Source organism: Streptomyces griseoruber (genome assembly GCF_001514205.1).
Taxonomy (GTDB): Bacteria; Actinomycetota; Actinomycetes; order Streptomycetales; family Streptomycetaceae; genus Streptomyces; species Streptomyces griseoruber.
On sequence record NZ_KQ948771.1, the window covers coordinates 1 to 57384 of the forward strand.

Genomic DNA, 57384 nt, shown 5'->3' on the forward strand with positions numbered 1-57384 from the left:
TGGACCGGGCCGCCGACGAGGCCGCCCTGCGCGCAGTGCCGCTGCGGGTGGTGTACGCCTCCCTCTGGGAGCGCTACGAGGGCACGGCACTCGCGGGCGAGCACAAGCCCGCCGAGGAGGTCCGCGCCGACGACATCGTGGCGGTGGCCGCCCGCCGGGCCCGCGAGCGCCGGCCGGAGCTGAAGGTCTCGGCCGAGGTGGTCGCCGAGGAGCCCGAGTACGTCCTGGTACGGGAGGGACGCAACGCCTGCGCGCTGGTGCTCGGCACCCGGGGCCGCGGCAGCGTCCTCGAGATGCTCCTCGGCTCCGTCAGCCTCACCGTGGCCGCGCACGCGCACTGCCCGGTGATCGTGGTGCGCGGCGACGGCTCCGGCGCGGGGAGACACGGCCCTGTCGTGGTGGGCGTCGGAGCGCAGGGCAAGGACTCGGCGGCGGTGCGCTTCGCCGTCCGGGAGGCGAGGCTGCACGGGGCACCCCTGGTCGCCGTCCGGGCCTGGCGCCGCCCGGCGGAGCAGGGCGTGGACCACCTCCTGCCGACCGGTGAGCCCGCGCACCGGTACGAGGAGCGGGCCGCCGAGGCCCTGGAGGCGGCCCTGGCGGACGTCCCGGCCGATGTCGAGCTGCGCCGTCGTACCGCCGAGGGGCCGGCCCGTGACGTCCTCCTGGACGCCTCCCGGGACGCCGGCCTGCTCGTGGTCGGTGCCCGGCGCACCCACGGGCACCTCGGGCTCCAGCTCGGACGGGTCGCCCACGGGGTCCTGCACCGGGCGGACTGCCCGGTCGCGGTGGTGCCCGAGCCGGAGTGAAGGGCGCTCAGAGACCCGCCGTGTGATCGGGGACGTATGTCCGCAGATCGCGCGGCGAGCGCTGGTAGCCGGTCGACGGCGGCCGCTGCGGCAGCTCCAGCACCGGCGGCGGCACCTCGCGGTACGGCACGGTCGACAGCAGATGGGCGATCATGTTCAGCCTGGCCGTGCGCTTGTCGTCGCTCTCGACGACGTACCAGGGCGCCTCGGAGATGTCGGTGTGCACCATCATCTCGTCCTTCGCCCGGGAGTACGCCTCCCAGCGGGTGATCGACTCCAGGTCCATCGGCGACAGCTTCCAGCGCCGCAGCGGGTCCTCCAGCCGGCGCCGGAACCGCTCCTGCTGCTCGGTGTCGCTCACCGAGAACCAGTACTTGCGCAGCAGGATGCCGTCCTCGATCAGCATCCGCTCGAAGATCGGGCACTGGCGAAGGAACAGCTGGTGCTCCTCCTTCGAGCAGAAGCCCATCACCTGCTCGACGCCCGCCCGGTTGTACCAGGACCGGTCGAACAGCACGATCTCCCCGGCGGCCGGCAGATGCTCGACGTACCGTTGGAAGTACCACTGGGTGCGTTCGCGCTCGGTCGGCTTCGGCAGTGCGGCGATCCGGGCCACCCGCGGATTGAGGTGCTCGGACACCCGCTTGATCGTGCCGCCCTTGCCGGCCGCGTCCCGCCCCTCGAAGACCACCACCAGCCGGATGCCGTTCGCCCGCACCCATTCCTGGAGTCTCACCAACTCCGTCTGGAGACGCAGCAGTTCCTTCTCGTACACCTTGCGCGGCAGCCCTGCCGCCTTCTTGCCGGCCATGGGACGTCACCGTACCCGCCCCGGGGCGTGCCCGCGGGACCATCGGCGCCGGGTGGGGCCGACCGGCCCCTGCCGGTGCCCGCCGTGCCGCGCGACGATCGAAGGGTCCCGCGAAGTGTCCGGACGCGGGAGCCGGATCATGGAGGAGGCGAACCGTCATGACCGAGAAGGTGCTGGTCACGTACGGGACGACCAACGGTTCGACGGCGGAGATCGCCGAAGCCGTGGCCACCGTGCTGCGCAAGGACGGGCTGTCCGTCGAGGCGCGCCCGGCACGTGACGTGGCGAGCGTGGCCCCGTACGACGCCGTGGTGGTCGGCGGCGGGCTGTACGCCGGCCGCTGGCACAAGGACGCCCGCCGGTTCGTCCGGCGCCATCGCCGCACGCTGGCCGGACGCCCCGTGTGGTTCTTCAGCAGCGGCCCGCTGGACCCCTCGGCGTCCCAGCGGGACATCCCGCCCGTCCGGGGCGTGCGGCGGGCGATGACAAGGCTGGACGCCCGGGAGCACATCACGTTCGGCGGCTGCCTCGAAGAGGGCGCCCGCGGCCGGGTGGCCGGGATGATCCTGCGCTCGGGCAAGGGAGGCGACTTCCGGGACTTCGCCGCGATCGAGACCTGGGCGGCCGGGATCGCCCATGAACTGAACCGCTCGTAGGACGCTTCCACGCTTCCGAGCCCGCGCGAAAGGACGTGACGGCCATGGCCGAACAGACACCGACGCAGGTGACGCAGGGGCCGCCCGCCGGGGATCTGGGCCGCCGGCTCGCCGCGCGGCGGGCCGAGCTCGGACTGTCGCTGGGGGAGACGGCCGACCGGGCCGGCATGGCCCCCAGCTACCTGGCCCACCTGGAGCGGCACCCGGGGGCCGCCCCGAACCGGGGCGCCCTGCTCAGCCTGGCGGGCGTGCTGGGGACCACGGTGTCGGCGCTCACCGGAGGCGACGTCGATCTCCCGCCCGGTACCGGCCGGGCCGGGCACACGCCCGAGTTCACCGAGCTGACCCGGACCGAGTGCGGCGATCTGCTCGCCACGCACGGCGTCGGGAGGCTGGCGGTGCCCACCGCCCAGGCGCCGGTGATCGTGCCCGTCAACTACAGCGTCGTCGACGGCATGATCGTCTTCAGGACCGCGCGGGGCGCGACGCCGTCCCTCGCGGTCGGCTGCCCCGTCGCCTTCGAGGTCGACCGCATCGACGACGTGTTCAGCGAGGGCTGGAGCGTGCTGGTGCGCGGTCACGCCCGCATGGTGACCGACCTCGGGGAGGCGCAGCGCCTCGCGCGGCAGGTCCACAGCACCCCGTGGGCCGGCGGCCGGCGTGACGTATGGGTGCGGATCCAGCCGTACGCCGTCACCGGACGCCGTATCGGCCGGCGCGCGGAGCCGGACGCGCCCGCCGGGTGACACGGCGGCGGAGCGACACCGCGGGGGATCGGTGCCGCTCCTGTTCCCAGGGTCGTACAGAAAGCTCCTGCTGCACAGGTGCCGAAAGTCCCGCTCCGGGCGCCGGACGGTCCCGAGGGCGGGCCGGACGACCGGAACCCGCCGGTTCCGCCCCGGTGCGCCGGGCACTACCGTGGCACATGATCGGACCGGTGGGTGTCCGGCATGGTCAGGGGACCTGGAGGAGCGCTGGTGGGAAGCCCCGAGGAGGCCCGGGTACGACTGCCTCAACTGAGGCTCGACGAGTTGCTGGAGGAGTTGCAGGCGCGGCTGGACGCCGCCCGGGGCACCCGGGACCGGGTGCACAGCCTGCTGGAGGCGGTGCTCTCGGTCGGCCGGGAACTGGACCTGGAGCAGGCGCTGCGCAGCATCGTGGAGGCGGCGGCGGTGCTGGTGGACGCCGAGTACGCGGCGCTCGGGGTGATCGGCCCCGACGGCAGACGGCTGTCTGCGTTTCACACCGTCGGGGTCACCGAGGAGGAGATCGCCCGCATCGGCCCGTACCCGGAGGGGCACGGCATCCTGGGGGAGCTGATCCGCAACCCCGAGCCGCTGCGGCTGCCGAAGCTCTCCGAGCATCCCTCGTCGTACGGCTTCCCGCCCCACCACCCGCCGATGAACACCTTCCTCGGCGTCCCGATCCGGGTCCGCGACCAGGTGTTCGGCAACCTCTACCTGACCGAGAAGCGGGGCGGCGGCCAGTTCGACGAGGAGGACGTCTCCGTCACGCTCACGCTGGCCGTGGCCGCCGGTGTGGCCATCGACAACGCCCGGCTGTACGAGGAGTCCCGGCTGCGGGAACGCTGGCTGGGGGCGAACGCCGAGATCACCCACAGCCTGATGTCGGGGGCCGAGCGGGCCGAGGTGCTCGGTCTGATCGCCGAGCGGGCCCGGGAGATCACGGGGGCGGCGCTGGCCGTGGTCGCCATGCCCATGGAGGAGACGGGCTCCCTCACCGTGGAACTCGCCCTCGGCGCGGAGGCGGAGGCGCTGCGGGGCCTGGTCCTGCCGGCCGGGGGCAACCTGATCGGCGAGGCGTTCTCCACGGTGGCCGCCGTGATCAGCGCCGATGTCTCCGAGGACGAGCGGATGTCGGCGGGACCCCTGCGCCTCACGGGGCTCGGCCCGGCGGTGGCCGTCCCGGTCGGCACCGGGGACAGCGGCGTACGCGGTGTCGTGCTGCTGGTCAGGGCGTCCGGGGACACCCCGTTCACCGGCAAGGAGACCGAGCCGCTCCAGGTGTTCGCGGGGCAGGCGGCGATCGCGATGGAGCTGGCGGAGCGCCGGCAGGACGCCGAGCGGATCGCCGTCCTCACCGACCGCGACCGCATCGCCCGCGATCTGCACGACCTGGCGATCCAGCGGCTGTTCGCCACCGGGATGACCCTCCAGAGCGCGGGCCGGTTCATCGAGCATCCCGAGGCCTCCGAACGGGTCGCGCGGGCGGTCGACGACCTCGACGAGACCATCAAGATCATCCGTTCGACGATCTTCGGCCTGCGCACCCGCGACGGGGCCGGCGGCACCGGACTGCGGGCCCGCGCGGTCCGGGTGGTCGGCGAGGCGGCTCCCGTCCTGGGCTTCGCCCCCAGCGTGCGGATGGAGGGACTCCTCGACACCGACGTCCCGAAGGAGGTCGCCGACCATGTCGTGGCCGTCCTCTCCGAGTCCCTCACCAACATCGCCCGCCATGCCCGCGCCGACCGCGCCGAGGCCGTGCTGGTGACCGACGGCCGCGAGGTACGCCTGTCGGTCACGGACAACGGCGTGGGCGTGCCGCCCGGCGGCCGGCGCAGCGGGCTCCGCAACATGGCCGAACGCGCCGAACAGCTCGGCGGCACCTTCGAGCTGACGGAGCCCGCCGACGGCGGCACGTCACTGGTGTGGCGGGCGCCGCTGAAGCAGCCGTAGCCGCCGGCCACGGCCTACCGGGGCACCTGCGGGAACGTGATGCCGCAGCGGTCGCGGACGGCGTCCATCGCCCGGAGGGTGACGACGGAGTCCGCCAGGGGCCGCAGCGGCGTCTCCCGCAGACCGGCCTCGATGCAGCGGGCCGTCTCGGCCGCCTCGAAGTGCAGGGCGTCGTGCGCGGTCCGGGGTTCCGTGTACGTCAGCGGGGCGCCGCCGCCCGACGGGGTGAGGACGAGATCGCCGGGCTGGTGGAAGGGGCCCGGCAGGCTGAGCGTGGCCCGGGTGCCGGCGAGGGTCGCGGTGGTGGGCGTGTCGCTGAACAGGGTGGTGTGCACGACGGCCTGGTTGCCGTGCGGGTCGTGGAGGATCGCCGAGACCTGGCCGTTCACACCAGCCGGGTGCGGCTGGCCGAAGGCCTGCACCTCGGCCGGCGCGCCGAGGACCCAGGTGGCCAGGGACACCGGATAGGTGCCGAGGTCCAGCAGCGGCCCGCCGGCCGACTCGGGGCGCAGGATGCGATGCCCCGCGTCGAAGTGCTCGCCCATGTCGGCCAGCACGGTGCGGATCTCGCCGAGCACCCCGGAGTCGAGGACCTGCCGGACCACGTCCCACTTGGGCAGGAAGAACGTCCACAGCGCCTCCGCGCAGTACAGGCCCTTGCGCGCGGCGAGCCCGGCGATCTCGGCGGCCTGCGCCGCGTCCAGGCCGATCGGCTTCTCCACGAGGACGTGCTTGCCGCCCTCCAGCGCCAGCCGGGCGCAGGCGAGATGGGAGGTGTGCTCGGTCGCGACGTACACCACGTCCACGTCGGGCGCGGCGACCAGGTCCTCGTAGGAGCCGTGGCAGCGGGCGACGCCGTGGCGGTCCGCGAACTCCTTCGCGCGGCCCGCGTCACGGGAGGCGACGGCGGTGAAACGCTGCCGGGTGTGCCGCCGTACCGAGGCCACGAAGCGTTCCGCGATCCAGCCGGTGCCCAGGACGCCCCAGCGCAGCGCGGGGGCGGCCATCGGGTCCGGGGTGCGGGGTGCGGGCAGGGCGGCGGGGAAGGCGGGCATCGCTCAGACCTCCGGGATCCGGACCGCGACGGTCGCACCGCCGCCGCGCATGGACGTGATGACGGCCTCGGCCACCGCCGAGGCCACCAGGCCGTCGTGGGCGTCCGCCAGCGGCGGGACCCGCCCCGCGCGCACGGCGTCGACCCACGCCTGGAGTTCGAGCCGGTAGGCGTCGGCGAACCGGGGCCGCCAGTCGGCGGGGTATCCGGTGGAGCGGACCCGCGCCGAGTCCGCCACGATCCGCGCCGGGTCGGTGAGCGCGACCGTGCCGTGCTCGGCGACCACCTCGCAGCGGATGTCGTAGCCGTACCCGGCGTTGAGGAACACCTCGACGGTGCTCAGGGCGCCGTCGGCCGTGCGCAGCAGGATCAACTGCGGGTCACGCAGGCCGGTCACCGCCCCGGTGGAGCGCGGCGCGTGCCAACTCACCTCCGTGACGGGGGAGTCCAGCAGCCACGGCACGGTGTCGAACTCGTGGATCGCCGAACCGGTGATGCTCAGCTCGTCCGTGCACCCGGGGGCCGAGGACACACCCCGGCTCGCACAGCGCACGAGCAGCGGGGCGCCGTGACTCCCTCCGGCCAGCGCGGACCTGAGGTCGGCATACCCGGGATCGAAGCGCCGCATGAAGCCGAGCGAGATCAGTCCGCCGCCGGCCCGCCGTTCCTCCCGGACGACCCGGACGCACTCCTGAAGGGTCGGCGCGAGCGGCTTCTCGCACAGCACCGGCTTCCCGGCGCGTACGGCGGCCACGGCCAGGTCGGCGTGGGTCGCGTCGTGCGAGGCGATGACCACGGCGTCGACGCCCGGGTCCTCGATCACGGCGAACGCGTCGTCCCCGGCCCGGGCACCGGGTACCGCCCCGGCGGCGCGGGCGGCCCGGTCCTTGTCCAGGTCGGCGACGTGCACGACCTCGGCGCCGGAGACCTGACGGTGGAGCGTCAGGACGTGGTCGGCACCCATGTTCCCCGCGCCGATCACCCCGATGCGCAGCTCGCTCATGCCAGGTCCACCCACGTTCCCGTCTCGGCGGAGCGGGTCATCGCCTCCAGCGCGGCGGCGCTGCGCACCGCGTCCGTGAGCGTCGTGCCGTACGGCGTGCCCTCGTCGATCGAGCGCAGGAAACGGTACGCCTCCACGACCTTCAGATCGTCGTAGCCCATGCCGTTGGCGGCGCCGGGCTGGAACGCGCCGTACTCGCCCGCGCCGGGGCCCACGTACACCGTGCTCACCGGCTGGTCCTGGTACGTCGTACCGCGGCTGACGCCCAGCTCGTTCATCCGGCGGAAGTCCCAGAACACCGCGCCCCGGGTGCCGTGCACCTCGAAGCCGTAGTTGTTCTGCTCGCCGACCGAGACCCGGCAGGCCTCCAGGACGCCCCGGGCGCCGGAGGCGAAGCGCAGCAGGCAGTTGACGTAGTCCTCGTTCTCCACCGGGCCCAGCTCGCCGCCGGTGGCGCGGCTGTGGCCGGCCGTCGCGCCGGTCGGACGGGCCCGCTCGGGGACGAAGACGGCGGTGTCGGCGGTGAGGGAGGCGATGTCGCCGAGGAGGAAGCGGGCCAGGTCGACACCGTGCGAGGCGAGGTCGCCCAGGACCCCGCTGCCGCCGCGCGCCCGCTCGTAGCGCCAGGTCAGGGCGCCCTCGGGATGGGCCGCGTAGTCGCTGAAGAGCCGGACGCGGACATGGGTGACCGTGCCGATCTCCCCGGAGGCGATCAGCTCGCGGGCGGCCTCCACGGCGGGCGCGTTGCGGTAGTTGAAGCCGACCGTGCCCTGCACCCCCGCCTCGGCGACCGCGTCGGCGACCGCCCCGGCGTCCTCGGCGGTCAGACCCACCGGCTTCTCGATCCAGATGTGCTTGCCGGCCCGGGCCATCGCGACACCGATCTCCCGGTGCAGGAAGTTCGGCGCGGTGATGCTCACCGCCCGCACGCGCGGGTCGGCGGCCACCTCGCGCCAGTCCCGGGTGGTCGAGGCGAAGCCGAACTGAGCCGCCGCCTCCTCGGCCCGGCCCGGTACCTCCTCGGCGACACGGATCAGCTCCGGGCGCAGGCCCAGCCGCGGATAGTGGTGCGCGATCCGGGCGTACGCCTGGGTGTGCACCCGTCCCATCCAGCCGAACCCCACGACGGCGACACCGAGCGTGCTTGCCATGACACCCCTTCTCCGGGCCTTCGGACCCACGCCTTGGACCGCGTTTGGACCGTTCCACAAAGCGACGTGCCTCACCCTGGGCCTCGAACCCACAGGTGTCAACCCCGCAACCGCCCTTTGACAAGCCGGTCGCCCTGTGGAACGGTCCATACCATGAGACCTCCGACGATCCGCGACGTGGCCGAACGCGCCGGTGTGTCGAAATCCCTGGTCTCCCTCGTCCTGCGCGGCTCCGACCAGGTGCGCCCCGAGAAGCGGCAGGCCGTGCTGGCCGCCGTCGAGGACCTCGGCTACCGGCCCAACGCCGCCGCGCGCAGTCTGAGCGAACGCCGCACCCGCTCGGTCGGCGTCCTCCTGAACGACATGCGCAACCCCTGGTTCGTGGAACTGCTCGACGGTCTGAACTCCCGGCTCCACGACAACGGGCTGCGCATGCTGCTCGCCGACGGCCACCTCAACCGCCGCCTCGGCGAGGACCTCACCCGCACCTTCACGGAACTGCGGGTCGACGGACTGATCGCCGTCGGCACCCTGCCCCCCTCCGAGGCGCTGCGCGCCGCCGCCACCCACATCCCCACCGTGGTGGCGGGCGCCCGCGAGCCGGATCTGCCCCGCGTCGACGTCGTCGCCAACGACGACGAGCACGGCGCACGGCTGGCCACCGAGCACCTCATCGCCCTCGGCCACCGCCGCATCGCCCATATCGCGGGGCAGGGTGTCGTCGGCGAACTGCGCCGGCGCAGCTTCGAGACCGTCATGGGCGGGCACGGGCTCGCGGCGGACGCGACGGTGGAGCAGGGCGACCTGACCGAGGAGGGCGGCTACCGGGCCATGGTCCGACTGCTCAACGCCCCCGAGCGGCCGACCGCCGTCTTCGCCTTCAACGACATCGCCTGCGTGGGCGCCCTGTCGGCGGCCGAGGAATCGGGCCTCCAGGTCCCCCGGGACCTCTCCCTCGTCGGCTACGACAACACCTATCTCTCCCGGCTGCGCCACCTGTGGCTCACCACGGTGGACAACGCCAGCCACGACGTCGGCCGCGGCGCCGCCCAGCACCTCCTCGACCGCATCGAGAACCCGGCCCGCCCGAAGCGGACCGTCCTGTCGCCGCCGACGCTGGAGGTACGGGGGACGACCGCGCCTCCCGCCGCCGGAACCCGCTGAGGACGGCTCGCTCCCTCGCGGAGCACGCAGTGACGCGGACCACAGGGACGCCCCGGAACCCGGCCCGCGGCCGCTCCGACTACTGCATCGGTGCGGCGCGACTCGGTGACGCCGTGCGAGCCGACCTGGAGCGACGGTTGATGGACGAGTCCCGGAAATCCCCCCTGCCCGTTCTCTGCGGCTTCGCGCTGCTGCTCGCGCTGGTGTTCACGGCGTCGTACGCCACCGGTTCCGCCCTGGGGCCCGGCGCGCCCGCGACGCCCGCCCCCGGGGCGAGCACGGGGACCGTGTCGACCGAGACCTCGGAGACGGGGGACATGGACGGCATGGACGGCATGGACGGTATGGACGGCACGGGGCACCTTCAGGAGAGCGGTCGCTGATGATCCACGGCTCTCAACTCCCGTTCTCTGCGACCGTCGAGTTGGTGCACGCCGACACCCACAGCGACTACTCGCAGAGGGCGGACGGTCTTCTCGCCCAGGGGTACAAGGACGCGGCGGCCGTCATCACGGGAACGTCTCTCGAAGTCCATGTGCGGCTGTTCATCGACGGGGTACAAGCCTTCCTGCTGAAGTATCCGGCGTAGGCGTACCCCGCGGGGCGGGGGTGGGCCGCGGGTCGCGCCGGGGCGGCGGGCCCGAGCCGCCCCGGCACGTCGGACCCGGCCGGGCCGGTCCCCCGGGTACCGTCGGCGGGTGGACGGTAATCGCCGAGGGTGGGGTCCGTGTCTGCTCAGCGGGGCGGTGTTCGCCGTCTGCATGGCCGGCACCACGCTGCCGACCCCCCTCTACCCGCTCTACCAGGAGAAGTTCGGGTTCTCCGAGCTGACCGTCACCGTCGTCTACGCCGTGTACGCCTTCGGGGTCATCGGCGTGCTGCTGCTGACCGGCAACGTCTCGGACACCGTCGGCAGACGCCCGGTCCTGCTGGCGGGGCTGGGCTGCGCGGCGGCGAGCGCGGTGTGCTTCCTGCTCGCCGGCGGGCTGGGCGCCCTGTACGCGGGGCGGCTGCTGTCGGGCTTCTCCGCCGGACTCTTCACCGGAGCGGCCACGGCGTACGTGATGGACCTGGCACCGCGCGGCGGCTCCTCGCGCGCCACCTTCGTGGCGACGGCCGCCAACATGGGCGGGCTCGGCTGCGGTCCCCTGCTCGCCGGAGTGCTCGCCGAGTACGCGTCCTGGCCCCTCTACCTGCCGTTCGCCGTGCACCTCGTCCTGGTCGCCGCCTCGGCCGTCGCCCTGATGTGGCTGCCGGAGACCGTGCGCGAGCCACGGCCGCCGCGCACGGTGCGGCCGCAGCGGCCCGGACTGCCCCGGCGGGTGCGGCCGGTGTTCGTGCCCGCGGCGATCGCCTCCTTCGCCGGGTTCGCGCTGTTCGGGGTCTTCACCTCGGTCAGCCCGGCGTTCCTCGCCGAGTCCCTGGACGTGCACGATCACGCCGTGAGCGGGGCGGTCGTCGCCCTGGCCTTCTTCGCCTCGACCGCCGGACAACTGGCCGTCGGCCGGGTCGGGGTGGGCCGGTCGCTGCCGTTCGGCTGCGCCGTGCTGTTCGCCGGGCTCGCCCTGCTCGCGGGCGCCCTGCGCTGGGACCTGCTGGCGCTGGTCGTGCTGAGCGCGGTCGTCGGCGGGTTCGGACAGGGGCTGGCGTTCCGCGGGGCGCTGTCCGCGGTGGCCGGGGCGTCGCCCGCGGAGCAGCGCGCGGCGGTCATCTCCACCCTGTTCGTGGTGGCCTACGCCGGTATCTCGGTGCCGGTGATCGGGGTGGGCCTGCTGACGGTCCCCCTCGGCCTGGAGGGCGCGGGGCTGGTGTTCATCGCGTGCATGGCGGTGCTCGTCACGGTCGCGGCCGGCTATCTGCTGCGACGGCCGGTGCCCGCGAGGGCGTGAGCGCGGCGGGGCGCGGCGTGCACCGGTCCCGGCCGATGATCCGCGGCCCGAGACGGGGACGCGCGCGAGGCGGCGCCGCGACCGGCACACGACCACGCCGTCCGCGGGCCGGTGGCCCTGCCCGATCGTCCGATCCCCGCCCCGCGCCTCGGTCGACGCGCCCGCGCGCCCGGCGCCGAACGGGCCGACGCCCCCGCCTCGCCCACCGAGGCCGGCCGCGGAACCGCCGCCGCCGTCGTCGACCTGTCGGCCTCCGCCCGCGCGGACCCGGCGCGCTTACCTGAGGCGCCTACCTGAGGCGGTCCGGCGGGCGGCCGCCGGAGGCCGAGCCGGGCGTGGGGCGGCCGGCCGCGCCCCGACGGGTCGGCCCCCCGGTGTCCGGACCCGCCCCGGTGGGGTCCAGCCGGAGCGCGAGCACGGCCCGGTCGTCGTTGTCGGTGCTCGCCGACCAGCGTTCCGAGTCGGACCGTACGAACGCCACCACCGCCTCCGGGTCCGGGGCGCACTCCCCGCGGAAGTGCTCGGCCAGCCGTCGCAGGACGGGATAGAAGACACCGTCCGCGTCGCGCGCCTCGCTCACCCCGTCCGTGTGCACCAGCAGCACCTCGCCGGGCGCGAGCGGATGCACGGTCGTACCGGCCCCGCCCGCCGCCAGGGAGCCCAGGCCCAGCGGCAGCCCGGGCTCGGTGACCAACCGACGGGCCTCCCGCGCGCCGACCACCAGCGGCGACGGATGGCCGCGGTCGACGATCCGCACCTCGCCGCCGCCCGGCGGGAACTCCAGCACCAGCGCGGTCACGAACAGCTCCGGGTCGCCCTCCTCGCCGGCCGGGCTGTTGCGGGCGATGCTGAGCTCCAGCCGCTCGGCCAGTCCGCTCAGGCTCCGCCACTCGTGGGCCGACACCCGGAAGCTGCCCAGCACCGCCGCGACCGTCTGCACCGCGCCCAGCCCCTTGCCCCGGACGTCGCCGATGATCGCCCGCACCCCGAACGGCGTCTCGCACAGGTCGTACAGGTCCCCGCCGACCAGCGTCCCGCCCTCCCCGGCCTCGTAGAACCCGGCGGCGTGCACGGGACCGAGCCGGCGCGGCACCGGCCGCAGCAGGGTCCGCTGCATGGCCTCCGCGACCGAGTGGGCCCGGATCAGATGCTGCCGGGTCCGCTCCCGCTGCCGGGCCAGCGCGACACTGGCGACGCCGATGAGGAACGTCCCGACGTACACGGCGACATGGTGCTGCTCGGCGAAGTGGCCGGGACGGCGGGCCGCCATCCACATCTGCAGGCCCAGACAGACCACCGTCGACAGCGCGATGCCGCGCGGGCCGCGCGTCGCGGCGGCGAGCGGCGGTACGGCGATCAGGATGAAGCTCACCGGCTCCTGTCCCCGGACGATCACCTCCAGCAGGACGTCGACGGCCACCGCGATCAGCGGCAGCCACCACACCCACCCCCGCCGCGGGGACGGGGGCCGCAACGCGGCGTCGAGGCTCTCGCGGGACACGGCGCGCGCCCTAGCGTCCGCGCCCGTGCGGGCCGGTGGCGCCCGGCAGGCCCGCCTCGGCACGGGAGAGCTGGGCGGTCAGGCTCGTCAGCCAGACCTCCAGGTCGACCAGGGTCACCAGGGGCGGGGTCGGCGCGGGCGCGCCCTCGGTCCGCGCCACCTCCGGTGGCGGCCGCTCCCCGTCGCACAGGGCCGCGAGCCGGTCGACCGTCCCGGCCGCCGCCCGGGCATCGGCCCACGCCCGCCGCGCGGCGTCCGGGGGCAGCGCGGTCGCGGGCAGGTCGAAGCGGGGCAGCCAGTGGGCGCCGAGCAGGATCTGATGGGCCGCGATGAGGACGCCGTGCCAGTCGGCGCCGGCGGCGGCCCGGGCGGCCGGTTCACTGCGGAACTGCGCGTACGCGGACTCGGCCAGCCGCATCCGGTGCAGGGCGTGGGACGTCGACGGGGGCGGCGCGGAGCCCGGCGGCACCGCCGCCAGCGCCGCGGCGGTGGCCCTGATCAGCGACGCGCACGCGTGCAGCAGCGTGGCCATGGTCCGCCGCACCTCACGCCGGGCACCCGACGGCCAGGCCAGCAGCGCGCACAGCAGACCGATGAGACTGCCCGTCACCACGTCCACGATCCGGGCCTCCGCGAGCCGCCAGGTGGCCGGGGTGATCTGGGCGAACGCGGTGGCCACGACCAGGGTGAACAGCGCCTGCGCCCAGGCGATGCCGAGCAGCGGCCCGACCGAGAACGCGATCAGCATGCCCGGCGCCAGGATCGCGGCGTAGGCGTCGGTGTGCTCCCCGAGGCCGATGAGCAGGGCGCCCGCCGCGACGGCGCCCACCAGATTCCCGGCCACCGCCTGCCGGACGGCCGCCCAGGTCTGTCCGACGGTGGTCCTGCTCAGCGTCAGCACCGCCAGCAGCACCCAGAACCCGTGGGTCAGATCGAGCGACCCGGCCACCAGCCGGGCCGCGCCGAGGGCGAGGGCGATCCGCAGCGCGTTGTGGAGCTGCACCGAGCGGAGCGTCATGTTGCCGGCGAACCGGCGCACCCACAGCCGGGCCGTCGGCGCGTTCGTGTACCAGAACAGCTCCCGTGGCTCGATCGGCGCGGTGCGCCGCCCGTCGAGGCCGACCCGTACGGAGATCTCCAGCGCGCGCACCGACTCCGCCACGCCCAGCAGCGCGGCCTGCCGGCGCAGCACCGCCACCACCCCCGGCCCCTCGGCGCCGGTCCGCGCCCCCTGCCGCATCCGCATCCGCTGGAAGGCGCCGATCGCCTCGTCCAGCCGCTGCGGCACCGGGGCAACCCGTCCCGTGCGCAGCGCCGCGGCGCTCTCCGCGCACCGCGCCGCCACCTGCGGCACCAGCCACCGCGACGCCCGGTCGCTGTGCCGGTGGCCGCCGCCGAGCAGATGGTGCAGGTGCCCCGTCTCCGTCAGATGGGCGAGCTGTTCGAGCAGCCGACGGGCCGCCGAACCGGCCTGGGCGAGGCCCCGCACCGCCCGGCCCGGCCCCGCGGGGCGCTCGGCGGGCGGGAACACCGACAGCCGCAGCCGCTCGCCCTCGGCACGCAAGGCCTCGGGCGGCAGCCGGACCCGGCCGGCGAGGGTGTCGCCCGCGATCGCCACGGCCCGCGCCACGCCCGAACGGTACGTCCTGCCCCCGGGCTGCGGCAGCAGGACCACCTCGCACAGCGCCAGCAGCACGACACCCGTGCTGAGCCCCGCCAGCCGCAGCCCCAGGGTCTGCGGTGCGTACGGCGGGAAGCAGGCCAGGATGTAGAAGAGCTGGAGCCCCGGCGCCGCCCCGGCCGGACGCGGCCCCGCGACGGCCGCGAACGCCAGGAGGAAGCCGACGACCAGCATCCCGAGCACCGCCGCCCAGGTCCGTACCGCCAGCGCCGTCCCCAGCGCCACCAGCGCCAGGCCCACCGGCAGCGCCTTCAGCATCACCTCGGCGCGCTGCCGCCCGGAGCCCGGCACGGCGGACAGCAGCCCGAGGGCGATGGGTGCGAACAGCGCGTACAGGGCGAGGACCGGCTCGTCGAGGCCGTACAGGAAGACGTAGAAGCCCGTGGCCGACGCCAGCGTCACCCGCACCGACCGGTGCAGGATCGCCGTCCACCCCGCATCGGCCAGGAGGGTGCCGATCCGGGCGACCGGCGAAGCCTCAGCGCGCATGAGCACGTTCCTCTCGGGCCGACGCCCCCGAGGCATCGCGGGCGGGCCGGACACGCGCCCCGCCACCTCATTGTCGGCCGCCCCCGTGCGGGCCGCAGCCCAGCCGTGCGGGACCACGGGCCCGCGAGCAGCCACCCGTTGACGGGCCGCCCCGGCGGCCTACGCTCACTCCGACAGCCGCGCGCGGCCGGACGGCTGTCCGGATGTCACGGGAAGACGACACGTCCTGGGGAAGACGATCGAGGGGGGCCCATGATCTGGTCACGGCTGCGGCGCGGGCGGGCGGCACCCGGGCTTCCGCTGCCCGGCACCTGCGGGCATCGCCGGCACACCCTGCGCACCGAGCGCCTCCTGCTCTACACCCCGGAGACCCATCTGGACCTCGCGGTCTGCCGGGCCGCCGGCGCCGACCCCGAGGCCCAGCGCTGGCTCGGCTGGGACGACCTGGGCGTGATGGCCGACGCGGGCGTCCGCGAGGCCCTGGTCCGGCTGCGCCCCGCCGACGCCGGGGTCCGCCCCCCGCTCCCGGGGATCCCGCTGCTGCTGGCCCGGCCCTTCGAACCCGGCCCGGAACAGGCGGACGTGCTGATCGCCGTCCGCCTCGACGACGGCCGCTACGCCGGGTACACGGAGCTGGCCCCCGGCACCGGCGAGATCGGCGGCTGGCTGGCCCCGCACGCCCGCGGCCTCGGACTCGGTGCCGAGCTGTTCCGGGCCGCCGCCCTGCTCGGCCACGACCACCTGGGCCTCGACGCGGTGCGGGCCGGGTACGAGCCCGCGAACACCGCGAGCGCCCGAGCCCTGAGCAGGGCCGGGTTCGTCCCGGCCGACGGGCCGCCCCGCCACCGGCTGGGCAACGGCCGTGTGATCGACGCCCGCTGGCTGGAGCACACCTCGCCGACCCCGCCCGGCCGCTGCTTCGGCGCCCCGCCCGTGGCTAAAGCGCCCTAGCCACGAGCAGCGCCACGTCGTCGTGGTCGTCGGGATGGCGCAGGCCGTACAGGAGCAGGTCGCAGATCTCCTCCAGCGGCCGGTCGGGTTCGTCCAGGAAGGTCAGCAGCACCTTGAGGCGGTCGTCGATGGGGTGGTGCCGGGTCTCGACCAGACCGTCCGTGTAGAGGACGAGCACATCGCCGGGCGCCAGCTCGGCCGTGGTGGTCTCGAAGGGGATCCCGCCGACCCCGAGCGGGGCGCCGGGCGGCAGGTCGAGCAGCACGGGGGCGTGGCCCGGGCCGGCCAGTGCGGGCGGCATGTGACCGGCGTTGGCGATCCGGCACCGCCGGGTGCGGGGGTCGTACACCGCGTACAGGCAGGTCACGATGTAGTGCTCCAGATCGCAGGTGATCTTGTCCAGGTGCTGGAGCACCTCCCCGGGATCGAGATCGAGGTCCGCGTAGGCGCAGGTGGCGGTGCGCAGCCGGCCCATCGTGGCGGCCGCGTCGATGCCGTTGCCCATGACGTCCCCGACGACCAGCGCGGTCTTGTCGTCGGTCAGCGGGATGACGTCGTACCAGTCGCCGCCGACCTCGCTGGTGGCCTGGGCGGGCTGGTAGCGGGAGGCCAGGTCGAGACCCGCGTGGTGCGGCGGGTGGTCGGGGAGCAGGCTGCGCTGGAGGGTCAGCGCGGTGTTGCGCACGCTCTCGAACCAGCGGGCGTTGTCGATGGCCACGGCGGCCCGGCCGGCCAGCTCACCGGCCAGGACGACGTCGTCCTGGTCGAAGGGGAGCGGATTGCGGGTGCGCTTGAGGTCGAGGGCGCCCAGCACCTCGCCGTGGGCGATCAGCGGCACCGCGAGATACGAGTGGACACCGGCCCGCGCCAGCAGGGTGCCGGCCTCGGCGTCCCGGGCGATGCGGGGGATGTCGGCGGCGCCGACATGGCGTACCAGGACCGGACGGCCGGTGTGGACGCACAGGGTGACCAGGCGGTCCCCGTCGTACGCCGCCACGTTCCCGGGGGCGTCGGCGGCGCGCAGCGCCACGGTCGGGTGGGCCGCCTTGAGGGCGAGGGCGCGGAAGAGTTCCGGGCCGTCGTCCGGTCTGCGGGAGCGGCGGCAGGCCAGGGCGGAGTCGAGGACGTCCACGGCGACCACGTCGGCGAGCTGGGGGACGGCGATCTCGGCCAGCTCGCGGGCGGTCTGTTCCACCTCCAGTGTGGTGCCGACCCGGGTGGAGGCCTCGGCGATCAGGGCGAGCCGCCGCCGGGCCCGGTCGGCCTCGGCCGCCGCCCGGTGCCGTTCGGTGACGTCGACGACCGAGGCCGCCGCGCCCAGCACCCGCCCGCCGGGGTCCTCCAGGCGGTAGAAGGAGAGCGACCAGGCGTGCTCGCGCTCGGGATCGGCGGGCGGACGGCCCACGTGGTACTGGTCGAGCAGCGGTGTCCCGGTCGTGAGCACCTGCCGCAGCGCGGACTCGATGGTCTCGACGTCGGGCAGCGGCAGTGTCTCCCGCAGCCGTCGGCCGATGTGCTCCTCGGCGGGGATGCCGTCGATGCGCTCCAGCGCCGGATTGACCAGCAGGTACCGCAGATCGGGGTCGAGGAGCGCCAGTCCGATCGGGGACTGGTTGATCAGCCGTTCGCAGAGCGCCAGGTCGGTCTCCACCCGCTGGAGCAGGGTGTGGTCGGCGGCGATGCCGAGGGCGTACACGCCCCCGAGGTCGTCCTGGAGCCGCATGTTGCGGAACTCCATGAGCCGGCTGCTGCCGTCCTTGTGCCGGATGGGGAAGGTGCCGGCCCAGCTCCGGCCGGTCTCCAGCACCTCCGTGAACAGCCTGACCACGGCCTTCAGATGCTGGGAGTGGATGAACAGCCGCGCCGCGTACTTGCCGAGGGCCTCCTCGGCGGTGTAGCCGAACAATTCCTCCGCCTGCGGGGTCCAGAACACGATCCGTCCGTCGGCGTCCAGCACCATCGCGGACACGCTCAGCACGTCCAGCAGACCGGTGGGCGGGGGTGCATTCGCCGCATCGGCGCCGTACACGTCCTCCTCGGACGGGAAGGGTCCGGCCGTCATCGCCAACCTCCTCCCCTCCATGCTGCCCCCGCCGACGGCGTCCGGAAAGCGCCGTCCGCTCCGGCGGCACGCGACCGTGCGCATCCGTCGGACAAGCAGCACCATGGGTCGTGTAAAGGATGGCTCGATGGACTCTGCGCGAGAAGCCAGGGACGCTGCGGGAGAGGCGCCCGGCGCCGCTCCGGCACCGGCCCGGCCGGGTGATGTCCTGGACGCGTCGACCGACGCGGCGGCGGTCGTGCGGGCGGACGGCGTCGTGGTCGGCTGGACGCGGGGCGCCGCGGCCCTGCTCGGCCGTCCGGCGGCGGAGGTGGTGGGCCGCTCCGCCGCGCAGCTCGTGGCGGCCCCGGGGGACCCGGCCCGGGTGGCCGGTGTCGCCGCGCACTGCCGCGCGGGCATGGGGTGGAGCGGGCGGCTCTCCGTACGGCACCACGACGGCCGCGCCCTCGACGTGGACCTGCGGGTCTCCGCGTCCTTCCGGATCGGCGAGGACGAGTGCTTCCTGATCTCGGCCCGTCGCCGCAGCCCGCACTGGACGGTCGGCCAGTCCGTCCTCGACGGATTCCTCACCCGCTCCCCGGTCGGGATGGCGGTGATGGATCGCCAGCTGCGCTATGTGTGGCTCAACGACACGCTGGAACGCTTCGGCGGGGTGCCCCGGGAGCAGCGGCTCGGACACCGGCTCAGCGAGCTGCTGCCCGGCCTGCAGGGCACCACCCTCGAAGGGCTGATGCGCCAGGTCCTGGAGTCCGGGGTCCCGGTGACCGACCACGAGTACCTGGGGTGGAGCTGGGCGGATCCGCACCGCCAGCACGCCTACTCCACGTCCTTCTTCCCCCTGGTCGACTCCGAGGGTTCCGTCACCGGCGTCTGCTACATGGTCCAGGACGTCACCGAGCGGTGGACGGCCCGCCGGCTGCTGTCGCTGGTCAACGAGGCCGGCACCCGGGTGGGCACCACCCTCGACGTGCTGCGGACGGCCCAGGAACTCGCCGACTTCGCCGTGCCGCGCTTCGCGGACTTCGTCGTGGTCGACCTCCTCGAGCCGGTGCTCAGCACCGAGGGCCACGGTGCGTGGCTGACGGACGCGGGCCCGGCGCCCGCGAGGCCGGCGATGCGCCGCGCCGGGATGAGCTCGGTCCGCGAAGGCTGCCCGGAGGCCGTGGCACAGGTCGGCGACCGGGTGGACTTCCTGCCCCCGCCGCACGACGCGCACCTCCTCATCGGGGGCGAGCCGATCCTCATCCCGGTCCTCGACCCCTCCGACGAGCTGTGGACCACCCGGCAGCCCGCACGGGCGGCGACCATCCGCGAGTTCGGACTGCACTCGCTCATCTCCGTGCCGATGCGGGCCCGGCACACCGCGCTCGGCCTCACCACGTTCATCCGCTCGGTCAACCCCGTGTCGTTCGGGCCCGACGACGTCCTGCTCGCCCGGGAACTGGTCGCACGGGCGGCGCTGTGCGTCGACAACGCCCGCCGCTACACCCGGGAACACACCGCGGCCGTCACGCTCCAGCGCAGTCTGCTGCCCGACGCCCTCTCGGGCGGCACCGCGCTGGAGGTGGCCTCCTCCTACCTGCCGGCCGACCCCAGCGACGGGGTGGGCGGCGACTGGTTCGACGTGATCCCCCTGTCCGGTGCCCGGGTGGGCCTCGTCGTCGGCGACGTGGTGGGGCACGGCATCGCCGCCGCCGCGACCATGGGGCGGCTGCGCACGGCGGTGCAGACCCTCGCCGACATGGACATGCCTCCCGAGGAGCTGCTGGCCCATCTGGACGACCTGGTGCTCCGGCTGAGCGCGGACCGGACCGACGACGCGTCGCCCGCCCAGGGCACGACCGCGTTCCTCGGCGCCACCTGCCTCTACGCCGTCTACGACCCGGTCACCCGACGCTGCCGGATGGCCCGCGCCGGGCATCCGCCGCCCGTCGTCGTCACCCCCGACGGGCGGGTGTCCTTCCCGGAGCCGCCGGCCGGGCCCCCGCTCGGTCTCGGCGGCATGGCGTTCGAGGCGACCGAGATCGAGCTCGCCGAGAACAGCCTGATCGGCCTGTACACCGACGGCCTCGTGGAGGGCTCCGACCAGGACATGGAGCGGGGCATGGACCGGCTCGGCGCACTGCTCGCCGGGTCCGACGCCGACCTCGCCACCCTGTGCACCTCGGCGGTACGGCGGCTGGTGCCCGTGCCGCAGCCCGACGACATCGCCCTGCTGCTCGCCCGCACCCACGCCCTGGGCCCCGACCAGGTCGTCTCCTTCGACGTGCCCGCGGACCCGGCCGCCGTCGCCGACGTCCGGGCCCGGGCGACCCGCCAGGTCGAGGACTGGGGGCTGGCGGACCTGGCGATGACCTCGGAACTCATCGTCAGCGAGCTGGTCACCAACGCCGTGCGCCACGCGACCGGGCCCATCCGGCTGCGGCTGCTCCGCGACACCCGGCTGACCTGCGAGGTGTCCGACGCCAGCAGCACGGCTCCCCGGCTCAGGCACGCCCGTAGCCTCGACGAGGGGGGCCGCGGTCTGTTCCTGGTGGCCCAGCTCGCGCACCGGTGGGGAGCCCGCTACACGGGCGAAGGGAAGATCATCTGGGCGGAGCAGGAGATCAGCTGAGCAGTGCGTCCATCTGGCCGACCGCCGCCCGCAGACCCTCCTCCATCCCCATCTCCACCAGTTGGTCCAGCTGCTCGCGGGTCTCGAACGAGGACCGGATCTCCATGCGCGTGCCGTCCCCGTGCGAGGTCAGCCGTACCCGCACGCTCGTGGTCGGCAGGTCCGCGTCCGGCTTGCCCTCCTCGTCGGCGAAGCCGTCGGTGAACTCCAGGGACGTGGGCGGGGCGACCGAGGTGACACGCCACCAGCCGCGGTGCTTGTCGCCCTCCGGGCCCGTCATGAAGTAGGTGACCTCGCCGCCGGGGGTCAGCTCGTGCGTCTCGACGGTCGCCGGGTAGGTCGGCGGTCCCCACCAGCGCTCCAGCCGGCGGGGGTCGGCCCACAGCTGCCAGACCGCCTCGACGGGGGCGGCGAAGTCGGCGACCACGGTGAGGGTGAGGCTGTCGAAGTCCTTGTCCACGCTGGTCACAGTCATCGGTTCGGTCCTTCCTGCTGGTCGTGCGCTTCCGTTCGGGGTTCCGGCGTCAGCAGGCCGGACATCCGCTCCACCCTGCCGCGCCACAGTGCCTCCAGGTCGTCGAGGGCCCGCCGGGCCCGGGCCAGCGCCTCGGGCTCGGTGCGGACGAGCCGCTCGCGCCCGCGCCGCCGCTTGGCGACCAGTCCGGCCCGCTCCAGCACCGCCACGTGCTTCTGCACCGCGGCGAAGCTCATCGGGTAGCCGGCGGCCAGCCGTGACACCGACAGGCCGTCGTCGGCGCAGCGCCGGAGGATGTCCCGGCGGGTCGGGTCCGCCAGGGCGTGGAAGAGCCGGTCCAGGCTTCCGGAGGCACTCTCATCTACAACCATTTGGTTGCACGTTAGTCCGCCCCACGGACCTCCGCAAGCGGAGCGGCACCGCTGCGACCTGCTGTGACATCCCCCACCTGCTCTTGCCCGAGCGAGGAACGCTTCCCTACGTTCGAAGACATGTCCCACCACGGCCCCACCCCTTCCGGCGAACCGTTCGACTGGTCCGTCGACCTGGGCGCGCACGAAATGCTCCGGCGGGCCCATGTCATGGACGCCCTCGGCGCCGACTGGGACCCGGTCGAGGCGCTGCGCGGCGAGGAGGCGGCTTACGCACTGCTCTACTCCGGCCTCAGCCCCGAGCAGCAGCGCATCCACGACGCACTCGTCGCGGCGGGGGTGCTCCCGCCCGGGGGAGACGGGCATGCTGCCGCTTGACCCGCAGGCCGACCCCGGCCGTCGCGCCTGGGTGGCCTGCCCCCGCTGCAACGACCACCAGGGCTGCGCCACCTGCGCGGAGCGCCGCACCTGCGCCACGCACTGGCGCTATCTGCTCTCCAACGTCGGCAGCCTGCTCCACCTCCAGTGCCCGACGTGCACCCACGTCTGGGACCACGAGACCCACTTCGGCGCCACCCGCACCCCCTGGGAGCGCATCACCAGCGGCCTGCGCCGCCCCTGACGCCCGCGCCCGCCCGGTGAGCCCGGACGGCCGAGCCGCGCCCGCTTTCGGATGACCCGGCCGTCTGTCGCCGGGGACGGCGGACGGACCTGACGGAGGATCGCCCTCGGCGGTCATCCCCGCCTGCCGCCCGTCCGCCCGGAGGCAGTCGTGCACATCCTGCTCGTAGCCAGCGCGTTCAACAGCCTCACCCAGCGCGTCCACGCCGAGCTGCGCGACCGCGGCCACTCGGTGGCGGTCGAACTCGCCCTGCCCGACGGCGCGTTGCCGGACGCCGTACGACGTCACGCACCGCACCTCGTCCTCGCGCCGATGCTGCGGACGGCGATCCCCGAGGAGGTGTGGACGGCGTACCCCTGTCTCGTCGTCCATCCCGGCCCCGTGGGTGACCGCGGACCGTCCTCCCTGGACTGGGCGATCCACGAGGGCTTCGACGCGTGGGGCGTCACCGTGCTCCAGGCCGACGCGGAGATGGACGCCGGTGACGTGTGGGCCTGCGTGCCCTGCCCCGTCCCCGAGGTGGCCAAGAGCGACCTGTACCGGGGCGAGATCGCCGACGCCGCGCTGCGCGCCGTCCTGCTCGCCGTGGACCGTTTCGCCGAGGGAACGTACGTACCGCTCCCGCAGGACCCGGCGGGCGCGGCCGACCCCCGGCTGCGGACACGCCCGTACCTCGACCAGGGCCTGCGGCGGATCGACTGGGCCGAGGACTCCACCCGGACCGTGCTGCGCAAGCTGCGGGCGGCGGACTCCCAGCCCGGCGTGCTGGACGTGCTGTTCGGCGAGGAGTGGTATCTGCACGGCGGTCACCCCGAGGACCGGCTGCGCGGCCGCCCCGGCGAACTGCTGGCCACCCGGGCCGGGGCGATCTGCCGGGCCACCGCCGACGGCGCCGTGTGGATCCCCGAGCTGAGGCTGCGCCGGCTGCGCGGGGCGCCGCCCACCTTCAGACTGCCCGCCGTCCGCGCCCTGGGCGACCGGCTGCCGCCGCTGCCCGACCGCACCCCGCCCCGGCTGCCCGACGCCCGGGAGCACGGCTGGACGGACATCCGCTACCGGGAGGAGGGGACCGTGGGCTTCCTGTCCTTCTCCTTCCCCGGCGGCGCCATGAGCACCGAGCAGTGCCGGCGTCTGCTCGACGCCTACCGGGAGGCCTGTGACCGGCCCACCTCGGTGCTGGTGCTGGGCGGCGCGCGCGACTTCTTCTCCAACGGCATCCACCTCAACGTCATCGAGGCCGCCGCCGACCCCGCCGCCGAGTCCTGGGCCAACATCAACGCCATCGACGACCTGGTCGAAGCGGTCCTGACGACCACGGACCGCCTGACCGTCGCGGCCGTCGCGGGCAACGCCGCGGCGGGCGGCGTGATGCTCGCCCTCGCCGCCGACGAGGTCTGGTGCCGCTCCGGAGCCGTGCTGAACCCCCACTACCGCCTGATGGGCCTGTACGGCTCGGAGTACTGGACCCACACCCTCCCGCGCAGGGTCGGCCGCGCCGTCGCCGCGCGCCTCATGAGCGAGGCCCTCCCCGTGAGCGCGGCGGGCGCCCGGCGGCTCGGGCTCGTCGACCGCGTCGTCGACCGCGCCCCGGACGCCTTCGCCCACGAGGTCGGCCGGCTCGCCGCACGCCTGGCCGCCCTGCCCGCGACGGCGGCCCGGATCACCGCGAAGAAAGCGGAACTGGACCGGCTCCAGAGCCTGACCCCGCTGTCCGGCTTCCGGGAACGGGAGCTCGCCCGGATGCGGGAGACCTTCGACGACCCGGACGCCCCGTACCACGCCCTGCGCCGGGCCTTCGTGCACAAGAAGCGCCCCGCCCGTACCCCGCCGCACCTCGCCCCGGTTGCGCAAACCGGGCCGGCCCCCTCTGCCGCGGATGTCACCGCAATGGCCCCCGATGGTGTCTCACCCGGGCCGAACCACTGATACGAAGAATCCTGATGGCCACAAATGCTGGCCTTTGTCCCTCACCTCCCCAGGAGGCGGTCCCCATGAGCCAGGCGACGCCGAACACGGTCGGCGCTGCGGACGCCACAGGCGCGCCCGCCGAAGAGACGCCCACGATCCACGTCCTGTGGATCAATGCCGGGCTGAGCTGCGACGGCGACTCGGTCGCGCTGACCGCGGCCATGCAGCCGAGCATCGAGGAGATCGTCCTCGGTGTGCTCCCCGGCCTGCCGAAGATCCAGGTGCACTGGCCGCTCATCGACTTCGAGTGCGGCCCGGTCGGCGGCGCGGACACGTTCATCGAGTGGTTCTTCAAGGGGGAGCGGGGCGAACTCGACCCGTTCGTGCTGGTCGTCGAGGGCTCCATCCCCAACGAGGCGATCAAGCCCGAGGGCTACTGGTGCGGCTTCGGCGACAACCCGGAGACCGGCCAGCCCATCACCACCAGCGAGTGGATCGACCGCCTCGCGCCCAAGGCCCTCGCCGTCGTCGCCATCGGCACCTGTGCCACGTACGGCGGCATCCACGCGATGGCCGGCAACCCGACCGGCGCGATGGGCGTCCCGGACTACCTGGGCTGGGACTGGAAGTCCCACGCCGGCATCCCGATCGTGTGCGTCCCGGGCTGCCCGATCCAGCCCGACAACTTCGCCGAGACCCTCACCTACCTGCTCTACCAGGCGGCCGGGTCCGCACCGATGATCCCGCTGGACGACAAGCTGCGTCCGACCTGGCTGTTCGGGGCCACCGTGCACGAGGGCTGCGACCGGGCCGGCTACTACGAGCAGGGCGAGTTCGCGACGACGTACGACTCGCCGAAGTGCCTGGTCAAGATCGGCTGCTGGGGCCCGGTCGTCAAGTGCAACGTGCCCAAGCGCGGCTGGATGAACGGCGTCGGCGGCTGTCCGAACGTCGGTGGCATCTGCATCGCCTGCACCATGCCCGGCTTCCCCGACAAGTTCATGCCATTCATGGACGAACCCCCCGGGGCCAAGGTCTCCAGCACGGCCAGCGGCGCGTACGGCGCCGTGATCCGCAGACTGCGCGACATCACCGCGAGGACGGTGGACAAGGAACCCAAGTGGCGCCGGAGCGGCGAGAAGATCACCACCGGCTACCGGCCGCCCTGGTGACGCCCTCCCGTACCTGACCCCCGCGTGACCCGCTTCTGCTTCGTGCACCCCCCCACACCCGAACCCCCCGCGCAACGAAGGGCACGGCAACGACCATGGCAAGGACGAAGGCGGCCGGAGACGGCACCGGTCTGGTGGAGATGTCCTGGGACCCGATCACCCGGATCGTGGGCAGCCTGGGCATCCACACGAAGATCGACTTCAAGCAGAAGCGGGTCGCGGAGTGCTACAGCACCTCGTCGGTGTTCCGCGGCTACAGCGTGTTCATGCGCGGCAAGGACCCCCGCGACGCCCACTTCATCACCAGCCGCATCTGCGGCATCTGCGGCGACAACCACGCCACCTGCTCGGTGTACGCGCAGAACATGGCGTACGGCGTGAAGCCCCCGCACCTCGGTGAGTGGATCATCAACCTCGGCGAGTCCGCCGAGTACATGTTCGACCACAACATCTTCCAGGAGAACCTGGTCGGGGTCGACTACTGCGAGAAGATGGTCAAGGAGACCAACCCCGGAGTCCTCGAACTCGCCGAGCGCACCGAGGCCCCGCACGCCGCCGAGCACGGCTACCGCACCATCGCCGACATCATGCGCTCGCTCAACCCGCTGGAGGGCGAGTTCTACCGCGAGGCCCTCCAGGTCAGCCGGTACACGCGCGAGATGTTCTGCCTGATGGAGGGCCGCCATGTGCACCCCTCCACGCTCTACCCGGGCGGCGTCGGCACCATCGCCTCCGTGCAGCTCTTCACCGACTACCTGAGCCGCCTCATGCGGTACGTCGAGTTCATGAAGCGGGTCGTCCCGCTCCACGACGACCTGTTCGACTTCTTCTACGAGGCCCTGCCCGGCTACGAGGAGGTCGGCCGCCGGCGCGTCCTGCTCGGCTGCTGGGGCGCCCTCAACGACCCCGAGCACTGCGACTTCACGTACGCCAACATGACGGACTGGGGCCGGCGCATGTTCGTCACGCCCGGCATCGTCGTCGACGGCAAGCTCGTCACCAACGACCTCACCGCGATCAACCTCGGCATCCGCATCCTGCTGGGCAGCTCGTACTACGAGGACTGGCAGGGCCAGGAGCAGTTCGTCACCCACGACCCGCTCGGCAACCCCGTCGACCCGCGCCACCCGTGGAACCAGCACACCATCCCCGCCCCGCAGAAGCGGAACTTCGACGACAAGTACAGCTGGGTGATGTCCCCGCGCTGGTTCGACGGCAAGGACCACCTCGCCCTGGACACCGGCGGCGGCCCCATCGCCCGCCTGTGGTCCACCGCGCTGTCCGGGCTCGTCGACATCGGGTACGTCAAGGCCACCGGGCAGAGCGTGGTCATCAACCTGCCGCGCACCCTGACCAAGCCGGAGACCACCTTCGAGTGGAAGATCCCGAAGTGGTCCAACGCCCTGGAACGCAACCGCGCCCGCACCTACTTCCAGGCCTACGCCGCCGCCGTCGCCCTGCACTGCGCGGAGAAGGGCCTCGAGGAGGTCCGCGCCGGACGCACCCAGACCTGGGAGAAGTTCGAGGTCCCGGACGAGAGCATCGGCTGCGGCTTCACCGAGGCCGTCCGCGGTGTCCTCTCCCACCACATGGTGATCCGCGACGGCAAGATCGCCAACTACCACCCCTACCCGCCCACCCCCTGGAACGCCAGCGTCCGCGACTCCTACGGCACCCCCGGCCCGTACGAGGACGCCGTGCAGAACACCCCGATCTTCGAGGAGAACCCCCCGGAGAACTTCAAGGGCATCGACATCATGCGCACCGTCCGCAGCTTCGACCCCTGTCTGCCCTGCGGCGTCCACATGTACGTCGGCGGCGGCAAGACCGTGAAGTCGATGCACGTGCCCACCGGCCTGAGCGGACTGGGCGGATGAGCGCGCCGGCCACCGCACCCCCCGTCACGGCGGAGCGCACCGGGCGCCGGATCGAGGAGGTCCTCGACCGGCTGGCCGCGAGCGGCGACGGCGCCGCCGCGGCCGCGGCCGAGGAACTCGTCCGCTCCCTCATGGACCTCTACGGCACCGGACTCGCCCGCGTCGTCGACGTGCTGGACTCCGCTCCCGGCGAGCCCCTGGCCGCCCTGCTCGACGACGACCTCGTGGCGAGCCTGCTCGTCCTGCACGACCTGCACCCCGAGGACCGCGACACCCGGATCGCCCGCGCCCTCGACGGGGTCCGCGACCACCGGCTGGAGGTGGTGGGCTTCGAGGAGCACACCGGCACCCTGCGGCTGCGCGCCCGGGCGGGCGGCGGCTGTGGCTGCGGCTCCGGCGCCGACGCCGCGCGGGCCGCCGAGACGGCGCTCGCCGGCCTCGCCCCCGAGGTCAGGGCCGTGGACGTGGAGAGTGCGCCCGCCGGCCCCACGCTCCTGCAGATCGGCACGGCACCGACGGGGGCGCGATGAGCACGACCACCCCCGGACTGCGGAGGTTCCTCACCGAACGTCCGCCGCGGCCGGAGCGGTGCGAACTGTGCGCGGCCGTGGTGCCCGAGGACCACCGCCACCTCGTCGACACCGAGCAGCGGTCCCTCGCCTGCGCGTGCACGGCCTGCGCGGTGCTGATGGAACAGCCCGGCGCCGCCGCGGGCCGCTTCCGCGCGGTCCCGGCCCGCTACCTCGGCGACCCCGGCCACCGGCTCGACGAGCGGGCCTGGGAGGCGCTCGGGATCCCGGTCGGCGTCGCCTTCTTCTTCCGCAACGCCGCCCTCGACCGGCTGGTCGCCCTCTACCCGAGCCCGGCCGGAGCCACCGAGAGCGAACTCGATCCGGACACCTGGACCGCGGTCCTCGGCGGCAGCCGGCTCGCCGACCTCCTCGAACCCGACGTCGAGGCACTGCTGCTGCGCCGCACCGACGACCGGGTCGACTGCCACCTCGTCCCGATCGACATCTGCTACCGACTCGTGGGCCGGATGCGCCTGTTGTGGCAGGGCTTCGACGGCGGCCGGGAGGCGCGCGCCGCGCTGGAGGAGTTCTTCACGGACGTGGCACGCCGCGCCCGGCCCCTGGAGGAGGCGGCCCGCTCATGACGGAGTTCTCCTTCACCTGCACCGGAGTCCGCGCCGACCGGTACGCCGCCGGGCCCACGCTCGTCTTCCGGCTGCGCGTCACCGCGTCCGGCGACCTCCCCGTGCACGCCCTCGCGCTGCGCTGCCAGATCCGCATCGAACCCGCCCGGCGCGGCTACGACGACGCGGAGGCCGACGGACTCAACGACCTGTTCGGCGAGCGCTCCCGCTGGGGCACCACCCTCAACCCGGTGCAGTTCGCCCAGGTCCCGCTGATGGTGACCGCGTTCACCGGGGAGACCGAGGCCGACCTCGTCGTCCCCTGCACCTACGACCTGGACATCGCCGCCACCCGCTATCTCGCCGCCCTCACCGACGGCGAGGTCCCGCTGCTGATGCTGTTCTCCGGCACCGCCTTCACCGGCTCCGGCGGCTTCCGCGTCGAGCCCGTCCCCTGGGACCGCGAGGCGCCCTTCAGGATGCCGGTCGCCACCTGGCGGGAGATGGTCGAGCAGCACTTCCCCGGCTGCGGCTGGATCCGGCTGCCCCGCGACACCATGGACGCCCTCCTCGCCTACCGCTCCCGGCACGCCCTGCCGTCCTGGGAGGCGACCGTCGAGGCACTGCTCGACGGGGGCGCTCCGGACCGGCCCCGGAGCCGCGACCCGCTGCGCGCGCTCACCGCCCTGACCGTGAGGACCGACCCGTGACCGTGACCGCGTTCGCCCCGGAGACCGAGGAGCGCCTCGCCCTCGCCCGGCAGGTGGCCGACGCCGTCCTCTTCGAGGGCTATGTGCTCTACCCGTACCGCGCCTCGGCCGCCAAGAACCGGCTGCGCTGGCAGTTCGGGGTGCTCGTGCCGCCCGCCTGGGGCGCCGGGTGCGAGGAGCACGACTTCCAGCACACCGAGTGCCTGATGGAACCGAGGAGGGGCGCCACCCTCTCCGTCGAGGTGCGCTTCCTGCACGCCCGCCGGCGCACCGTGCAGCGGGCCCGCCCGGACGGCGGTCACGACACCGTTCCCGAACTCCGCCTCGACGACCGGGTGCTGGTGCCCTGGGACGAGGGCGCCGAAGAACGCGTCGAACTCGTCGTACCGGTCGAGGAGTTGCTCGGCGACGGCGTCACGCGTCCCTTCCGGCTCCCGGCCCGCGAGGACACCGAACCGGTCCTGGACGCGGCGGGCCGCACCGTCGGCCGGCTGGTCCGGCGCAGCGAGGAGGTCGGCGGGACCGTCCGGCTGTCCGCCCGTGAACTCGACGGTCCCTACCGGACGTTGCGGCTCACCGCCGTCGTGGAGAACACCAGCGACTGGGTGCCCCCGCAGGGCGGGGCCGCCGGCCGGGACGCGGCGCTGCCGCACTCCCTGGTGGCCACCCACCTCCTCATGGCCCTCAGCGCCGGATCGTTCCTGTCGATGACCGATCCCCCGGAATGGGCCAGGGGCGCCGTCGCCGCCTGCCGCAATCTGCACACCTGGCCCGTCCTCGCCGGCGAACCCGGGCGCGCCGACCTCGTGCTGTCCTCCCCGATCATCCTGGAGGACCACCCGGCCATCGCGCCGGAGAGCCCCGGCGCGCTCTACGACGCCACCGAGATCGACGAGATCCTCGCCCTGCGCACCGCCGCCCTCACCGACGAGGAGAAGCGCGAGGCCCGCGGGACCGACCCGCGGGCGGCCGCCGTGATCGACCTGGCGGACTCGATGCCGGCCGAGGTGCTGGAACGCCTGCACGGCGCCGTGCGCGGCCTGCGCGAGGTCACCGGGGAGACCGGCTTCCCCGACGAGCACGGGGTGACGCGCCCCGACACCCCCTGGTGGGACCCGGCGGGCGACACCGGCTTCGACCCCGACCACGACACCGTCGTCGTGGGCGACCGGCCCGTCGGCAAGGGCAGCCGCGTCGAACTGCGGCCCGGACTGCGGCACACCGACGCCCAGGACCTGTTCCTGCACGGCAGCGCGGCGACCGTCGAGGCCGTGCTGCACGACGTCGACGGCGCCGTGCACCTCGCCGTCACCGTGGACGGCGACCCGGGCGCGGACATCCGCCGCGAACAGGGCCGCTATCTCTACTTCCAGCCGGACGAGGTCGTACCGCTGGAGGCCGGACCATGACCCGCACCCTCGTGGCCGGCATCGGCAACATCTTCCTCGGCGACGACGGCTTCGGCGTCGAGACCGCCCGCCGGCTGGCCGGCGGCCGGCTGCCGGAGCACGTCGAGGTCGCCGACATCGGCGTCCGCGGGGTGCACCTCGCCTACCAGCTCCTCGACGGCTACGACACCCTCGTCCTCGTCGACGCCACGGCCCGCGGCGAGGCCCCGGGAACGCTCTACGTCATCGAGTACGACGGCCCCGGCGCCGACCCCGGCGCGGTGCCCGCGATCGACGGCCACCGGATGACCCCGGACACCGTCCTGGCCCTGCTGGACACCCTCTGCGCCGGAACCGGCGGACGACCACCCCGGCGCACCCTGATCGTCGGCTGTGAACCGGCCTCGGTGGAGGAGGGCATCGGACTCAGCCCGCCGGTGTCCGACGCCGTGCCCGAGGCCGTACGGCTGATCGAAGAGCTGCTGCGGGACGGCGAGCCGTCCACGGCACCGGCCGGAGCCGCCGAGGCTCCGCCGGCGAGATGAAGGAGAGACGGATGAAGAAGATCGTCATCGGTGGAGCGGCCGTCGCCGTCATGGCCGCCACCGTCGCCGTCGCGGCCGAGCTGTTCCCCGACATCCGGCGCTACCTGCGGATCCGCCGCATGTGACCCGGGACCCCGGGGCGCCCCGCGCGGCCGTGCGGTTGCGTCGAACGGGCGTAGCCGCCGACCGGTGACGGCGCGCCGGGCCGGGCGACCCGGGCGCCCCCGCCTCTAATGAAGGCCGGCGGGGGGGCACGCCCACGTCCGGGAGGTCCGGGACCGATGCACGAGATGTCCGTCGCGCTGGCCGTCGTCGACCAGGTGGCCGAGGCCGCCCGGCGCGCCGGGGACGTCACGGCGGTCCGCTCGGTGCGGCTCCAGGTCGGCGAACTGGCCGGGGTCGTCCCCGACGCGCTCTCCTTCTGCTTCGAACTGGCCTGCGCCGGGACCCTGCTGGAGGGCGCCGAACTCGTCACCGAGCCCGTGGCGGGCCGGGCCCGCTGCACCTCCTGCGCACACGAATGGCCCGTCGGCATGCCGCCCCGGCTGACCTGCCCCGGCTGCGGCGGCACACGTACCGACCTGTGCGCCGGGCGGGAACTGCAGATCGCCTCCGTCCAGTGGGAGGACGGCGCGCCCGCGCCCACCGGCGAACCGATCCACGAGGAGTGCTGAACCATGTGCCGTGTCGTCGACCTGCGGCAGGCCGTACTCGCGAAGAACGACGCGAGCGCCCACACCCTGCGCGAGCGTCTCACCGCCGGTGGCACCACCGTCGTCAACCTGCTCTCCAGCCCCGGCAGCGGCAAGACCGCGCTGCTGGAGCAGGAACTGTTGCGGGCCCGCGAGCGGTCCGTGTCCGTCGCCGCGCTGACCGCCGACCTCGCCACCGAGAACGACGCGGCCCGTCTGGCCCGTTCGGGCGTTCCCGTCAAGCAGGTACTCACCGACGGACTGTGCCACCTGGAGGCGGGCATGCTCGCCGGACACCTGGACGGCTGGCTGCCCGCGGACACCCGGCTGCTGTTCGTGGAGAACGTCGGCAACCTGGTCTGCCCGGCCTCCTACGACCTGGGGGAGACCCTCCGGGTCGTCCTCGCCTCGGTGACCGAGGGCGAGGACAAGCCCCTCAAGTACCCCACCGCCTTCGGGCTCGCCCAGCTGGTCGTGGTCACCAAGACCGACCTCGCCGAGGCCGTCGAGTTCGACGAGATCGCCTTCCGCGCGCACGTGGAGCAGGTCAACCCGGGCGTGGAGATCGTGATGACCTCGGCCCGCCGGGGCAAGGGCGTCGGCGCGCTGCTCGACCGGGCACTGGCGGCGGCGGAGGGCGCGCCCGTCCATACGCCGGTCATGGCCCGTCAGCCGCACGGCCACGCCCACGCCCACGCCCACGCGCACAGTCACGCCCACCCGCACGGCCACGCCCATACGCACGACGGCGCTCCTGCGCACGGCGACGCGGCCGACGCCCTGGCCCGCACCCACCCGTGAGCGCTCCCCCGTCCCCGGCAGCCGTCACCGGCGACGGGCCGCTGCGCCGCCGGGTCGTCGTCCGGGGGGTGGTGCAGGGCGTGGGCTTCCGGCCGTACGTCTACGGTCTCGCCACCGAACTGGCCCTGGTCGGACATGTCACCAACACCCCGGAGGGCGTCGTCGCCGAGGTCGAGGGCAGCGGTGCGGCCGTGGCCCGGTTCTGCGAACGCCTCGCGGTCCAGGCGCCCCCGCTGGCCGTGGTGGAGTCCGTCCACCATCAGGAGGTGCCCCTCACGGGCGGCGAGGCGTTCACCATCCTCGCCTCCCGCACCGGCGGCCCGGCCCGCACCCTCGTCTCCCCGGACACCGCCACCTGCGCCGACTGTCTCGCCGAACTGGCCGACCCCGCCGACCGGCGCCACCGCCACCCCTTCGTCAACTGCACCCACTGCGGCCCCCGCTTCACCATCGTCACCGGCGTCCCCTACGACCGGGTCCACACCACCATGGCCGGCTTCCCGATGTGCGCCGACTGCGCCCGGGAGTACGGCGATCCGGCCGACCGGCGCTTCCACGCCCAGCCCGTCGCCTGCCCGGCCTGCGGACCGCGGCTGCGGCTGATCGCGCCGGGCGCGTCGGGTGATCCGGTCGCCGGGGCCCGTGCACTGCTGACGCGCGGTGCGATCCTCGCCGTGAAGGGCCTGGGCGGCTACCACCTGGCCTGCGACGCCACGAACGAGACGGCCGTCGCCCTGCTCCGCCGTCGCAAGGCGCGCGGTGACAAGCCCTTCGCCGTCATGGCCCGCGGCACGGCCGAGGTCGAGCACCTCGTACGGCTCGGCCCCGAGGAGCGGCGCCTGCTCGAAGGGGGCGTCCGGCCCGTCGTCCTGCTGCGGCGACGCCCGGACCCGGCGCGGGAGACCGGGGACCCGCGGCCCGCCGACGCCGTCGCGCCCGGCAGTCCCGACCTCGGCGTGATGCTGCCGTACACCCCCGTGCACCATCTCCTGCTGGGCCTGCCCGGCGATCCGGACGGCCCCCGGCTGCTCGTCATGACCAGCGGCAACGTGTCCGGGGAGCCGATCGTCACCGACGACACCGAGGCCCTGGAGCGGCTGGCCCACCTGGCCGACGCCTGGCTCACCCACGACCGGCCGATCCAGGTGCCCTGCGACGACTCCGTGGTCCGCGTCTGTGACGGCGAGCCCCTGGTGATCCGCCGCTCGCGCGGGTACGCGCCGCTGCCCGTCGCCCTGCCCCTGCCCGTCCGCCCCGCCCTCGCCGTCGGCGGGGACCTGAAGAACGCCTTCTGTCTCGGCGCGGGCCGCAGGGCCTGGCTGTCGGCGCACATCGGCGACCTGGACGACCTGCGCACCCAGGGCGTGTTCGAGGGCGCGGTGGGCCAGTTGGAATCGATCACGGGCGTACGGCCCGAGCTCCTGGCCGCCGACCGGCACCCCGGCTACCGCTCCACCGGCTGGGCCGCCCGCAACGCCGGCGCGCGGGCCGTGACGCGGGTCCAGCACCATCACGCCCATGTCGCCTCAGCGATGGCCGAGCACGGCCTCGACGGCACCCGCCCGGTGATCGGGGTCGCCTTCGACGGCACCGGCCACGGTGACGACGGGGCGGTGTGGGGCGGGGAGTTCCTGCTCGCGGACTACGACGGCTTCACCCGCTTCGGGCACCTCGCGTACGTCCCGCTGCCGGGCGGCGACGCCGCGGTGCGCCGCCCGTACCGCATGGCGCTGTCCCATCTGCGGGCCGCCGGCCTCGACCGGTCGGCCGACCTGCCCTGTACGGCGGCCTGCCCGCCCGGGGAACTCGGCGTCCTGGAACGGCAGCTGGAGCGCGGACTGCACTGTGTCCCCACCTCCAGCATGGGCCGCCTCTTCGACGCGGTGTCCTCCCTCGCCGGGGTGTGCCACCTGGCCGGATACGAGGCACAGGCCGCCGTCGAGCTGGAGGCGGCCGCCCTGCGCGCGCCCGCCGGGGACACCACCGCCTACGCCTTCGCCCTGCGCGCACCGCAGGAGGGCGGGCGCGGGGCCGTACGGGCCGATCCCGCGCCCGTTCTCGCGGCCGTCGTCCGTGACCTGCGCGCCGGGCACACCTCGGCCACGGTCGCGGCCCGCTTCCACCGGGGCGTGACCGCTCTGGTGCGCCGGATGTGCGCGCTGGCCCGGGAGCGGCACGGCCTCGGCACGGTCGCCCTCACCGGCGGCGTGTTCGCCAACACGCTGCTCTCGACGGCCTGTGCCGCCGCCCTGCGCGAGGACGGCTTCACGGTCCTGCGGCACCGCCTGGTGCCGCCGGGCGACGGCGGCCTGGCCCTGGGCCAGCTGATGGTGGCCGCACGGACGACGCACACCGACTGACCACATCCACAGCGAGGAGAGGCCCATGTGTCTGGCGGTACCCGGCAGAGTGCTCGACATCGAGGAACGCGACGGCACCCGGATGGCCACCGTCGACTTCGGCGGCGTGGTCAAGGAGGTGTGCCTGGAGTACCTGCCCGACCTCCGGGTCGGCGAGTACGCCATCGTCCACGTCGGGTTCGCCCTGCAACGGCTGGACGAGGAGTCGGCACAGCAGACGCTCGAACTCTTCGCCGAACTCGGCATGCTCCAGGAGGAGTTCGGCGACGCCTGGGAGATGGCGGCGGCCGAGGCGGGGCAGGACGTCGTACGGGAGGCGGGGCAGTGAAGTACATCGACGAGTTCCAGGACCCCGATCTGGCCCGCCGGCTCCTCGACGACATCCACGCCACGGTCACCCGGCCCTGGGCGCTGATGGAGGTCTGCGGCGGCCAGACCCACAGCATCATCCGGCACGGCATCGACCAACTCCTGCCCGATGAGGTCGAGTTGATCCACGGACCGGGCTGTCCCGTCTGTGTGACCCCGCTGGAGGTCATCGACAAGGCGCTGGAGATCGCCTCCCGCCCCGGGGTGATCTTCTGCTCCTTCGGCGACATGCTGCGGGTGCCGGGCACCGGCCGGGACCTGTTCCAGGTGCGCGGCGAGGGCGGGGACGTACGCGTCGTCTACTCGCCGCTCGACGCCCTGCGCATCGCCCAGCAGAACCCGGACCGCGAGGTGGTGTTCTTCGGCATCGGCTTCGAGACGACGGCACCGCCCAACGCCATGACGGTCCACCAGGCCCGCAGGCAGGGCGTCCGCAACTTCAGCATGCTGGTCTCGCACGTCCGGGTGCCTCCCGCCATCGAGGCGATCATGTCCTCGCCGACCTGCCGGGTGCAGGGCTTCCTCGCCGCCGGGCATGTGTGCAGCGTGATGGGCGTGGGGGAGTATCCGCAGCTGGCGGAGCGCTTCCGGGTGCCGATCGTCGTGACGGGCTTCGAGCCGCTCGACATCCTCGAAGGCGTACGACGGACCGTACGGCAGCTGGAGCGTGGCGAGCACACCGTCGACAACGCCTACGCCCGGGCCGTCCGCCCGGAGGGAAACCCGGCCGCGCGGGCCATGCTGGAGGACGTCTTCGAGGTCACCGACCGCGCCTGGCGGGGCATCGGGGTGATCCCCGGCAGCGGCTGGCGGCTGTCTGCGAAGTACCGCGACCACGACGCGGAGCACCGCTTCTGCGTCGAGGGCATCCGGACGCGGGAACCGGCCGAGTGCCGCAGCGGAGAGGTTCTTCAGGGCCTGCTCAAGCCGCACGAGTGCGCCGCCTTCGGCACCCTGTGCACCCCTCGGACCCCGCTGGGCGCCACGATGGTCTCCAGCGAGGGCGCCTGTGCGGCGTACTACCTCTACCGACGGCTGGACCTGCCGGCCGGCCCGGCCCGGGAGGCGAGCCCCGTTGTCTGACACCGCCCTGGACATCGAAGCGTGGACCTGTCCGGCGCCCCTGCGCGACCGGCCGCGGGTCGTCATGGGCCACGGTGGCGGCGGGGTCCTCTCCGCCGAACTGGTCCAGCAGATCTTCGCCCCGGCCTTCGGCGGCGAGGTGCTCGCGCAGCTCGGCGACTCCGCCGTCCTCTCCCTCGGCGGCGCCCGGCTGGCGTTCTCCACCGACTCCTACGTGGTGCGCCCGCTGTTCTTCCCCGGCGGCAGCATCGGCGACCTGGCGGTCAACGGCACCGTCAACGACCTCGCCATGAGCGGTGCCCGGGCCGCCTACCTCTCCTGCGGGTTCATCCTGGAGGAGGGTGTCGAACTCGACACCGTCACCCGGGTCGCCCAGGCGATGGGCGCGGCCGCGCGTGCCGCCGGCGTGGAGGTGGCCACCGGGGACACCAAGGTGGTGGAGGCCGGCCACGGCGACGGGATCTTCGTCAACACGGCCGGCATCGGGGTCGTCCCGGCGGGCGTCGACCTGCGTCCGCAGCGGGTCGTCCCCGGGGACGTCGTGATCGTCAGCGGCGCCATCGGCGTCCACGGAGTGGCGATCATGAGCGTCCGGGAGGGCCTGGAGTTCGGGGTGGAGATCGCCAGCGACTGCGCGCCGCTCGGCGGCCTGGTCGAGGCCATGCTCGCCGTCACCCCGGAGCTGCACGTGCTGCGCGATCCCACCCGGGGCGGTCTGGCCGCCGCGCTCAACGAGATCGCGAGCGCCTCCGGCACCGGCGTGGTCCTCCAGGAACGGGCCGTCCCGGTCCCGCCGGCCGTGGCCAACGCCTGTGCCATCCTCGGCCTGGACCCCCTGTACATCGCCAACGAGGGCAAGCTGGTGACCTTCGTCCCGCGTGAGCACGCCGACGCGGTCCTCGCGGCGATGCGGGCCCATCCGCTCGGCGCGGACGCCGTGATCATCGGGGAGGCCGTCGAGGACCACCCCGGCATGGTCGTGGCACGCACCGGGCTGGGCGGCACCCGTGTGGTCGACCTGCCGATCGGGGAGCAGTTGCCGCGTATCTGCTGACCGGCCCGAGGAGGATCGGGCGAAGGGCCGATGGCCGCGCTCCCGATCCTCCTCGCCCTGTCGTAAATCGTGTTAAAAGCCGGTATTGCCGGACAGCTGGCCTATGGTGATCCCGTGCGCGGAATCCTGTTGGCCGGGGGCACCGGCTCGCGACTTTGGCCGTTGACCCGTTCGGTGTCGAAGCAACTGCTGCCGGTCTTCGACAAACCCATGGTCTATTACCCGCTGTCCACTCTCGTGATGGCCGGCGTCCGGGAGATCCTCGTCATCACCACCCCCGAAGACCAGGGCCAGTTCCGTCGGTTGCTCGGCGACGGAAGCCAACTGGGGCTGCGGCTGGACTACATGGCGCAGAAACGCCCGGAGGGCATCGCCCACGCATTCGTGCTGGGCGCCGAATTCCTCGGCGGGGAATCCGTCGCCCTCATTCTGGGCGACAACATCTTCCACGGCAGCGGACTCGGCACCCGGCTGGCCCGGCACGAGGATCCGGTGGGCGGCCGGGTGTTCGCCTATCAGGTCGCGCATCCCTCGGCGTACGGCGTGGTGGAGTTCGACGCACACGGCCGGGCGGTCTCCATCGAGGAGAAACCGGCCCGACCCCGTTCCCGCTACGCCGTCCCCGGGCTGTACTTCTACGACCACCGCGCCGTCGACATCGCCCGTGCCCTGCGGCCCAGCGCCCGGGGCGAGTTGGAGATCACCGATCTCAACCGCGTCTATCTGGAGGCGGGCGAACTCCAGGTCACCCGGCTCGACCGGGGCACCGCCTGGCTGGACACCGGGACGTTCGCCTCCATGGTCCAGGCCTCGGAGTTCGTCCGTGTCATCGAGGAACGTCAGGGCTTCAAGGTCGGCTGTGTCGAGGAGGCGGTCTGGCGGGCCGGCCTCATCGACGACGACCGGCTGCGGGAACTGGCCCGGCCGCTGCTGAAGAGCGGATACGGCCACTACCTGCTCGGGCTGCTGGAGGACTCCGGGCCCGTCGTCACGTCCTGGCCGGACCAGGAGCGTCCGCGGGACGCGCAGGGGCTCGGTGGCGCGAGAAAGGTGAGCACATGAGAGCGCTCGGGATCGAAGGGGCGTGGGTGGACACGCCCCGGGCGTTCACGGACGACCGGGGCCGCTTCCACGAGTGGTTCCGGAGCGAGACCTTCCGCGCGGCCGTCGGGCACGGGTTCCGTTTCGAGCAGGCCAATTGCTCCCGCTCGGTGCGCGGCACGCTCCGCGGTGTCCACGCCGCGGCCGTCCCGCCCGGCCAGGCGAAGTACGTCACCTGCGTCCGCGGCGCCGTCCTCGACGTGGTGGTCGACATCCGCGTGGGTTCCCCGACCTTCGGGACATGGGAGGCGGTACGCCTCGACGACACGACGCATCGCTGCGTCTATCTCTCGGAGGGGCTCGGCCACGCCTTCATGGCGCTGGAGGACGACTCCACCGTCGTCTACCTCTGTTCGCGGGGATACGCGCCGGACCGCGAATTCGGGATCGACCCGCTCGACCCGGCCCTGGCCATCGCGTGGCCCGGCGACCTCACACCCGTCCTTTCCGGCAAGGACGCGGCGGCGCCGACGCTGGCGGAAGCCGAGCGGCAGGGGCTGCTGCCGTCCTTCGAGGAATGCGTGGCCTATCGCGGAAGTCTGGTGAGTGAATCATGAGCGGGCCGCGGGGGCGGTGACGCCGCTCGGGTGATCCTCATGGTCGAGACGGGTCGTCCTTTAGTCATTTTTTCATAGCGGTGGAATGGATGACTTCGTTCATGGCCCAAGGAGACATGGCGGCCGAGCGGAACCGATGCACGCTGAGTGCGCGCCCGCCGTCTGATCCCTCCCCAACGTGAGGAAGGTTCTCTTGAACCGCAGAACGATCCGAATTGCGCGCCTGAAGTCCGTCACGATGGTCACGACGGGCGCGGCGACGGTGGCGCTGAGCGTGCTTCCGAGCACGGTGGCGATCGCCGACGCGATGCAGCGGCCGGACGCCGGTCGCCTGGTGGTGCAGAAGCTCCCGGCGGGCGTGTCCGAGGCGGCCGTGGCCGACGCGGTCCGCCGGGCCGGTTCCGACGGCCGGGCGACGGTGCACTACGGCGCCGCGCCCTCCGCGGACAAGGACCGCGGCCCCCACCACCACGCGGAGCAGGGCCCGCGAGGCCCCCGCGGCCCGCAGGGTCCGAGGGGTCCCCAGGGCCCCAAGGGCCACGACGGCAGGCCCGGCAAGCCGGGCAAGCCCGGCCCGCAGGGCGCTCAGGGCGCGCAGGGAGCGCAGGGAGCGCAGGGTGCTCAAGGTGCGCAGGGTGCTCAGGGAGCCGTGGGCGAGACGGGCGGCACCGGAGTGCAGGGCGCTCAGGGCGCGCAGGGTGCTCAGGGCGCGCAGGGTGCTCAGGGTGCTCAGGGAGCCGTGGGCGAGACGGGCGGCACCGGAGTGCAGGGCGCTCAGGGCGCTCAGGGTGCTCAGGGCGCGCAGGGTGCTCAGGGTGCTCAGGGAGCCGTGGGCGAGACGGGCGGCACCGGAGTGCAGGGCGCTCAGGGCGCGCAGGGCGCCCAGGGAGCCCAGGGCGCTCAAGGTGCCCAGGGCGCGACCGGTGCCTCGGGTCTCACCACGTACCTCGTGACCGCGACCGGCACCACCTCGGCGACGGCCGCCTGCCGGACCGGCGACATCGTCACCGGCGGCGGGTTCGTCGTGACCAACGGTTCGCCCGGTTCGAGCCGACCGGTCCTGGTCACCGGCACGCAGCAGGGGTGGCAGGCCACGCAGAACGGCACCGGCCAGGGGCTCACCGCCTTCGCCATCTGTGCCGACGTCACGCCGTAGATCCCCGTGAAGTGAGCGACGCTGCCCCGGGGCCCACCCTCGGGGCACCGCTGACACAGCCTCTGGAGGGCCCGTGAGACCGACGGTCTGCCTCAACATGATCGTCAAGGACGAGGCGCCGGTGATCCGGCGCTGTCTCGAATCCGTACGCCCCCTGATCGACACCTGGGTCATCGTGGACACGGGGTCCACCGACGGCACCCAGGACATCATCCGTGACGTCTACGGCGATCTGCCCGGGGAACTGTACGAGCGGCCCTGGAGGGGATACGACGGGAGCCGTACCGAGGCCATCGAACTCGCCCGCTCCCGGGCGGACTACCTGTTCTTCATCGACGCCGACGACGTGATGGAGACCGAGCCCGGCTTCCGGATGCCGGACCTGACCTCCGACGCGTACAAGGTCGACATCCGCTCGGGGTCCTTCCGCTACTGGCGCCCCGCCCTGGTCTCGACCCGCCTGCCCTGGCGGTACGTCGGCGTCCTGCACGAGTACATCGACTGCGGCGCCCGCTTCGGCCTCGGCACGCTGCGGGGCGTCGAGATGATCATCGTGGGCGGCGGGGCGCGGCTCCGGCAGGAAGGCGCACGGACCAAATACCTGCGGGACGCCGGCATCCTGGAGCAGGGCCTGGCCGAGGAGCCCGGCAACGCCCGTTACGCCTTCTACCTCGCCCAGAGCTGGCGCGACGCCGGCGAACCGGAGAAGGCGCTCGAGGCCTACGACCGCAGGGCGGACATGGGGGGCTGGGAGCAGGAGGTCTACTGCGCCCGCCTCTGGGCCGCCCGGCTGGCGGAGAGCCTCGAACGGCCCTCGGCGGAGGTGATGGACCGCTACCTCCGTGCCTACGAGACCCGGCCCACGCGTGCCGAGGCCATCGGCGAGCTCGCGCGCCTGTGCCGGACCAGCGGCCCGCGCTGGCCGCTCGCCCACATGTTCGCCCGCCGGGCGGCCCGCATCCCGTTCCCGCAGGACGACCTCCTCGTCGAGGCCGGCTGGTACGAGTGGCAGGCGCTCGACGAGCTCGCGGTGGCCGCTTACTGGATGGGCGAGTACGCGGAGTCCAGGGAATGCTGCGAACGCCTGCTGGAGAGTGGCGGGCTGCCCGCCGAACACCGCGAGCGGGTCACGCAGAACCTGGAGCTGGCCCGGGAGCACCTCGGCGTGACACAGCTCGTGGGGGTCTGAGGGCCACTACACCAGCAGCTTCCCCCCGCACCGCGCGGCGCCCTCCTTCATCGCGATGAGGTTGGCGACGACGTACGAGATGTCCTTCTCGGTGTGCCACTCGCTGGGGAAGTAGGTGACCAGCCGGGAGGACTGGAAGCGGGCCTCGATGTCGGGGACGAAGGTGCGGTACTGGTCGTCCGTGTAGTACCAGAACGAGTTCTCGTTGTAGTAGGCGACGTGGGTCGGGTCCTGGTACGCCCCGCGGCCGTCGGAGCTGGCCGTCAGGGTGAGGAGCATGCCGCCGGGGGCCAGCAGCCGGTACAGCTCGTTGATCAGCGGCACCTTCGCGGGGACGTACTCCAGGAAGTTCACCGCCCGTACCAGGCCGACGGAGTCGTCGGGGAGGTCGAGTTTCCCCGGCAGGGTCGCGACAATGTCCACGCCCTCGCCCGCCCGCCGGTCGACGCCCGTGTACCCCGGCGGTTTGCGGTGTGCCGAGCCGAGGTCCAGGGCGAGCAGTCCGCGCCGAAGCGTCCAGGCGAGCGCGTTGGCCTCGATGTACTTGTCGTACAGGGTGACCGTCTCGCGCTGGATGTGCGCGTTGATCTCCGGCTCGCACTGGGTGTTCGCGGAGTGGACCCGCTGGAGGTACAGACAGCGGTTGATGTGGTGGAAGTCGCCGAGGTGGAAGAGACGGCACATCAGGTCCTGGTCGTCCAGCACCGTGCGGGTGGCGTCGTACCCGCCGGCCTTCTCGTAGCTCTCCTTGCGGAAGGCCCGTACATGGTTGGGCGCGTACCAGATGTAGGCGACGTTGTGCGGCGTCGGCGCGAGCGAGACGACCTGGAGCAGTCTGCGGCCGTCGACGTCCACGTCCTCGTACTGCCAGCCGAAGGTCTCGTCGAAGCGGGTCTCGTCCCGCCCGCCGTCCTCGGTGATCTGCGCGGTGTTGCTGTAGACGAAGACGGCGTCGGGATGCGCGTCGAACGCCTTGCCCAGCTCCGCCAGACATGCCCTCGCCAGCAGGTCGTCGTGGTCGAGTTCGACGAGGATCTCGCCGCGGGCCAGCTCGCAGGCCCTGCGCTTGGCGGCGCCGACGCCGACGACGTCGTCCGCGATCACCACCCGGATCCGCTCGTCGGGGTACTCCGGCCGCCAGCGGGCGCCGTTGTTGAGCAGGACGATCCACTCCCAGTCCGGACACGTCTGCGCCTGGAGCGTCGCCAGGCACTCGTCGAGGAAACGCGGGCGGTGGCTGGGGGTGAAGACGGAGAACCTCGGGGTGGCGGTCGACGGCGGCATCTGCTGCTCCCTGCGTGGCTCGGGGCCGATGGGGCGACGCCGGTGAAATCCCGGAATCCCGCGGGTACTTGGCCTGGCCCGCGGTGGTCCGCAGCCGGGCCGGCGCGCCGTTTCCGCCGAGGTTACGAGCAGGCCCCGGCGGCAGAGCCGTACGGCAGGCGGTGGGGGGTGCGGACCACCCGAATGCACGCACGCATGCACGCACGAAGGCGCCCGCGAAGGCACCTGTGAAGGCACCTACGAGGGCGCGCCCGCCGTTCCGTCCAGGAAGCCGTCGACCAGGCGGGCGGTGTTCGCCCGGGCCGTCGGTTCCATGGCACGGGTGCGGGCGAGCAGCTCTTCGGGGTCCAGCCCGTGCCGGACGCACTGCTCGGCGCCCCCGAGAGCGAGCCAGCCGCGCACCATCCGGGGGGTGACCTCCGGATGGAACTGCACCCCCAGGCTGCTCCCCGCCCGGAAGGCCTGCGCGCACACGGCGGTGCGGGCCAGTTCCTCGGCGTCCGGCGGCAGGACGCAGCGGTCGTAGTGCCACTGGAACCAGGGGCCGGGGCCGACCAGGGCGGGTTCGTCGGTGTCGACCTCGACCCAGCCGATCTCGGGGCGCGGTGCCTCCTCGACCGCCCCCCCGAGCGCCGTCGTCAGCGCCTGTGCGCCGAAGCAGACGCCGAGCACGGGTATGCCGAGGTGGTGCGCCTTGCGCAGCAGCGCCAGCTCGCCGCCGATCCAGCGGCCGACGGCCGCCGGGTCGTACACCGACCAGGGGGCGCCGAGCGCCACGATCACATCCCAGTCGGCGGGATCGGGGAAGTCGAAGGCCACGTCCGGGGCGTGATGGCGGTCCTCGGGCACGACCGTCACCGTGGTGAGGTCGTACCCGCGCTCCACGAGCCGGGCGCCCACCAGGCCCGGCTCCGTGACGTGGTCGTGCTGGATGACGAGTGCGCGCACCTGGCTCCTCCTCCGGCCCCTCGGGAGAGGCGTGATCCCATTCTGTTTGAGATCAAATGATATCCCCGGGGGAGGAGCGGCGGGGTCAGGACGGGGCCGTGATCTCACGCTTGAGGATCTTGCCGCTCGGGCCGGTCGGGAGCCTGTCCATCAGCCAGATCTCGCGCGGGTACTTGTACGCCGCCACCCGCTCCTTGACGAACTCGCGCAGCTCGTCCGGGGTCGCCCGGGCCCCCGGTCGCAGGACGACGGCCGCCGCGATCTCCTCGCCCAGGTGGGCGTGGCCGACGCCCACCACGGCGGCCAGCGCGACGGCCGGGTGCTCGTGGAGGACCTCCTCGATCTCCCGCGGGTAGACGTTGTAGCCACCCCGGATGATCATGTCCTTCTTGCGGTCGACGATGTAGAAGTAGCCGTCCTCGTCCTGCCGTGCCAGGTCGCCGCTGCGCAGCCAGCCGTCGGGAACGGCCGCCGCCGTCTCCTCGGGGCGGTTCCAGTAGCCCTTCATCACGTTCGGGCCCCGGACGGCCAGCTCGCCGACCTCGCCCGCCGGGACGTCCTGCCCCGTCTCGTCCAGCAGCCGCACCTGAACGTCCTGGATCGGGGTGCCGATGGACCCGGCCTTGCGCGGCCGGTCGGGATGGTTGAACGTCACCACCGGGCTCGTCTCCGACATGCCGAAGCCCTCCAGGATCGCGCAGCCGAACCGCCGCTCGAAGCCGTGCAGGATCTCCACGGGCAGCGAGGCGCCGCCCGAGATGCACATCCGCAGCGTCGACACGTCCGCCTCCGAAGGGTGCTGGAGCAGCGCGGCGTACATGGTGGGCACGCCCTCGAAGACCGTGGCCCGGTCGCGTGCGATCGCGTCCAGCACGGCCTGCGGCTCGAAACGCGGGACCAGCGTGAGCGAGGCCCCGGCGCGGACGGCCACGCTCATGGTGCAGATCTGGCCGAAGATGTGGAACAGCGGCAGACAGCCCACCACCACGTCGTCCGGGGTCATCCGCTGCACCTGGACCGTGTTGACCTCGGTGTTGTGCCGCAGCCCGCCATGGGTGAGCGCGGCCCCCTTGGGGCGGCCCGTGGTGCCGGACGTGTACAGCAGGACGGCCACGTCCGCGTCGTCCGTGTCCGCCACACCCGCCAGCGGCTCGTGCCCGGTCAGCAGCTCGGCGAAGGCGGCGGGCTCCACGGCCAGCCGCCGCACCCCGGCCGCCGCCGCGCCCTGCGCGCCCTCACCCGGTGCCTGGTGCCACTCGAACAGCAGGCTCGCCCCGGAGTCCGTCAGGTGGTACGCGGTCTCCCGCGCCTTCAGCAGCGGGTTCATCGGGACGACCACGGCCCCGGCGCGCAGCACGCCGTAGTAGAGGACGACGAACTCCGGGACGTTGGGCAGCATCAGCGCCACCCGGTCGCCCGGGCGCACCCCCTCGGCCCGCAGCAGGGCGGCGGCGCGGGCACTGGCCCGGTCCAGCTCCGCGTACGCCATGACCCGCTCGCCCAGGCGCAGTGCGGGACGGGCCGGCTGCCGCTCCGCCGTGTCCACCAGAAAGCCCGCCAGATTGGCCATGCCCGCCTCCACGCATCTCACCGCTGAAATCCGCCGTTCACGTGGACGACATGGTGCTGGCGCATCCGGCGGCGACCTATGGGCGGCGGGACAGCGTCTGCCCGCCGGGTTTGTTCACACGAACAAGAAGGCCTGTCTAAGCTGCGGCAATGGACCTCTCGGGTGTGACGTCGGCGCTCCACGCGCGGCTGCCGGAACTGGGCGAGCGGATGGCGCAGCGCATCCGCTCCGCCGTCCCCGCCTACCAGGACGAGTCACTGATCCCCTTCGACTCGCTGCGCCGCTCCTGCACCGCCAACGCCGACCTCGTCCTGAGCCACTTCCACCGCACCGACACGCCCGATCCCAGCCCGGCCCGGGAGACCGGCCGGGTCCGGGCCGAGCAGGGCATGCCGCTGGCCGACACCCTGCACGCCTACCGGATCGGCTTCGAGCTCCTGTGGTCGGAGATCATCGAGGAGTCCCGCACCCACCCCGAGGTCACGGACGCCGAGCTGGTCACCCGGTCGGCGGAGATCTGGGCGCTGTTCGGCCGTTACGCGGAGGCCGTGGCGGCGGCCCACCGGGAGACCGCCGCCGAGCTGACCCTCCAGCGCGAGGCCCGCCGCTCGGCGCTGGTGGAGGCCCTGTTCACCGGCGCCCTCGCCGACCGGACCACGCTCTGGGAGGCCGCCCGGGAGCTGGGCCTGCCCGAACAGGGCCCCTTCGCGGTCGTCGCGGCGGCCGCGGGTGCCCCCGGCGAGGAGCCCCTCAGCGGAATCGAGGCCGCACTGCGCCAGGCGCGTCTGCCCTCCGCCTGGCGGCTGCTGCCCCACCAGCAGATCGGCGTGGTCGCCCTGGCCGCCCCGGGGGCCGAGGACACCTGCCTGCGCGCCCTGCGCCGCGCCCATGCCCGGGTCGGCGTCAGCCCCGGCTTCCCCTCCCTGCGCGACACCCCGCAGGCCCTGCGCTTCGCCCGGCTGGCCCTGGCCGGACTGCCCGGGACCGGGCCCGGCGTCGCACGCTTCGACGACAACCCGCTGGCCATGCTCGTCGCCGCCGCGCCGGCCGAGGCGGCACACCTGACGGAGGTGGTCCTCAGACCGGTGCTCGCGCTGCCCGCCGCGGAACGGGCCCGGCTCCTGACCACCCTGGAACACTGGTTCGCCGCCGCCGGCTCCGCAGCGGACACCGCCCGCACCCTCTTCGTCCACCCCAACACCGTCCGCTACCGGCTGCGCCGCGTCGAGGAGCTGACCGGCCGCTCCCTGTCCGACCCCCGTACGACGGCGGACCTCGGCGCCGCGCTGCTCGCCGTGCGCACCTCGGGGACGGGGCGGGAGGGGTCTCCCACCGGGACGCGGGACTGAGCCCTCACCTGCGCCAGACGCCCGTGAAGTCGATCCGGCGCGCCCAGTCGGGGTGGTCTATCAGCGGGTTGCGGTTTCCCTGGATCTCCGCGGCGGCCGCGTTGCGGTGCTGCTCGTACTCGCTCACCGGCTCGCCGTCGTGCCAGGTCAGCAGGGTGGGCAGCCGCTCTGCGGGGAACTCCTGCGGCGCATCGCCGACCAGACCCGGGTAGCGCAGCAGGAAGTACAGGGTGGCCCGGGCGACCGTGCCCTTTCCCTGCTGCGGCTCGAACCCCTCGCCCTCGCGCCTCCCGCAGGCGTCCCGGACCGCTTCCTGCACACCGGGGAAGTCGATGTACGGGAAGTTGCCGCGGAAGCTGTTGCAGCCCGCCTCGCACGCGAACAGATGGTGCAGATCGCCCCGCATGGGCTCCTGCTTGGCGAACCACGACTGCGGCACCACGTGTTCGCAGTTGAACGGCATCGTCTCCTCCAGGGCGTCGAACTCGGCCTCGAACTCGGCCGGGCCCGCCGTGCTCTCGCGCAGCAGCAACTCCCGGACGCGGTTCAGCCGGCTCTCCGCCACGGCGGCGTCGGCCCGGATGAACTCCTCCGGCGCGAAGTCCCGGCCGGAGTAGATGCTGCGCAGCCGGCCGTCCTGGTGCAGGTCGACCCACGGATACACCAGGCGGATCGGCTGGTACCTCGGCCGGGGCGCGTGGGTCCGCTCCAGCAGGCCGGTGAGCGCACGGCGCAGCGCGTCGCCGCTCAGGTCACCGACGCCCGCGTAGTAGGCGTCGCAGGCGGCCCGGTCGGCGGTCCGGTCGTAGTAGGGCCGGTCCTGGGCGAGCCGGAGGTTGACCAGGGCGGCGGTCACGTCCCTCTCGACCGCCGAGACCGTGTCCGCCCGCGCGGTGGTGGGGGCACCGGCGCCCGGCGCCGTCAGGGGAGGCGGCGGGCCGGCCGGGGCCGCGAGCGGCGGGGGAGGGGACGTGGGGACGGGCTGCGCGCCGCTGACGCCGGCGGCCACCGCCGGGAACCCCGACGGACCGAGGCCGACGGTGACCCACAGGGGGACGGTCAGCCGCGCCGTGCCGTCGGCGAGGTACGCCGCGCGTGAACCGTTGGCCCCGGCCGCGGCCCCGTTGGCGGAGGCCGGGGGCACAGGGGCGCTCTCGGGCGGTGCCGGAGCGGTCGGTACGGCCGGTACGGCGGACCCCGCGGTGAACACCTCGTCCCGCAGCCCGGCCGCCTCACCGCCCGGGCTGATCGCACGCAGGGCGCCCAGCACCCGGCTGATCCGCACCCCCTCGTTCGCCTTCCACGCCAGCCGCGCCTCGCCCATGTCCGGCTGCCAGACCGTTCCGTCCACGCTCAGGGGCCGGCCCTGGCCGTCGGTCTTCGGCACGGCCGAGTGGTGCAGGGCCACGACCTCCCACTGGTCGTTGAAGACCGGCGAACCCGACGACCCCGGCTGGGTGTCGCACTCGTAGTGCAGGAAGTCGTCGAGCACGTCCACGACCTGGTTGTCCCGCAGCGCCAACTGCTTGGGCTCGCCCCGTGGATGCTGGACGATGTTGACGAACTCCCCGATGACGACCTTGCCCTGCGCCTCGCTGAGGGTGAGCCGCCCGAACGACGACAACGCCTCGCCCCGGGTGCCGCTCGGCGCCACCGCGACCAGGCTGAAGTCCAGCCGCTGGTCGGTGACGAAGAACCGCTGCGGCTCCAGCCGGAACACGGCCGGTACGAGCGGGCCGCCGCCGACCCCGTCCTGGAAGGCGAACGCAACCTCGCTGCGGGCCGCCTCCTCCGGGTCGCCCAGGACGTGGTGGTTGGTCAGCAGCAGCGCGGGGGAGACCAGGAAGCCGGTGCCGTGGCCACCGCCCGGCCCTCCGACGGTGATCCGGCCGACCGGGCGTGCGGCGAGGACGCCCTCCTCCAGGAACGCGACGGGAGTGAGGTCGTTGCGCCCGATGAGCCGTTCCAGGCCCAGCACATCGCGGCCGAAGCTGTCCGGCGGCAGCCGCAGGGTGCTCCCCGCGGTGGCCGCCGGATCCGACGGCGTCCGCTCGATCGCCCGGGCCAGCGACCAGTCGGCGCCGAGCCGGGCCAGCCGCTTCGCGACCCGCTCGGGATCGTCGGCGTACAGCACACCGCTGGTGGCGAGCACCGCCTTGTTGCGGTCGCGGCGCTCGGTGCGGTCGGTGTAGCGCCGGGCGGCCCGTGTGAGCTGGGACAGGTAGTCCGAGGCGCGCTCGGTGCGCAGTTCCGTCGTCATGGTCTGCCTCCTCGGCCTTCCCGGGCCGAAAGTCCGCTACGACGGGTGTGCGTGCATCATCATGACTTCCCTTTAATCATCGCCTTTTGGGGTGGTTCACGCCATTCGGCACCCGGGGCCTCAGTCGCTGCCGCGCAGCGCCACCCAGGTGCCGTGGGCCACGACACCGTCGGCCGACAGGCCCTTGTCGCCCTGGAAGGCCCGCACCGCGCTCGTCGTCTCGGGGCCGAACTCACCGTCGACGCCGCCGCTTCCGACGCCGTAGCCGCGTTTCGTCAGCATGCACTGCACCTGCAACACCTTCTTGCCGCTGTCGCCTTCGCCGGTCCGTCCGTTGCCGTTGTAGTACGTGCAGTCGGTGTTCCACGGCTGCGAGGCGGGCGGTTCGGCCGACGGCGTCGTGGGAGCCGTACTCGGAGTGGCGGAGGTGCCGGTGCCCGCACCGGTGCCCGTGCCGGCGGTGGTGGAGGAGGGGCCGCCGGGAGCGCTGCCGGCGGTCGCCGAGCCGGTGGCCTCCGGCTGTGACGGGTCGGGGCTGCCGTCGACCTCGGCCCGCCCGTCGGAGGAGCCCGCCACCGAGGCCCGGTCGGGCACGCCGGACGTCCCCGGCAGGGCGACGTTGCCGGGCGGACCGCCGGGCGACGCGCCGGTCGTCGTCTCCATGTCCCGGGGAGGGGCCGCGGTCGTCCCGCCGTCCGGCCGCATGAGGACGAGCCCGCCGGCGGCGACCGCACACAGGGCGACACCCGCCGCCACGGCCATCCCTCGCGTGCGACGGTTCCACCGACGGGATCCGGTCGGCAGTAAGACTTCTGAAGCGGCCTCACCGGACGCGGCGGACGCATCCGGCGGCGCGGACGGGGCCGACGCGTCGGCCGGCACGGCGGGAGCGCCGACCGCGGCGTGCGGATCCATCGGCCCGGCACCGGCTCCGGACGGGGCCGATGAGGCCACCGGCACGGATGCGGCTCCGGACGGCGCCGGAGAGCCGGCGGCCTCGGACGGCGCTGATGAGGACAGCGGACCGGCGGCGGCATCGGACGGGTTTGCCGGCAGGGCGGCGACGCCGGCGGGTGCCGGGCGGCTCACCGGGGCCGGGGCGGGGGTACGGGGGGCCGAGGCGGGGCGGCCCGCGGGGAGCAGGCGGACCGCTCGCTCCACGGGGATCCGGTAGAGCGTCTCGTACGCCCCCTGCCGGGCCAGCACCTCGCCGTGGAGCGGCTCGGGCCAGTCGTCCGCCGCGGTGCGCGCCGCGCCGAGCTCGATCAGTTCCCCGGCGGTGGGGCGCGGTCCTGGCTCCTTGGCCAGGCACCGGGCCAGCAGCGCGGCGAGCTCGGGGTCGGCCGCGGCGACGGCGCCGGTCACCTGCGGATCGGGCTCCTCGAACGCCACCCGGTGCATCACGTCGACGCCGGTTCCGTCCCCGAACGGGGCGCGCCCGGTGGCGGCGTACACGAGGGTCCCGGCCAGCGAGAACACGTCCGAGGAGGCGTCGCAGTGGCCCGTGCGGAGGTACTCCGGCGACATGTAGGCCGGGGTGCCCACCCGGTTTCCCGTGCCGGTGAGCGCACTGCCGTCCGCGGCCTTGGAGATCCCGAAGTCGATCAGATGCGCGCCCTGCACGGACAACAGGACGTTGGACGGCTTCAGATCCCGGTGGACGACCCCGGCGGCGGACAGGGCGGCCAGCGCCCGACCCAGATCCGCGACCAGCCGCCACACGGTGGCCGCGGGCAGGGCGCCGCCCCCGCGGACGGCCTCCGTCAGATCGAGCCCCGGGATGTACTCGGTGGCCATCCACAGCAGTTCGTCCTCGAACCCCGTACCGCACAGCCGGGGCGCGTACGGCGGGCCCAGCCGGGCGTGCACCGCCGCCTCACGCTCGAAGCGGCGCTGGAAGCGGACGTCCTCGGCGTACTCCGGCCGGATCACCTTCACCGCGAACAGACCCGGGCCGTCGTCGGCGGCCCGGGCCAGATACACCCGTCCCATCCCGCCGCTGCCGAGCAGTGCCAGCGGCACATAGGGGCCGACACGGCCCGGATCCCCGACCCGCAGGGGTGAGGCGCCGGTCTGCCGCAGTGCGGCGGCCTCGGCCGCCGTGGCAGTCGGTGGGGTCGGCCGCTGGTGAGTCACGGAACTCCCGAAGTGATGTTCGCCGTACGCCAGTTCGTTCTATGGCGGGAACAACGAGGCTAGCCCAGTCTCCGCGTGTGCTCAGGCTTTCAAACACTTCCGTGACCGCTCGGTCACCCGGCCCCGCCGCCCGCCGCCCGGCTGGTCCGTGCCGCGCGGCCCTCAGGCCGTCAACCCCTGCCCCGCGCCCAGTCGTTCCAGCAGTCGCTCGTGGTGGAGGGCGGCCACGGGGCCGATCAGGTCGGGGTGGCGCAGCAGGGCCGCCGCCCGGCGGTCGTGGTCGTCGGGAGCGAGCAGGCGCCGGTACTCCACCGGCGTACCGCGCGTACGGGCACCCCTGGTGAGGCCGGCCACCGCACGCGCGGCCAGTTCCGGATCGGCGAGGAGGCCGGCCGCCCAGCTCGCCACGACCTCGTCGACCCAGCAGCGCCAGGCCGCGTCGTCCGGATCCTCCCCGGCGCCGCTCAGCCGGTCGAGCCCCGCCGAGCCGCCCGGCCCCGTGACCCCGGCCAGCGCCGAGTCCGTCGCCGTCGGATAGCGCAGCCAGGCCGCGACGGTGACGGCCTGACGGGCCTGCGCCTCGCACAGGGCGACGGCGAGCGCGCCGCCGGAGGCGGGATAGGCGAGCGTCAGCCACTGGGTGGTCGCGGCGATGAGCGGGGCGAGATCTGCGAACACTGGGGACCGTCCGTGCGGGGAGCGAGAGTTCTTTCGAAACGGTAGCGGAGCCCTGCGCACTCCCTTGACGTGTACTTGGCGCAGTGGCTTTATGGGAGCGCTCCCACGCTTTCGCACGCCCGCACGCCCACACCCCCGCCTTCTTGGCCTCACTCCTGGAGTCGCAGTGAGAACGACAAGAAGCACGACGAGAAGCACGACGAGAAGCACGACGAGAAGCATCCCGAGCAGCCCGCCTCGGAAGCGTTCGGTGACCACGCTGCTGACCGGGCTGGCCGTCCTCCTCGGCCTGGTCGCCCTCGGTGTCCTCGCCCCCGCCCCGGCCCAGGCCCGCCCCGACGGCCTCGCCGCCACCGGCCTTCACATTGCGGACGGTCGGCTGGTCGAGGCCAACGGGAACGACTTCGTGATGCGCGGCGTCAATCACGCCCACACCTGGTACCCCGGCCGGCTCCAGTCGCTGGCCGACATCAAGGCGCTGGGCGCCAACACCGTCCGCGTGGTCCTCGCCGACGGCCACCGCTGGAGCGCGAACAGCGCCTCGGACGTGGCGAACGTCGTGGCCCAGTGCAAGGCCAACCGGCTCATCTGCGTCCTGGAGGTGCACGACACCACCGGCTACGGCGAGGACTCCGCGGCCGGCACCCTCGACCAGGCCGCCGACTACTGGATCGGCCTCAAGGACGTGCTGGCCGGCCAGGAGAACTACGTCGTCATCAACATCGGCAACGAGCCCTGGGGCAACACGGACCCCGCGGGCTGGACCGCCCCCACCATCGCCGCGGTCAAGAAGCTGCGCGACGCCGGATTCCAGCACACGATCATGGTGGACGCGCCCAACTGGGGCCAGGACTGGCAGGGCGTCATGCGGGCCAACGCCCGGTCCGTGTACGCCGCCGACACCACCGGCAACCTGATCTTCTCGATCCACATGTACAGCGTCTTCGACACCGCGGCGGAGATCACCGACTACCTCAACGCCTTCGTCAACGCCAAACTGCCGCTCCTGATCGGGGAGTTCGGCGGTCCGGCCGACCAGTGGGGCGACCCCGACGAGGACACCATGATGGCCACCGCCCAGCAGCTGAACCTCGGCTATCTGGCCTGGTCCTGGAGCGGCAACACCGACCCGATCCTCGACCTGGCGACCGCCTTCGACCCCACGCGGCTCAGCTCCTGGGGGCAGCGCGTCTTCAACGGCGTCAACGGCATCGCCCAGACCGCGAAGGAGGCCACGGTGTACGGCGGCGGCACCCCGGCCGACACCCAGGCGCCGACCACCCCCGGCACCCCGACGGCCTCCGCCGTGACGGCCACCTCCGCGACGCTCACCTGGACGGCCGCGACCGACAACATCGGCGTCACGGGCTACGACGTCGTCCGGGTCGCCGGCGGGACCGAGTCCGCCGTTGCCGCCTCCACCACCAACGGTGTGACGGTGACCGGGCTCAGCGCCAGTACGGCGTACACCTTCGCGGTCTACGCCCGGGACGCGGCCGGCAACCGCTCGGCCCGTTCGGGCACGGTCGCCGTCACGACGAGCAGCGCACCCGCCACCCCCTGCTCCGTGCGCTACCGCGTCGTGGGCGAATGGCCGGGCGGCTTCCAGGGCGAGATCGTGCTGGGCAACCCCGGCACCGCCGCGATCAACGGCTGGAAGCTGGCCTTCGCCTTCGCCGACGGGCAGACGGTCACCACGATGTGGGGCGGGACCCCCACCCAGAGCGGCGCCGCGGTGACCGTCGCCCCCGCCTCGTACACCGGCACCATCCCCGTCGGCGGCTCGGTCACCGTCGGCTTCATCGGTGCCAAGGGCACCACCAACACCGCCCCGACCGCCTTCACCCTCAACGGCAGCGCCTGCACGACCACCTGACGCGCCGTTCCTCCGGCCGGCCGGCCTCCGGTGCCGGCCGGCCGGACCGTCCTCCGCGGCCCGCCCGCCGGAACCGGAAAAGGGTTTGCCCGCGCCGCGCACATCCCCCTACCGTCGGAGCACTCTTACGCATCACGCTCCCTCGAACGATCGCCGCAGAACGGGAGCAGGCCCGCGCACGGCGCGCGGAGTCAGGAGGGGCGGCAGCCCCGTCCGCATGCCCTCCTGAAGGACTGCTCCCATGAAGATCGGCCTCGGCCTCCCCATCGACGACCCCGCCCTGCTCCTGACCTGGGCACGGCGCGCCGACGCGGGCCCGTTCAGCACGCTCGGCCTGCTCGACCGGCTGGTGTTCGACAACCCCGAGCCCCTGGTCACCCTCGCCGCCCTCGCGGGCGCCACCTCGCGCATCCGCCTCCAGACCGAGGTGCTCGTCGCGCCCGTCCACACCACGGCGCTGCTCGCCAAGCAGGCCGCGACCCTCGACCGCCTCTCCGGCGGCCGGTTCACCCTGGGGATCGGCGTCGGCGGACGAGAGGACGACTTCCTCGCCGCCGGCGCCGACCTCGGCGGCCGGGGCCGTCGCCTCGACGAGCAGATGACCCTGCTGCGCCGACTCTGGGCCGGTGAGCCGTACGGCGAGGGCTCCGGGCCCATCGGACCCGCGCCCCTCACGCCGGGCGGCCCCGAGGTGCTCTTCGGCGGCTTCGCGCCCGCCGCCCTCGCCCGCGTGGGCCGCTTCGGCGACGGCTTCCTCGGTGCCGCACTGCCCCCGGAGCACCTCGGCGGCCTGTTCCGCGAGGTGGAGAAGGGCTGGGAGCGGCACGGCCGCCCCGGCCGGCCGCGCCTGGTCGCCCAGATCAGCGTCGCCCTCGGACCGCGGGACACCGTGGACCGGGCCCGGCGCAACCTCCTGGACTACTACGCGTTCACCGGCCGCGCCGCCGCCATGGCCGACGGGCTGCTGACCACCCCGCGGACGATCCGTGCGGCCGTCTGTGCCCTCACCGGCATCGGCGCCGACGAGGTCGTCCTCTACTGCTGGGCCCCGGACCCCGACCAGGTGGACCGTCTGGCCGACGCGTGCTTCCCGAGCGCGAGCCGCACCGCCGCATCCTGTGTTTGATAGTTCAATCAAAGGGCGATCTGGGTAAAGTGTGACCATGTCCACGACGCCGCGCTGGCTCAACGCAGAAGAACGACGGGCCTGGCTCGCCTATGTCGACTTCTCCACCCTGCTCGCCGACCACCTCAACCGGCAGCTGCGGCGCGACGCGGGCATGACGCACTCCGACTACAGCCTGCTCGCCTACCTCTCCATGGCCCCCGACGGCGTCCTCGGGATGTCCGAACTGGCCCAGCGGCTGAAGATCACGCGCAGCCGGCTCACCCACGCGGTGAACCGGCTGCGCGAGGTCGGCCTCGTCGACCGCCGGGAGGACCCCGCCGACGGCCGTGGCCAGCTCGCCTTCCTCACCGAGGAGGGCAGGGCGCTGCTCGTGGAGGTCGCCCCCGGTCATGTCGAGGCCGTCCGCCGCGCGGTGTTCGACGTCCTCACCCCCGAACAGGTACGGCAGTTCGCCGAGATCGGCGAGGCCATCAGCGACGCCCTGCACCGGGCCGAGAGCACCGAGGCCGATCCGGCCGTGCTGCCCTGGCGGCGCCGCTGAACCGGGCCCGCCCCACCCGGAACACCTGTTCCGGCAGTTCATTCGGCCAGGGATCGAGAAGAACCGGCCCGGCGCGCGTACCTGGAGGTACGGGGCTGCCCGCCCCCCTTCGAAACACGCCAACGATCCAAGGGACGTACCTCGTGAACGCAACCGCCGCCATCGGCGTCACCGGCCTCGGCGTGATGGGCCGCAACCTCGCGCGCAACTTCGCCCGCAACGGTTACACCGTCGCCGTCCACAACCGCTCCGCCGGCCGTACCCGCGCGCTCGTCGAGGAGTTCGGCCACGAGGGCGCCTTCGTCCCCGCCGAGTCGGCCGAGGACTTCGTGGCCGCGCTCGAACGCCCCCGCCGTCTGATGATCATGGTGCAGGCGGGCGCGGTCACCGACGCCGTCATCGACGAGTTCGCCCCGCTCCTGGAGCCCGGCGACATGATCATCGACGGCGGCAACGCCCACTTCGCCGACACCCGCCGCCGCGAGGCCGCCCTGCGCGAGCAGGGCATCCACTTCGTCGGCACCGGTGTCTCCGGCGGCGAGGAGGGCGCCCTGCACGGGCCGTCGATCATGGTCGGCGGGTCGAGCGAGTCGTACGACGTCCTCGGTCCGATGTTCGAGTCCATCAGCGCGAAGATCGACGGCGAGCCCTGCGCCGCCCACGTCGGCACCGACGGCGCCGGACACTTCGTCAAGATGGTCCACAACGGCATCGAGTACGCCGACATGCAGCTCATCGCCGAGGCGTACGACCTGCTGCGCCAGGTCGCCGGCTACACCCCCGCCGAGATCGCCGACGTCTTCCGCACCTGGAACGAGGGCCGCCTCGGCTCCTACCTGATCGAGATCACCGCCGAGGTCCTCGCCCACACCGACGCCGCCACCGGCCTCGCGTTCGTCGACATCGTCACCGACGCGGCCGGCCAGAAGGGCACCGGCCGCTGGACCGTGCAGACCGCCCTGGACCTGGGCTCCCCGGTCACCGCCATCGCCCAGGCCACCTTCGCCCGCGCCGCTTCCGGCCAGCGCGAACTGCGCGCCGCCTACGCCGGGCTGCCCGGCGGCACCACCCCCGCGCTCAGCCGCACCGAGGCCGCCCGCTTCACCTCCCAGGTCGAGCACGCCCTGTACGCCTCCAAGGTCATCGCCTACGACCAGGGCTGGAAGATGATCCAGGACGCGGCCGCCGAGTACGGCTGGAAGATCGACCTGGGCGCGGTCGCCAAGATCTGGCGCGGCGGCTGCATCATCCGCGCCTCCTTCCTCGACCGCATCCGCGCCGCGTACGCCGCCGACTCCGAGCTGGTCAGCCTCCTCGGCGAGATGGAGTTCGCCATGGAGATCACCGACGCGCAGGTGCCGTGGCGCGAGACGGTCGCCTCCGCCGCCCGCCGGGGCATCCCCGTCCCCGCCTTCTCCGCGGCGCTCGCCCACTACGACACCCTGCGCGCCGGCCGGCTCCCCGCCGCCCTGCTCCAGGGCCAGCGCGACTACTTCGGCGCCCACACCTACGGCCGCACCGACCGCCCCGGCGCCTTCCACACCCACTGGGCGCAGGACGGCCGCCCGGAGACGCAGGCCTGAGGCGGCCCTGTTCCGCCGCGGTGACCGGCATCCGGACCCGCATGCCGCCCGCACCCCGGTTCGCCCAGGCGTAGTACGGCACCGCCGTCAGCTCGACGGCCGCCCCCACCGGGGCCGGTGCCGCGTCCGCCGGTCCGCATGGCCACCAGCCGTCCGGCCCGGCCGGGCCGGCGGGCCGGACGGATCCAGGCGGTCCGCCAGTGGCCCGCGCTCCAGGGCGACACAGCCGCGTACCGCGTCCACCCCCGGATGCGGCCGGGTCGGCCGGGGCACGAGGGGGAGGGCCGGCCGTACGGTGTCACCCGGCCCGAAAGCCCTCGACGGGGGCGCCGTTCACCGCCAGGGCGTGGTCCGCGCACCAGGCGGGCAGCCGCAGTGACAGCGTGCGCTCCGGCGGGTGCTCGGCGGACCCACCTCCGTGCTGTGGTCAGCCCCGGGCGGCCGCCGACTGCCGGATCACCAACTGCGTGCTGAGCACCACATGGTCGTCCCCGGAGATCCGCTCCTCCCGCTCCAGCGCCAGCCGGACGGCGGACCGGCCGAGATCCTCGTACGGGACGCGGACGGTGGTCAGCGCGGGGGTGAGGTCCGCCGCGAAGGGCACGTCGTCGTAGCCGACCAGGGAGACGTCGTCCGGAACGCCCAGTCCGGCCTCGCGCAGTGCGGCCAGCGCGCCGAGGGCCACCATGTCGGTGCCGGCGAAGACGGCCGTGAACTCCAGTCCCGCGCGCAGGGCGTCACGGGTGCGCAGATAGCCGGAGGTGCGGGTGTACGGGCCCGGGACGTCGAGTTCCTCCTCGTACGGCACCCCGTGCGCCCGCAGCGCGTCCAGGTGCCCCGTCCGGCGCTGCTGGGCGGTGGCGAACCGGGTCTCGCCGCCGAGGAACAGCACGCGCCGGTGACCGGCCGCGAGCAGATGGGCGGCGGCCTGGAAGGC

52 protein-coding genes and 1 pseudogene (1 of these 53 only partly in view) are annotated in these 57384 nt (G+C 73.7%); 36 read left to right on the plus strand and 17 right to left on the minus strand.

The genetic code is table 11. The features are described 5' to 3' along the window. On the plus strand, positions 1-806 hold an 806-nt coding region (locus AQJ64_RS22345; RefSeq protein ID WP_059202909.1), incomplete at its 5' end, for a universal stress protein. Between the two features lie 7 nt (positions 807-813). Here AQJ64_RS22345 and ppk2 read toward each other — a convergent pair. Then, on the minus strand, positions 814-1617 hold the full coding sequence (gene ppk2 / locus AQJ64_RS22350; protein WP_059202910.1) for a polyphosphate kinase 2: 804 nt from the start codon (positions 1615-1617) through the stop codon (positions 814-816). A 158-nt stretch (positions 1618-1775) separates the two neighbouring features. Here ppk2 and AQJ64_RS22355 point away from each other — a divergent pair, with 158 nt between their 5' ends. The 3 genes from AQJ64_RS22355 (at position 1776) to AQJ64_RS22365 (ending at position 4969) form a co-directional block, all read left to right on the plus strand. Beyond that, positions 1776-2273: a flavodoxin domain-containing protein gene (locus AQJ64_RS22355; RefSeq protein ID WP_055638329.1), complete on the plus strand. Its 498-nt coding sequence runs from the start codon at positions 1776-1778 to the stop codon at positions 2271-2273. A gap of 44 nt (positions 2274-2317) precedes the next feature. Continuing rightward, the gene (locus AQJ64_RS22360) at positions 2318-3019 is read left to right on the plus strand and encodes a helix-turn-helix domain-containing protein (protein ID WP_107120619.1); all 702 of its coding nucleotides are present in this window, start codon (positions 2318-2320) and stop codon (positions 3017-3019) included. Positions 3020-3250: 231 nt separating this feature from the next. After that, positions 3251-4969, plus strand: a complete 1719-nt coding sequence (locus AQJ64_RS22365) for a sensor histidine kinase (protein ID WP_059202912.1) — start codon at positions 3251-3253, stop codon at positions 4967-4969. A gap of 14 nt (positions 4970-4983) precedes the next feature. Here AQJ64_RS22365 and AQJ64_RS22370 read toward each other — a convergent pair whose 3' ends face one another. Genes AQJ64_RS22370 through AQJ64_RS22380 form a run of 3 tightly spaced genes read right to left on the minus strand, consistent with a single transcriptional unit; the run spans position 4984 to position 8177 of the window. Next, positions 4984-6024 carry a Gfo/Idh/MocA family protein gene (locus AQJ64_RS22370; RefSeq protein WP_059202913.1) on the minus strand — a complete coding sequence of 347 codons (1041 nt, stop codon included), beginning with the start codon at positions 6022-6024 and terminating at the stop codon, positions 4984-4986. A 3-nt stretch (positions 6025-6027) separates the two neighbouring features. Further along, positions 6028-7026 carry a Gfo/Idh/MocA family oxidoreductase gene (locus AQJ64_RS22375; protein ID WP_059202914.1) on the minus strand — a complete coding sequence of 333 codons (999 nt, stop codon included), beginning with the start codon at positions 7024-7026 and terminating at the stop codon, positions 6028-6030. Further along, on the minus strand, positions 7023-8177 hold the full coding sequence (locus tag AQJ64_RS22380) for a Gfo/Idh/MocA family protein (protein WP_059202915.1): 1155 nt from the start codon (positions 8175-8177) through the stop codon (positions 7023-7025). The genes AQJ64_RS22375 and AQJ64_RS22380 overlap by 4 nt, the downstream gene beginning before the upstream one ends. 153 nt (positions 8178-8330) lie before the next feature. Between AQJ64_RS22380 and AQJ64_RS22385 the strand changes: the two genes are divergently transcribed. The 4 genes from AQJ64_RS22385 (at position 8331) to AQJ64_RS22400 (ending at position 11230) form a co-directional block, all read left to right on the plus strand. Continuing rightward, positions 8331-9341, plus strand: coding sequence for a LacI family DNA-binding transcriptional regulator (locus tag AQJ64_RS22385; protein ID WP_059202916.1), 1011 nt, complete (start codon positions 8331-8333; stop codon positions 9339-9341). Between the two features lie 29 nt (positions 9342-9370). After that, a complete protein-coding gene (locus tag AQJ64_RS22390) occupies positions 9371-9724 on the plus strand; it encodes a hypothetical protein (protein WP_244902680.1) in 354 nt (117 codons plus the stop codon). Further along, positions 9724-9930, plus strand: coding sequence for a hypothetical protein (locus tag AQJ64_RS22395; RefSeq protein WP_055639192.1), 207 nt, complete (start codon positions 9724-9726; stop codon positions 9928-9930). The genes AQJ64_RS22390 and AQJ64_RS22395 overlap by 1 nt, the downstream gene beginning before the upstream one ends. A gap of 109 nt (positions 9931-10039) precedes the next feature. After that, positions 10040-11230 (plus strand): MFS transporter, encoded by a 1191-nt coding sequence (locus AQJ64_RS22400; RefSeq protein ID WP_059202917.1) that lies wholly within the window; start codon positions 10040-10042, stop codon positions 11228-11230. A gap of 289 nt (positions 11231-11519) precedes the next feature. Here the strand turns inward: AQJ64_RS22400 and AQJ64_RS22405 are convergent, their stop codons facing one another. Continuing rightward, a complete protein-coding gene (locus tag AQJ64_RS22405) occupies positions 11520-12731 on the minus strand; it encodes a PP2C family protein-serine/threonine phosphatase (protein ID WP_244902681.1) in 1212 nt (403 codons plus the stop codon). A 10-nt stretch (positions 12732-12741) separates the two neighbouring features. Next, a complete protein-coding gene (locus AQJ64_RS22410) occupies positions 12742-14901 on the minus strand; it encodes an FUSC family protein (protein WP_059202918.1) in 2160 nt (719 codons plus the stop codon). A gap of 252 nt (positions 14902-15153) precedes the next feature. Here AQJ64_RS22410 and AQJ64_RS22415 point away from each other — a divergent pair, with 252 nt between their 5' ends. Continuing rightward, a complete protein-coding gene (locus tag AQJ64_RS22415) occupies positions 15154-15852 on the plus strand; it encodes a GNAT family N-acetyltransferase (protein WP_059202919.1) in 699 nt (232 codons plus the stop codon). On the opposite strand, the gene AQJ64_RS22420 is transcribed toward AQJ64_RS22415, so the two are convergent. Beyond that, positions 15839-17914: a SpoIIE family protein phosphatase gene (locus AQJ64_RS22420; RefSeq protein WP_079061871.1), complete on the minus strand. Its 2076-nt coding sequence runs from the start codon at positions 17912-17914 to the stop codon at positions 15839-15841. The genes AQJ64_RS22415 and AQJ64_RS22420 overlap by 14 nt on opposite strands. A 127-nt stretch (positions 17915-18041) precedes the next feature. Between AQJ64_RS22420 and AQJ64_RS22425 the strand changes: the two genes are divergently transcribed. After that, positions 18042-20528, plus strand: a complete 2487-nt coding sequence (locus AQJ64_RS22425) for a SpoIIE family protein phosphatase (protein ID WP_059202920.1) — start codon at positions 18042-18044, stop codon at positions 20526-20528. Here AQJ64_RS22425 and AQJ64_RS22430 read toward each other — a convergent pair. Together AQJ64_RS22430 and AQJ64_RS22435 are read right to left on the minus strand one after the other, a co-directional pair. Beyond that, positions 20521-21003, minus strand: a complete 483-nt coding sequence (locus tag AQJ64_RS22430; protein WP_059202921.1) for an SRPBCC family protein — start codon at positions 21001-21003, stop codon at positions 20521-20523. The two genes, AQJ64_RS22425 and AQJ64_RS22430, sit on opposite strands and share 8 nt — an antisense overlap. Continuing rightward, positions 21000-21374, minus strand: a complete 375-nt coding sequence (locus tag AQJ64_RS22435) for an ArsR/SmtB family transcription factor (protein WP_059202922.1) — start codon at positions 21372-21374, stop codon at positions 21000-21002. Before AQJ64_RS22435 ends, AQJ64_RS22430 begins: the two co-directional genes overlap by 4 nt. 120 nt (positions 21375-21494) lie before the next feature. Here AQJ64_RS22435 and AQJ64_RS22440 point away from each other — a divergent pair, with 120 nt between their 5' ends. The 21 genes from AQJ64_RS22440 to AQJ64_RS22535 all read left to right on the plus strand — a co-directional run bounded on the left by AQJ64_RS22440 (position 21495) and on the right by AQJ64_RS22535 (position 41093). Next, positions 21495-21752, plus strand: coding sequence for a DUF6400 family protein (locus AQJ64_RS22440; RefSeq protein ID WP_059202923.1), 258 nt, complete (start codon positions 21495-21497; stop codon positions 21750-21752). Then, complete coding sequence (locus AQJ64_RS22445) at positions 21739-21996, plus strand: hypothetical protein (RefSeq protein ID WP_059202924.1); 258 nt, start codon at positions 21739-21741, stop codon at positions 21994-21996. The genes AQJ64_RS22440 and AQJ64_RS22445 overlap by 14 nt, the downstream gene beginning before the upstream one ends. 150 nt (positions 21997-22146) lie before the next feature. Beyond that, a complete protein-coding gene (locus AQJ64_RS22450; RefSeq protein WP_059202925.1) occupies positions 22147-23922 on the plus strand; it encodes an enoyl-CoA hydratase-related protein in 1776 nt (591 codons plus the stop codon). A 65-nt stretch (positions 23923-23987) separates the two neighbouring features. Further along, the gene (locus AQJ64_RS22455; protein ID WP_059202926.1) at positions 23988-25076 is read left to right on the plus strand and encodes an NADH-quinone oxidoreductase subunit B family protein; all 1089 of its coding nucleotides are present in this window, start codon (positions 23988-23990) and stop codon (positions 25074-25076) included. A gap of 95 nt (positions 25077-25171) precedes the next feature. Continuing rightward, positions 25172-26953 (plus strand): nickel-dependent hydrogenase large subunit, encoded by a 1782-nt coding sequence (locus tag AQJ64_RS22460; RefSeq protein ID WP_059202927.1) that lies wholly within the window; start codon positions 25172-25174, stop codon positions 26951-26953. Further along, positions 26950-27483, plus strand: coding sequence for a hypothetical protein (locus AQJ64_RS22465; protein WP_059202928.1), 534 nt, complete (start codon positions 26950-26952; stop codon positions 27481-27483). The genes AQJ64_RS22460 and AQJ64_RS22465 overlap by 4 nt, the downstream gene beginning before the upstream one ends. Continuing rightward, positions 27480-28109: a DUF5947 family protein gene (locus tag AQJ64_RS22470; RefSeq protein WP_055637598.1), complete on the plus strand. Its 630-nt coding sequence runs from the start codon at positions 27480-27482 to the stop codon at positions 28107-28109. The genes AQJ64_RS22465 and AQJ64_RS22470 overlap by 4 nt, the downstream gene beginning before the upstream one ends. Continuing rightward, entirely contained in the window at positions 28106-28798 is a 693-nt protein-coding gene (locus AQJ64_RS22475) for a DUF6084 family protein (protein ID WP_055637597.1), read from the plus strand. The genes AQJ64_RS22470 and AQJ64_RS22475 overlap by 4 nt, the downstream gene beginning before the upstream one ends. Then, entirely contained in the window at positions 28795-30207 is a 1413-nt protein-coding gene (locus tag AQJ64_RS22480; protein WP_055637596.1) for a hypothetical protein, read from the plus strand. The genes AQJ64_RS22475 and AQJ64_RS22480 overlap by 4 nt, the downstream gene beginning before the upstream one ends. After that, positions 30204-30731 carry a hydrogenase maturation protease gene (locus tag AQJ64_RS22485; RefSeq protein WP_055637595.1) on the plus strand — a complete coding sequence of 176 codons (528 nt, stop codon included), beginning with the start codon at positions 30204-30206 and terminating at the stop codon, positions 30729-30731. Before AQJ64_RS22480 ends, AQJ64_RS22485 begins: the two co-directional genes overlap by 4 nt. 11 nt (positions 30732-30742) lie before the next feature. Next, positions 30743-30856 carry a DUF6893 family small protein gene (locus tag AQJ64_RS52420; protein ID WP_397801776.1) on the plus strand — a complete coding sequence of 38 codons (114 nt, stop codon included), beginning with the start codon at positions 30743-30745 and terminating at the stop codon, positions 30854-30856. 156 nt (positions 30857-31012) lie between these two features. Then, entirely contained in the window at positions 31013-31405 is a 393-nt protein-coding gene (locus AQJ64_RS22490) for a hydrogenase maturation nickel metallochaperone HypA/HybF (protein ID WP_055637594.1), read from the plus strand. Positions 31406-31408: 3 nt separating this feature from the next. Next, entirely contained in the window at positions 31409-32224 is an 816-nt protein-coding gene (gene hypB, locus AQJ64_RS22495; protein ID WP_055637593.1) for a hydrogenase nickel incorporation protein HypB, read from the plus strand. Continuing rightward, positions 32221-34584 (plus strand): carbamoyltransferase HypF, encoded by a 2364-nt coding sequence (gene hypF, locus AQJ64_RS22500; protein WP_055637592.1) that lies wholly within the window; start codon positions 32221-32223, stop codon positions 34582-34584. The genes hypB and hypF overlap by 4 nt, the downstream gene beginning before the upstream one ends. A gap of 25 nt (positions 34585-34609) precedes the next feature. Then, entirely contained in the window at positions 34610-34912 is a 303-nt protein-coding gene (locus tag AQJ64_RS22505; RefSeq protein ID WP_055637591.1) for a HypC/HybG/HupF family hydrogenase formation chaperone, read from the plus strand. After that, the gene (hypD, locus tag AQJ64_RS22510; protein WP_055637590.1) at positions 34909-36036 is read left to right on the plus strand and encodes a hydrogenase formation protein HypD; all 1128 of its coding nucleotides are present in this window, start codon (positions 34909-34911) and stop codon (positions 36034-36036) included. Before AQJ64_RS22505 ends, hypD begins: the two co-directional genes overlap by 4 nt. Then, entirely contained in the window at positions 36029-37090 is a 1062-nt protein-coding gene (hypE, locus tag AQJ64_RS22515) for a hydrogenase expression/formation protein HypE (RefSeq protein ID WP_055637589.1), read from the plus strand. Before hypD ends, hypE begins: the two co-directional genes overlap by 8 nt. A gap of 114 nt (positions 37091-37204) precedes the next feature. Then, on the plus strand, positions 37205-38152 hold the full coding sequence (gene rfbA, locus AQJ64_RS22520) for a glucose-1-phosphate thymidylyltransferase RfbA (RefSeq protein ID WP_079061873.1): 948 nt from the start codon (positions 37205-37207) through the stop codon (positions 38150-38152). Further along, the gene (locus tag AQJ64_RS22525; RefSeq protein ID WP_055637588.1) at positions 38149-38748 is read left to right on the plus strand and encodes a dTDP-4-dehydrorhamnose 3,5-epimerase family protein; all 600 of its coding nucleotides are present in this window, start codon (positions 38149-38151) and stop codon (positions 38746-38748) included. Before rfbA ends, AQJ64_RS22525 begins: the two co-directional genes overlap by 4 nt. Before the next feature lie 193 nt (positions 38749-38941). Further along, complete coding sequence (locus AQJ64_RS22530; protein ID WP_055637587.1) at positions 38942-39904, plus strand: collagen-like protein; 963 nt, start codon at positions 38942-38944, stop codon at positions 39902-39904. Between the two features lie 73 nt (positions 39905-39977). Further along, the gene (locus AQJ64_RS22535; RefSeq protein WP_055637586.1) at positions 39978-41093 is read left to right on the plus strand and encodes a glycosyltransferase; all 1116 of its coding nucleotides are present in this window, start codon (positions 39978-39980) and stop codon (positions 41091-41093) included. A gap of 6 nt (positions 41094-41099) precedes the next feature. On the opposite strand, the gene AQJ64_RS22540 is transcribed toward AQJ64_RS22535, so the two are convergent. From AQJ64_RS22540 to AQJ64_RS22550, 3 genes are all read right to left on the minus strand, one after another. Beyond that, positions 41100-42377, minus strand: a complete 1278-nt coding sequence (locus tag AQJ64_RS22540) for a glycosyltransferase (RefSeq protein WP_055637585.1) — start codon at positions 42375-42377, stop codon at positions 41100-41102. Positions 42378-42614: 237 nt separating this feature from the next. Next, on the minus strand, positions 42615-43325 hold the full coding sequence (locus tag AQJ64_RS22545; RefSeq protein WP_055637584.1) for a type 1 glutamine amidotransferase: 711 nt from the start codon (positions 43323-43325) through the stop codon (positions 42615-42617). Between the two features lie 85 nt (positions 43326-43410). Beyond that, a complete protein-coding gene (locus AQJ64_RS22550; protein WP_055637583.1) occupies positions 43411-44895 on the minus strand; it encodes a long-chain-fatty-acid--CoA ligase in 1485 nt (494 codons plus the stop codon). 149 nt (positions 44896-45044) lie between these two features. Here AQJ64_RS22550 and AQJ64_RS22555 point away from each other — a divergent pair, with 149 nt between their 5' ends. After that, positions 45045-46244 carry a PucR family transcriptional regulator gene (locus AQJ64_RS22555; RefSeq protein WP_240512893.1) on the plus strand — a complete coding sequence of 400 codons (1200 nt, stop codon included), beginning with the start codon at positions 45045-45047 and terminating at the stop codon, positions 46242-46244. Positions 46245-46248: 4 nt separating this feature from the next. Here the strand turns inward: AQJ64_RS22555 and AQJ64_RS22560 are convergent, their stop codons facing one another. The 3 genes from AQJ64_RS22560 to AQJ64_RS22570 form a co-directional block, all read right to left on the minus strand. Then, positions 46249-48504 carry an endonuclease gene (locus AQJ64_RS22560; protein ID WP_059202929.1) on the minus strand — a complete coding sequence of 752 codons (2256 nt, stop codon included), beginning with the start codon at positions 48502-48504 and terminating at the stop codon, positions 46249-46251. Between the two features lie 120 nt (positions 48505-48624). Further along, positions 48625-50640 (minus strand): serine/threonine-protein kinase, encoded by a 2016-nt coding sequence (locus AQJ64_RS22565; protein WP_059202930.1) that lies wholly within the window; start codon positions 50638-50640, stop codon positions 48625-48627. A 162-nt stretch (positions 50641-50802) separates the two neighbouring features. Beyond that, positions 50803-51318: a hypothetical protein gene (locus AQJ64_RS22570; protein ID WP_059202931.1), complete on the minus strand. Its 516-nt coding sequence runs from the start codon at positions 51316-51318 to the stop codon at positions 50803-50805. A gap of 250 nt (positions 51319-51568) precedes the next feature. Between AQJ64_RS22570 and AQJ64_RS22575 the strand changes: the two genes are divergently transcribed. The 4 genes from AQJ64_RS22575 to gndA all read left to right on the plus strand — a co-directional run bounded on the left by AQJ64_RS22575 (position 51569) and on the right by gndA (position 56447). Further along, positions 51569-53194: a cellulase family glycosylhydrolase gene (locus tag AQJ64_RS22575; protein WP_244902682.1), complete on the plus strand. Its 1626-nt coding sequence runs from the start codon at positions 51569-51571 to the stop codon at positions 53192-53194. A 241-nt stretch (positions 53195-53435) separates the two neighbouring features. Next, on the plus strand, positions 53436-54320 hold the full coding sequence (locus AQJ64_RS22580) for an LLM class flavin-dependent oxidoreductase (RefSeq protein ID WP_059202932.1): 885 nt from the start codon (positions 53436-53438) through the stop codon (positions 54318-54320). Between the two features lie 37 nt (positions 54321-54357). Further along, a complete protein-coding gene (locus tag AQJ64_RS22585; protein WP_059202933.1) occupies positions 54358-54864 on the plus strand; it encodes a MarR family winged helix-turn-helix transcriptional regulator in 507 nt (168 codons plus the stop codon). A gap of 143 nt (positions 54865-55007) precedes the next feature. Next, positions 55008-56447, plus strand: a complete 1440-nt coding sequence (gene gndA, locus AQJ64_RS22590) for an NADP-dependent phosphogluconate dehydrogenase (protein WP_059202934.1) — start codon at positions 55008-55010, stop codon at positions 56445-56447. A gap of 40 nt (positions 56448-56487) precedes the next feature. On the opposite strand, the pseudogene AQJ64_RS52425 reads toward gndA, so the two are convergent. After that, positions 56488-56556, minus strand: a pseudogene (locus tag AQJ64_RS52425) (hypothetical protein); the annotation flags it as partial. A 318-nt stretch (positions 56557-56874) separates the two neighbouring features. Further along, positions 56875-57384, minus strand: partial view of a LacI family DNA-binding transcriptional regulator gene (locus tag AQJ64_RS22595; protein ID WP_211286499.1) — the end only. Its footprint extends 606 nt past the window's final position; only the last 510 of its 1116 coding nucleotides appear in the window; its start codon lies off the right edge, out of view; the stop codon is at positions 56875-56877.

Bases quoted from the DNA above. Each gene is read 5' to 3' on its own strand.
- ppk2 (WP_059202910.1), bottom strand. From the start codon at position 1,617: ATGGCCGGCAAGAAGGCGGCAGGGCTGCCGCGCAAGGTGTACGAGAAG.
- AQJ64_RS22355 (WP_055638329.1), top strand. From the start codon at position 1,776: ATGACCGAGAAGGTGCTGGTCACGTACGGGACGACCAACGGTTCGACG.
- AQJ64_RS22360 (WP_107120619.1), top strand. From the start codon at position 2,318: ATGGCCGAACAGACACCGACGCAGGTGACGCAGGGGCCGCCCGCCGGG.
- AQJ64_RS22370 (WP_059202913.1), bottom strand. From the start codon at position 6,024: ATGCCCGCCTTCCCCGCCGCCCTGCCCGCACCCCGCACCCCGGACCCG.
- AQJ64_RS22375 (WP_059202914.1), bottom strand. From the start codon at position 7,026: ATGAGCGAGCTGCGCATCGGGGTGATCGGCGCGGGGAACATGGGTGCC.
- AQJ64_RS22380 (WP_059202915.1), bottom strand. From the start codon at position 8,177: ATGGCAAGCACGCTCGGTGTCGCCGTCGTGGGGTTCGGCTGGATGGGA.
- AQJ64_RS22385 (WP_059202916.1), top strand. From the start codon at position 8,331: ATGAGACCTCCGACGATCCGCGACGTGGCCGAACGCGCCGGTGTGTCG.
- AQJ64_RS22395 (WP_055639192.1), top strand. From the start codon at position 9,724: ATGATCCACGGCTCTCAACTCCCGTTCTCTGCGACCGTCGAGTTGGTG.
- AQJ64_RS22410 (WP_059202918.1), bottom strand. From the start codon at position 14,901: ATGCGCGCTGAGGCTTCGCCGGTCGCCCGGATCGGCACCCTCCTGGCC.
- AQJ64_RS22415 (WP_059202919.1), top strand. From the start codon at position 15,154: ATGATCTGGTCACGGCTGCGGCGCGGGCGGGCGGCACCCGGGCTTCCG.
- AQJ64_RS22420 (WP_079061871.1), bottom strand. From the start codon at position 17,914: ATGACGGCCGGACCCTTCCCGTCCGAGGAGGACGTGTACGGCGCCGAT.
- AQJ64_RS22425 (WP_059202920.1), top strand. From the start codon at position 18,042: ATGGACTCTGCGCGAGAAGCCAGGGACGCTGCGGGAGAGGCGCCCGGC.
- AQJ64_RS22430 (WP_059202921.1), bottom strand. From the start codon at position 21,003: ATGACTGTGACCAGCGTGGACAAGGACTTCGACAGCCTCACCCTCACC.
- AQJ64_RS22435 (WP_059202922.1), bottom strand. From the start codon at position 21,374: ATGGTTGTAGATGAGAGTGCCTCCGGAAGCCTGGACCGGCTCTTCCAC.
- AQJ64_RS22440 (WP_059202923.1), top strand. From the start codon at position 21,495: ATGTCCCACCACGGCCCCACCCCTTCCGGCGAACCGTTCGACTGGTCC.
- AQJ64_RS22445 (WP_059202924.1), top strand. From the start codon at position 21,739: ATGCTGCCGCTTGACCCGCAGGCCGACCCCGGCCGTCGCGCCTGGGTG.
- AQJ64_RS22455 (WP_059202926.1), top strand. From the start codon at position 23,988: ATGAGCCAGGCGACGCCGAACACGGTCGGCGCTGCGGACGCCACAGGC.
- AQJ64_RS22460 (WP_059202927.1), top strand. From the start codon at position 25,172: ATGGCAAGGACGAAGGCGGCCGGAGACGGCACCGGTCTGGTGGAGATG.
- AQJ64_RS22465 (WP_059202928.1), top strand. From the start codon at position 26,950: ATGAGCGCGCCGGCCACCGCACCCCCCGTCACGGCGGAGCGCACCGGG.
- AQJ64_RS22470 (WP_055637598.1), top strand. From the start codon at position 27,480: ATGAGCACGACCACCCCCGGACTGCGGAGGTTCCTCACCGAACGTCCG.
- AQJ64_RS22475 (WP_055637597.1), top strand. From the start codon at position 28,106: ATGACGGAGTTCTCCTTCACCTGCACCGGAGTCCGCGCCGACCGGTAC.
- AQJ64_RS22485 (WP_055637595.1), top strand. From the start codon at position 30,204: ATGACCCGCACCCTCGTGGCCGGCATCGGCAACATCTTCCTCGGCGAC.
- AQJ64_RS52420 (WP_397801776.1), top strand. From the start codon at position 30,743: ATGAAGAAGATCGTCATCGGTGGAGCGGCCGTCGCCGTCATGGCCGCC.
- AQJ64_RS22490 (WP_055637594.1), top strand. From the start codon at position 31,013: ATGCACGAGATGTCCGTCGCGCTGGCCGTCGTCGACCAGGTGGCCGAG.
- hypB (WP_055637593.1), top strand. From the start codon at position 31,409: ATGTGCCGTGTCGTCGACCTGCGGCAGGCCGTACTCGCGAAGAACGAC.
- AQJ64_RS22505 (WP_055637591.1), top strand. From the start codon at position 34,610: ATGTGTCTGGCGGTACCCGGCAGAGTGCTCGACATCGAGGAACGCGAC.
- AQJ64_RS22525 (WP_055637588.1), top strand. From the start codon at position 38,149: ATGAGAGCGCTCGGGATCGAAGGGGCGTGGGTGGACACGCCCCGGGCG.
- AQJ64_RS22540 (WP_055637585.1), bottom strand. From the start codon at position 42,377: ATGCCGCCGTCGACCGCCACCCCGAGGTTCTCCGTCTTCACCCCCAGC.
- AQJ64_RS22550 (WP_055637583.1), bottom strand. From the start codon at position 44,895: ATGGCCAATCTGGCGGGCTTTCTGGTGGACACGGCGGAGCGGCAGCCG.
- AQJ64_RS22555 (WP_240512893.1), top strand. From the start codon at position 45,045: ATGGACCTCTCGGGTGTGACGTCGGCGCTCCACGCGCGGCTGCCGGAA.
- AQJ64_RS22560 (WP_059202929.1), bottom strand. From the start codon at position 48,504: ATGACGACGGAACTGCGCACCGAGCGCGCCTCGGACTACCTGTCCCAG.
- AQJ64_RS22580 (WP_059202932.1), top strand. From the start codon at position 53,436: ATGAAGATCGGCCTCGGCCTCCCCATCGACGACCCCGCCCTGCTCCTG.
- AQJ64_RS22585 (WP_059202933.1), top strand. From the start codon at position 54,358: ATGTCCACGACGCCGCGCTGGCTCAACGCAGAAGAACGACGGGCCTGG.